Source organism: Streptomyces sp. NPDC058257, from assembly GCF_042881845.1.
Classification (GTDB): Bacteria; Actinomycetota; Actinomycetes; order Streptomycetales; family Streptomycetaceae; genus Streptomyces.
Map to the genome: position 1 here is coordinate 616,530 of NZ_JBHVXJ010000002.1, position 44,896 is coordinate 661,425.

Genomic DNA, 44,896 nt, shown 5'->3' on the forward strand with positions numbered 1-44,896 from the left:
CACGTCGAGCTCCGCGAACACGTCGTCCAGTACGAGCACCGGTTCGTTCCCCTCGGCGCGCAGCAGGTCGTACGAGGCCAGGCGCAGCGCCAGGGCGTACGACCAGGACTCGCCGTGGCTCGCGTACCCCTTCGCGGGGAGCTGACCGAGGCGCAGGAGCAGGTCGTCGCGGTGCGGCCCGACCAGCGTCACGCCCCGCTCGATCTCCTGCTTGCGCGCCTCTTCGAGGGCGGCGATCAGCTGCTCGTACAGAGCGTCACGCGTGTGGCCCTCGCCCGGCGCGGACGGCTTGTAGTCGAGCGTGACGGGACCGCCGCCGGGTGCCAGCTGCTCGTACGCCTTGTCGGCGAGCGGCTGCAGCGCGGCGATCAGGTCGAGCCGCTGCGTGAGCAGTTCGGCGCCCACGCTCGCGAGGTGCTGGTCCCACACGTCGAGGGTGGACAGATCCATGGAGCGCCCGCCGTGCCGCCGAGCCAGGGCTGCCGACTTCAGGAGGGTGTTGCGCTGCTTCAGTACGCGGTCGTAGTCGGACCGCACGCCCGCCATGCGGGGGGAGCGCGCCGTGATCAGCTCGTCGAGGAAGCGCCGACGCTCACCGGGGTCGCCCTTGATCAGCGCCAGGTCCTCGGGGGCGAACAGCACCGTACGGACGATCCCGAGTACGTCACGGGGTCTGACCTGCGACGACCTGTTGATGCGGGCACGATTGGCCTTGCCCGGATTGAGCTCGAGCTCAATCAGCTGCTGGCGCTCGCCCTGCCGGACCGCGGCCCGGATGACGGCGCGCTCGGCGCCCATGCGCACCAGCGGGGCATCCGATGAGACCCGGTGGCTGCCGAGCGTGGCGAGATAGCCGACGGCCTCCACGAGGTTCGTCTTGCCCTGGCCGTTGGGGCCCACGAACGCGGTGACGCCCGGATCGAGAGGGACCTCGACCCGGGCGTACGAGCGGAAGTCGGCCAGCGACAGATGCGTGACGTGCATGGTGTGCGCCGACCTCCCCCGGCCTACTTCACTTGCTGACAGGCCTGCGCGGCTTCCCGCACAGGCTGTGGATCAGTTCTCGCTCTTGGACTCGACGGCGTGGCCGCCGAACTGGTTGCGCAGCGCCGCGATCATCTTCATCTGCGGGGAGTCGTCCTGCCGCGAGGCGAAGCGGGCGAAGAGCGAGGCCGTGATCGCGGGCAGCGGCACGGAGTTGTCGATGGCGGCTTCCACCGTCCACCGGCCCTCGCCGGAGTCCGCCGCGAAGCCGCGCAGCTTCGCCAGGTGCTCGTCGTCGTCCAGGGCGTTGACCGCCAGGTCGAGCAGCCAGGAACGGATGACCGTGCCCTCCTGCCAGGAGCGGAAGACCTCGCGCACGTCCGTGACGGAGTCGACCTTCTCCAGGAGCTCCCAGCCCTCGGCGTAGGCCTGCATCATGGCGTACTCGATGCCGTTGTGAACCATCTTCGAGAAGTGGCCCGCGCCGACCTTGCCCGCGTGCACGGAACCGAAGTCACCCTCGGGCTTGAGGGCGTCGAAGATCGGCTGGACCTTCGCGATGTTCTCGGCGTCGCCGCCGTACATCAGCGCGTAGCCGTTCTTCAGGCCCCAGACGCCTCCGGAGACGCCGCAGTCGACGAAGCCGATGCCCTTGGCGGCGAGTTCCTCGGCGTGCTTCTCGTCGTCCGTCCAGCGGGAGTTTCCGCCGTCCACAACGACGTCACCGGGCTGGAGCAGCTCACCGAGCTCGTCGACGGTGGACTGGGTCGCGGCTCCGGCCGGAACCATCACCCAGATGACGCGCGGGCCCTTGAGCTTGCCCACAAGCTCTTCGAGGCTGGGGACATCCGCGACGTCCTGGTTGCGGTCGTATCCGATGACGGTGTGGCCTGCGCGGCGGATGCGCTCGCGCATGTTGCCGCCCATCTTGCCGAGGCCGACGAGACCGAGCTCCATCAGTGGTTCCTTAAGTAGCGATGTGGCGTGGAGGCACCTTCGTACCCGCGTCCGAGCCTACGCCCGGACGCCCGCTCACACCTGTGGGCTCAGCCGCTCAGACGTACCGGCATGATCAGGTACTTGTACGCCTCGTCGGCCTCCGCGTCCAAGGCCGGCCTGCCGCTCAGGAGGGCGGGCTTCGTGGACGTCGTGAACGAGAGCTGAGCGACCGGGGAGTCGATCGCGCTCAGGCCGTCGAGCAGGAACGTCGGGTTGAAGGCGATCGAGACGTCGTCGCCATCGAGCTGTGCGTCGACCCTCTCCACAGCCTGTGCGTCGTCGCTGGAGCCTGCCTCCAGGATCAGCACGCCCTGCTCGAAGCTGAGCCGCACCGGAGTGTTCCGCTCGGCCACCAGGGCCACGCGCTTCACGGCCTCGACGAACGGGGCGGTCTCGATGACCGCGATCGAGTTGAACTCCGTGGGGAAGAGCGTCTTGTACTTCGGCAGGTCGCCCTCGAGGAGACGGGTGGTCGTACGCCGCCCTGCGCCCTCGAAGCCGATCAGACCCTCACCGGCACCGGATCCTGACAGCGCCAGGGTGACCGTGTCGCCGCTCGTGAGCGCCTTGGCGGTGTCCAGGAGCGTCTTGGCGGGGACCAGGGCCACCGCGGAGGCCTCGGGGTCCTCCGGCTTCCACAGGAACTCGCGGACCGCGAAGCGGTAGCGGTCGGTGGAGGCCAGGGTGACCGTGTCGCCCTCGATCTCGATGCGTACGCCGGTCAGGACGGGCAGCGTGTCGTCGCGGCCCGCGGCGATGGCCACCTGGGAGGCGGCTGAGGCGAACACCTCACCGGGGACGGTGCCGGTCGCTGTGGGCATCTGCGGCAGCGCGGGGTACTCCTCCACAGGAAGTGTGTGGAGTGTGAATCGCGAGGAGCCGCAGACCACCGTGGCCCGTACACCGTCTGTGGAGATCTCCACCGGACGGTTGGGAAGGGCGCGGCAGATGTCGGCGAGCAGCCGGCCGGAGACGAGGACCGTGCCCTCGTCGTCGATCTCGGCGTCCACGGAGACACGAGCCGAGACCTCGTAGTCGAAGCTGGACAGGCTCAGTGCGCCTTCCTCGGCCTTCAGCAGCAAGCCCGCCAGGACAGGTGCCGGAGGCCGGGCCGGGAGACTGCGCGCCGCCCACGCCACCGCCTCTGCGAGTACGTCGCGTTCCACCCGGATCTTCACTTAGCCGCCCTCCTGCTGTTGCTGGCACTGGGGACCAGTCTGACGCACCGCACTGACAGTGGGTGCCCGTCGGGGTCAAGTCGTGGCGAGCGGCGTCGGAGGACCGGAGGGCGAGTTGTGCACAGGCCCCTCTTCCAAGCGAATTCCCCGGTAACTCTAAGTGGGAGTAGTAGTAGGGCCTGTGGAAACCGTGGATAACCCCGTTTTCGCAGGTCAGTGCCGGTTTTTTATCCACTGAGCCTGTGGGCGGAGGCGGTGGACAACCGGTGGTTTCTGTGGACGGGCGAAAGTTCTGCACACCCGGTGCACAGGCAAGGGGTACTTCTCCCCAGCGCTGTCCCCAGCTTTACCCACCTTCCCCACAGGCCAACCGACCACGTTGGTGTGACGCCTTTCACTCGGCACGGTGACGAGGCGCGTTGCGTTGCCGAACAGTGGACAGCCGTGTGGAGAAGCTGGGGAAAGCTGGGGACAACCGGCTCGAGCCTGTGGGTTGCCGGTGGACAAGTTCATGCACACCCTGTGGACGAGATTTTCATCCACAGCCTGTGGAGAGTCTTCGTCCACGAATCCACAACCACCTGACCTGGCTTGATGATCCCTCAGCAGGCTCCCCTGTGGACATCATCTGGACAACTTCCCGGTCCCCAGGGTGTGGAGGGAAAAAAGAGCACAGATCTGTGGAGAACAGGCCTCTCAGCTGGGGAAATCGAACAGTGGAGGGGGCCGGACGAGGTCCACGCGCGCGTGCGCAACGGCAAAGGGCGCCCCGGAAGTTGTTCCGGGGCGCCCTTCAGCGGCGTTTCAGCGCTGTGTCGGCGCGGCTCTCAGTGGCTCTCAGCGCATGTGTCGGTGCGGCTGTCGGCGTCTGTGCCGTGCGTCTCTCGGTGCGTCTGTCGGTGTGTCTGTCGGGTTCTGCCGTGCGTCTGTCAGCCGTTCTTGATGCGGTTGGTGAGCTCGGTGACCTGGTTGTAGATCGAGCGCCGCTCGGCCATCAGGGCGCGGATCTTGCGGTCGGCGTGCATGACGGTCGTGTGGTCGCGGCCGCCGAACTGCGCGCCGATCTTGGGCAGGGAGAGGTCCGTCAGCTCGCGGCAGAGGTACATCGCGATCTGGCGTGCCGTCACCAGGACGCGGCTGCGCGAGGATCCGCAGAGGTCGTCCACCGTGAGACCGAAGTAGTCCGCTGTCGCGGCCATGATCGCCGGAGCCGTGATCTCGGGGGCCGCGTCCTCGCCGCCCGGGATCAGGTCCTTGAGGACGATCTCCGTAAGACCCAGGTCCACCGGCTGCCGATTGAGGGAGGCGAAGGCCGTGACCCGGATCAGCGCGCCCTCGAGCTCACGGATGTTGCGTGAGATGCGGGACGCGATGAACTCCAGAACCTCCGGCGGGGCGTTCAGCTGCTCTTGTACCGCCTTCTTACGAAGGATGGCGATACGCGTCTCCAGCTCCGGTGGCTGGACGTCGGTGATCAGCCCCCACTCGAAGCGGTTGCGCAGCCGGTCCTCCAGGGTCACCAGCTGCTTGGGCGGCCGGTCACTGGAGAGCACGATCTGCTTGTTCGCGTTGTGGAGCGTGTTGAAGGTGTGGAAGAACTCCTCCTGCGTCGACTCCTTGCTGGCCAGGAACTGGATGTCGTCGACGAGCAGGATGTCCATCTCGCGGTACCGCTTGCGGAAGGTGTCGCCCTTGCCGTCGCGGATGGAGTTGATGAACTCGTTCGTGAACTCCTCGGAGCTCACGTAGCGCACACGCGTGCCGGGATAGAGGCTGCGGGCGTAATGCCCGATCGCGTGCAGCAGATGTGTTTTGCCAAGGCCCGACTCTCCGTAGATGAAGAGGGGGTTGTACGCCTTGGCGGGCGCCTCGGCGACCGCGACGGCCGCCGCGTGCGCGAAACGGTTCGACGCGCCGATCACGAAGGTGTCGAAGAGGTACTTCGGGTTGAGGCGGGCGGTGGGCTCGCCGGGGGCCGACGCGGGGGCCGGCTGCGCGGCCAGCGGCCCGGGCGCGCCGCTGCCGTGGACGCCGTGGCCGTTGCCGTGGACGCCGCCCCGGGGGTTGGAGTGCCCGCCGGAGACAGGGGACTGCTCGTGCCGGTCACGCCGGTCGTGGCGATCCTGCTGGTCCTGCCGGTCGTGGCGCTCTTGGCGGTGCTGTTCGTAGGGGGAGTGCGTGGAGTGCCCCTGCGGCGGCTGCGACCGGTAGTCGTGCTGCGGCTGCTGGGGGCTCGCGTACGGGTCCCGCTCGGGGAAGCCGAGTCTCTGCTGCTGCCAGCCGTAGTCGTCCTGCTGCTGGGGCGGCTGCTGGTGTTGCTGCGGCCAGGCGCCGGGTCCTGGGCGCTGGTAGTCGGGGTACGCGGGACGGGCGGTCGGCAGCTGGTCGGGCCCGCGGCCCGAGGAGTGCTCGTCCGGGGCACGGCGGCCGTAACCGTCGTACGCGTCGTGCCCCTGTCCGGGGCCCGGGTGCTGCTCGGGCTCTTCGTAGCGCTGCTGCTGCTGGCCGGGCTGTTGCTGGAGGGACTGCTGCTGCATGGGCGGCGCCGGCGGGGTGGGCCGGTCCATGGGGTCACCGACCGAGTCGTCCACCGTGATGGCGATACGGATCGGGCGGCCGCACTCACGGCTCAGCGACTCGCTGACGATGGGGGCAAGACGGCCTTCGAGCACGCCCTTGGCGAACTCGTTCGGTACGGCGAGCAGCGCGGTGTCGGCCACAAGCGCCAGTGGCTGGCAGCGCTTGATCCAACGCTCGTCCTTCGCGTCGACCCCGTGCCCCCGCCCCTCACCCAGCAGCTGCTCCAGAACTCGTGGCCACACTGCGGCAAGATCGGCAGGTACGTCAGCCACAGGGCACGCTCTCTCATGGGGTCCCACGAAGGTGTGGTTCTAGGGACGGAAACCGGGATGGGCGGGGAGAAGGGAATGAATCGGAGTTTGGCCACGGTAGTCAGGGCAACGGCTGCGGTTCAAGTTGTTGTCCACAGGCTGTGCACAGTGTCTCCCCCTGACGGTCGGTTTGACCGGATGGCGTAGCCCCGCGTACCGTGACCAGGTCGAGTTGTCGATGGCTGCTGCCGCCTGCCTCCGATGGGCAAAGATCACGATCTGTGATTGTGAAGCGGTGCACTCGGTGCGTATTCGCGAGCTTCTCGTGGGCGCACGGTGACAGCCAGGCGATGTCCCGCCACCACACAATCATTTCTGGAGCCCCCGAGTGAGCAAGCGCACCTTCCAGCCGAACAACCGTCGCCGCGCCAAGACCCACGGCTTCCGCCTGCGGATGCGCACCCGTGCCGGCCGCGCGATTCTCGCGAACCGTCGTGGCAAGGGTCGCGCCAGCCTTTCCGCTTAATCGCATTAGGTCATGACGTCGTGCTGCCTACCGAGCATCGGCTGAGGCGGCGCGAAGATTTCGCGGCCGCGGTACGCCGAGGACGACGGGCCGGACGCCCGCTTCTCGTCGTCCATCTACGTAGCGGTGCAACGGACCCGCACGTGCCTGGGGAGAGCTCTCCTCCGACGCGTGCGGGTTTCGTCGTGAGCAAGGCCGTTGGCGGAGCTGTCGTACGCAACACGGTGAAGCGCAGGCTTCGCCACCTGATGCGTGACCGGGTGGCCCAGCTGCCCCCCGGTAGCCTGGTAGTCGTACGAGCGTTGCCCGGTGCGGGCGACGCCTCCCATGCACAGCTGGCCCAAGACCTGGATGCCGCTCTTCAGCGGCTGCTGGGAGGGGGCGCTCGATGAAGTACCCACTGCTGGCTCTGATCAAGCTGTATCAGTGGACGATCAGTCCGTTGCTTGGTCCGGTGTGCAAGTACTACCCGTCATGCTCCCGCTACGGCTACCTGGCCATTGACCGGCACGGTGCGATCAAGGGAACGGCGCTGACGGCCTGGCGCATCCTGCGGTGCAATCCGTGGTCGCTCGGTGGTGTCGACCATGTGCCAGCGCGCAAGCGCCCGCGGTGGCACGAGATGCTGCGCGCCATGTGGCGCGAACGCAAGGGCGGGCCCTCCGCCGCTGGCGTGCCGTCCGGGGAGATCTCCCCGGATACCCCTGGCCCGGCCGCCGAGACCCCGTCCCATGCTCAAGGAGCCTGATTAGTGGACACGATTGCCAGTCTGTTCAGCTTCATCACGACACCCGTTTCCTGGGTCATCGTCCAGTTCCACTCGCTGTACGGGGCCATTTTCGGCCCTGACACGGGCTGGGCCTGGGGCTTGTCCATCGTGTCCCTGGTGATCCTGATCCGTATCTGCCTGATCCCGCTCTTCGTGAAGCAGATCAAGGCGACCAGGGCGATGCAGACGCTGCAGCCCGAGATGAAGAAGATCCAGGAACGCTACAAGAGCGACAAGCAGCGTCAGTCCGAAGAGATGATGAAGCTGTACAAGGAGTCGGGTACCAACCCGCTCTCCTCGTGCCTTCCCATCCTGGCGCAGTCGCCGTTCTTCTTCGCCCTGTACCACGTGCTCTCCGGCATCGCGTCGAACGACACCATCGGCGTCATCGACAAGCCGCTGCTCGAGAGCGCGCAGAAGGCGCACATCTTCGGCGCCCCGCTGGCCGCGAAGTTCATGGACAGTGCGGACAAGGTCGAGGCGCTCCACGCCTCGCTGACCGACGTCCGTGTCGTCACCGCGATCATGATCGTGATGATGTCGTTCTCGCAGTTCTACACGCAGCGCCAGCTGATGACGAAGAACGTGGACACGACGGTCAAGACGCCGTTCATGCAGCAGCAGAAGATGCTGATGTATGTCTTCCCGGTCATGTTCGCCGTCTTCGGCATCAACTTCCCCGTCGGTGTCCTCGTCTACTGGCTGACCACCAACGTGTGGACCATGTGCCAGCAGATGTTCGTGATCCGGCGGAACCCGACTCCCGGCTCCAAGGCCCAGGCCGCGTTCCTGGAGCGCCTGCAGAAGCAGCTCACACACACCAAGAAGGTGCGGGGCCGCGGCAACGCCAACATCATCAAGGCGATCGTCGCCAAGGGTCGTGACCGCAACGAGTTCGAGCGCAAGTTCATCAACGGCCTGAGCAAGGAAGGCCTGGCGGCCCAGACCGACGGCTCCATCGCGCCGAGCGATTCCGCCGTCGCCACGGAGACCGAGGACGGCGCTCCGGCCGCCGGTGGCGGTGCCCCGAAGCGGCAGCAGCCCAAGCGCCAGAGCAAGTCGCAGCGTCAGTCCGCCGCCGCACAGGGCAAGGCGGAGAGTGACACGGAGACGGCTTCGGATGCGAAGACGTCACTGGAGAAGACTCAGGACGAGCCTGAGGACGCCGCTCCCAAGGGCACGCCCGCGGGTGGCAAGTCCGGGTCAGGTAACGCACGCCAAGCCAAGTCGGGGCAGCGCAAGGGCCAGCAGCGGCCCAAGCACCCGTCCAAGAAGTAGAAGGAGTCCATCCCGTGACGGAAGGCACCACCGCCCCCGCCGAGGCCGAGGTCGAGGCCGGAGACACTCTCACCCGTCTTGAGCAGGAGGGTGAGATCGCGGCGGACTACCTCGAGGGTCTGCTGGACATCGCCGATCTCGACGGCGACATCGACATGGACGTGGAGGCCGACCGCGCCGCTGTCTCGATCATCAGCGACTCGAACGGCCGCGATCTGCAGAAGCTCGTCGGCCGTGACGGTGAGGTCCTGGAGGCGCTTCAGGAGCTGACGCGCCTCGCCGTGCACCGTGAGACCGGTGACCGCAGCCGTCTGATGCTGGACATCGCGGGCTACCGAGCCAAGAAGCGTGAGGAGCTCTCCGAGCTGGGCGCCAAGGCCGCGGCCGAGGTGAAGAGCTCCGGCGAGCCGGTCAACCTCAAGCCGATGACGCCCTTCGAGCGCAAGGTCGTGCATGATGCGGTCAAGGCCGCCGGTCTGCGCAGCGAGTCCGAGGGCGAGGAGCCGCAGCGCTTCGTCGTCGTGCTTCCCGCCTGATCGCACGTTGTTTTCCCGGCCCCGTCTGTTCGCAGGCGGGGCCGGTCTTTGTCAGCCTGATAGTCAGCCACCCCAGTGCGGTACGGAAGGACGGTCCCCGTGACGGAGGCAGCGGAGCTCCCCTCGGCGCCCGAGCAGGCCCGGGCGGTATTCGGTGAGCGCTTCTCGGACGCGGTCCGGTACGCGGAGTTGCTGGCCGACGCGGGAGTGCAGCGCGGACTGATCGGCCCTCGCGAAGTGCCCCGGCTGTGGGAGCGGCATCTGCTGAACTGCGCGGTCCTCTCCGAGGTCGTGCCCGAGAACGTGATGGTGTGCGACGTCGGCTCGGGGGCTGGTCTGCCCGGTATTCCGCTGGCTCTCGTCCGGCCGGATCTGAAGATCACGTTGCTTGAACCGCTGCTGCGGCGGACGACCTTCCTCACCGAGGTGGTCGAGCTGCTCGGACTCGACCACGTGACCGTCGTACGTGGCCGCGCCGAGGAGGTCCTTGGGACGCTGCCTCCCGTCCACGTGGTGACCGCCCGGGCCGTTGCGCCGCTGGACCGCCTCGCGGCCTGGGGCGTGCCGCTCCTGCGTCCGTACGGGGAGATGCTGTTGCTCAAGGGCGACACGGCGGAGGAAGAGGTCAAGGCCGCAGGGGCTGCTCTGAGCAAGCTCGGCGCGGTCAACACCTCGGTGTTGCACGTCGGTGAGGGTGTGGTGGACCCGCTGTCCACGGTCGTGCGGGTGGAGGTCGGCGAGAGCCCCGGCGGTGTGCGCTTCGCAGCCAAGCGCGCCAAGGCTGCCCGGACGGGGCGGACTCGGCGTCGCCGCTGAGCGGTCCCGCTCGCGCTGTTGAGCGGTCCTGGCCCTCGCCGCCGAGCGTCTTGCCTTCGTCGTTGATCCGTCGTGACGACGAGCCTTACTCCACAAAAGCTGCCAAACGTACGCATACCGGGGTGTCGCACGAGCGGCACCCCGGCTGCCGTGCATCGTGTTTCACGTGAAACGTCGCTCACTGCTGCATGGCATCATCAGTCGCGGCCGCGCTGCGGAACCTCGCGACCGCCGCCCACTCGGTTCCCTCAACAAGGGGACGGAGTTGTCCACAGAGGTGGATTCGTCCACACAAGACCGGGCCTCGCTGGTTCATGACCCTCAAAGCATGGGAGGCTCTGTTCATTGCGAGCCTGAAGTCGAGGAGAGTGAATCCTTGCGGTCCGACGCCAACATCGCGGGACCGATGACCGATCCGGTCCCCGGTCCCCGTACCGAGTCGGCGGGGGAGGATGTTTCACGTGAAACACCGCCCCCGATGGACGACACCCCAATCGGTCGTGCTGCCCAACTGGCGGTCGAAGCCCTTGGCCGTGCAGGCGAGGGCCTGCCACGACCCGAGCAGACCCGAGTCATGGTGGTCGCCAATCAGAAGGGCGGAGTGGGCAAGACGACGACAACCGTCAACCTCGCCGCTTCGCTCGCTCTGCACGGCGCGCGCGTCCTGGTCGTCGACCTCGACCCGCAGGGCAATGCCTCCACGGCTCTGGGGATCGATCACCACGCCGAAGTGCCATCCATCTACGACGTGTTGGTCGAGAGCAAGCCGCTCTCCGAAGTCGTGCAGCCGGTCGCTGACGTCGAAGGGCTCTTCTGCGCCCCGGCCACCATCGATCTCGCCGGTGCGGAGATCGAGTTGGTGTCCCTGGTAGCGCGGGAGAGCCGACTGCAGCGGGCGATCCAGGCGTATGAGCAGCCGTTGGACTACATCCTCATCGACTGCCCGCCGTCGCTCGGTCTGCTGACGGTCAACGCTCTGGTCGCCGGCGCGGAGGTGCTGATCCCCATTCAGTGCGAGTACTACGCACTGGAGGGTCTCGGACAACTCCTGCGCAACGTCGACCTGGTGCGGGGGCACCTCAACCCCCACCTGCATGTCTCGACGATCCTGCTCACCATGTACGACGGCCGGACCCGGCTCGCCTCACAGGTGGCGGACGAGGTGCGAAGCCACTTCGGCGAAGAAGTTCTGCGGACGAGCATTCCCCGCTCGGTCCGTATCTCCGAGGCGCCGAGCTACGGGCAGACCGTGTTGACCTACGATCCGGGGTCGAGCGGTGCCCTCTCGTACTTCGAGGCGGCACGGGAGATCGCGCTACGCGGCGTAGGCGTTCGCTACGACGTACAGCACGCCCAGATGGGCGCTCAGAAAGATCAGCACAGTATGACGGAGGGGATGCAGTGAGCGAGCGACGGAGAGGGCTGGGTCGTGGCCTCGGCGCCCTGATTCCTGCGGCCCCGACGGAGAAGTCGACCGCCCAGGCCATGGGTGGAGCTACGACTTCGCCCGGTGCTGTACCGGTGCTGACCGCCGAGCGGGGGGTGGCGGCCGCGAAGGTGGCGGCTCTCCCGCAGAGTCCCGTTTCACATGAAACGGAGCAGCCGCTGAACGGGGCGGTGGAGACCGAGGAGAGTCCGGTCGGTGCGCACTTCGCCGAGCTGCCTCTCGACTTCATCACGCCCAACCCGAGGCAGCCTCGCGAGGTCTTCGACGAGGACGCCCTTTCTGAGCTTGTCACCTCCATCAAGGAGGTCGGGCTTCTCCAGCCTGTTGTCGTACGACAGGTAGGGGCCTCGCGCTATGAGCTCATCATGGGTGAGCGGCGCTGGCGGGCTTGCCGTGAGGCCGGACTCGAGCGCATCCCGTCGATCGTCCGTGCGACGGACGACGAGAAGCTCCTCCTGGACGCTCTCCTTGAGAACCTGCACCGCGCACAGCTGAACCCGCTGGAAGAGGCTGCGGCCTACGACCAGCTGCTCAAGGACTTCCACTGCACGCACGACCAGCTGGCGGACCGGATCGGCCGTTCCCGTCCGCAGGTCTCGAACACGCTGCGGCTCCTGAAGCTGTCGCCGGCGGTTCAGCGCAGGGTCGCTGCCGGAGTGCTCTCCGCGGGCCACGCTCGTGCTCTGCTGTCCGTCGAGGACTCGGAGGAGCAGGACCGCCTGGCGCACCGGATCGTGGCCGAGGGGCTCTCGGTGCGGGCCGTCGAGGAGATCGTGACCCTCATGGGTTCGCGACCTCAGAGTGCCCCGCGGGCCAAGGGGCCGCGTGCGGGCGCTCGGGTGTCGCCGTCGCTGACCAACCTCGCCACTCGTCTCTCCGACCGGTTCGAGACCCGCGTGCGGGTGGACCTGGGGCAGAAGAAGGGCAAGATCGTCGTCGACTTCGCCTCGTTGGAGGACCTGGAGCGCATCCTCACGACACTCGCTCCGGGCGAGGGTCCGGTCCTGACGAACGGACTCGCTGAGGACTCCGCCGAGGAATCTGCCGAAGGTTCGGCTGAGGACGACACGGCCGAGGGCGAAAAGGCCTGAGCCTCATCAGGTAGTCGGCTGAGAGTGGGCCGTGTCCGGTGTGTACCGGAACACGGCCCGCTCTTTGCTTTCTTACGGTATCGGCGCAATCGCATCGTGGATACGATGCGATTGGGTATGGCGCATCCAGCTGACGGCACCTCATTGGGGAGGAGAGGGCCATGCGATCGGTGAGCCGCACCGGATTGATGACTGCGGGCCTTGGGCTGGGAGCGGTCGGCGGATTCGTCGGCAGCCTGCTGAAGGAACGGAGCGCTCTGACTGCCGCCCGTGATGCGGCAGGCGAAGGAAGTGAGGAACAGCCTTCATGGGGCGTCGGCTCGTACCGCTCACGCTGGACAACCTTCCGGACCTTCCCCAGCGTTGCCGGACGTGTGTCTTCTGGGAGCTGGACCCGGTCCGCGGCCAAGCCGCGGTAAAGGCCGGTACGCCGGAACTCGAGAAGGAGGCGTGGATCTCCGCCGTCCTGCTGGAGTGGGGATCCTGCGGCCGAGTCGTCTACGTCGACGATGTTCCGGTCGGCTTCGTGCTGTACGCCCCGCCGGCGTACGTGCCTCGCGCCACCGCCTTCCCGACGAGCCCGGTGTCCCCCGATGCCGTTCAGCTGATGACCGCCTGGATCATGCCGGGCTATCAGAGCCAGGGAATCGGCCGTGTCATCGTCCAGACGGTGGCGAAGGATCTGCTGCGGCGCGGATTCAAAGCGATCGAGGCCTTTGGGGATGCCCGGTGGGAGAAGCCCGCCTGTGTGCTCCCCGCCGATCACCTACTGGCGGTGGGCTTCAAGACAGTCCGCCCGCATCCCTCATATCCGCGGCTGAGGCTTGAGCTGCGGACGACGCTCTCCTGGAAAGAAGACGTCGAGATGGCGCTCGACCGGTTGCTCGGGGCGGTGCAGAAGGAGCCTGTGCTCCGACCGCTCTGACTCACCCCTGTCACCCGTCGCATGATTGTCATGCCTGTCATGCGAATGGGCCAACCCCGGAGGGTTGGCCCATTCGTGTTTCACGTGAAACAGCGCGTCGCTTGTCGCGGCACCGCTCGTTACTCGGCGATGAAGTCCGCGAGGTCGCGCTCCAGCGCGGCCTTCGGCTTGGCGCCGACGATCGTCTTGGCCACCTCGCCACCCTGGTACACGTTCAGGGTCGGGATGGACATGACGCCGTACTTGGCCGCGATGCCCGGGTTCTCGTCGATGTTGAGCTTGACGATCTCGATCTTGTCGCCGTGCTCGGCCGCGATCGCCTCGAGAGACGGCGCGATCTGGCGGCACGGTCCGCACCAGGCAGCCCAGAAGTCCACCAGGACAGGCTTGTCGTTCTTCAGGACGTCTTCCTCGAAGGAGGCGTCGGTCACGTTCTTCAGAGTGCCGGCCACGGCGGGCTCCTTAACTCGGTGGTGCGGTGGGGAGGATGGGATGTCAGACGGTCGCTGCGGCCGTCTCGCTGTCCACGAGGGCTGCGAGGAACCGCTCGGAGTCGAGGGCGGCGGAGCAGCCGGTGCCGGCCGCCGTGATCGCCTGGCGGTACGTGTGGTCGACGACGTCACCGGCGGCGAAGACGCCGGGCACGTTCGTCCGGGTCGAAGGCGCGTCGACCGTCAGGTAGCCCTCGCCGTCCAACGTGAGCTGACCCTTGAAGAGCTCCGTGCGCGGGTCGTGGCCGATCGCGATGAACAGGCCGGTGACGGGCAGCTCGGAGGTCTCGCCCGTCTTGAGGTTGCGCAGCGTAAGACCGGAGAGCTTCTGCTCGCCCTTGATCTCGGCGACCTCGCTGTCCCAGATGAAGCTGATCTTCGGGTCGGCCAGCGCGCGTTCCTGCATCGCCTTGGAGGCACGCAGGCTGTCGCGGCGGTGCACGATCGTCACGGACTTGGCGAAGCGGGAGAGGAAGGTGGCCTCCTCCATCGCGGTGTCGCCACCGCCGATCACGGCGATGTCCTGGTCCTTGAAGAAGAAGCCGTCACAGGTCGCGCACCAGGAGACGCCCCGGCCGGAGAGTACGTCCTCGTTCGGCAGACCGAGCTTGCGGTGCTGGGAACCGGTCGTCACGATCACGGTCTTCGCGCGGTGCACGGTGCCCGCAGTGTCCGTCACGGTCTTGATCTCGCCGCTGAGGTCGACGGAGACCACATCGTCCGGAACCAGCTCGGCGCCGAAGCGCTCGGCCTGAGCGCGCATGTTGTCCATGAGGTCGGGGCCCATGACGCCGTCCTGGAAGCCCGGGAAGTTCTCCACCTCGGTGGTGTTCATCAGCGCACCGCCGGCGGTGACGGCGCCCTCGAACACCAGGGGCTTCAGCGACGCTCGCGCGGTGTAGAGCGCCGCCGTGTAGCCGGCGGGCCCGGAGCCGATGATGATCACGTTACGGACGTCGGTCACGGCTTGATTCCTCGTCTCTGGAGACTGCTGCGTACTGCTGGGGGATGCCTGTCTCAGGTCTCTCACCCCACCCAACGGATCCTACGGGGCATGCATTCCCGACGTGTCCGAGCGCACGGAAGCATGTCAGGGACGTCAGGATGCCACGCTGAGCCGAGTCTCCCGCCGCGACGGTGGGAGGGTCAGGGCCGCGCGTAGGAGTTGGTCAGCAGAACCTTGCCCGCAGCGTCCGCCGACGACGCCTTGTCCACGCACGCCGCGTCGATGACGTATGCGGAGACCTTCATGCTGTCGGAGTCGTGGGACGCCACGACGAGGTAGGCGTCCTTCCCCTTATATGTGCCCTCTTCGGCGGCGAGCGGTGTCCTGTCGCCGATGCCGAGCTGAATGCACTTCGGGATGGTGACGGTTGCCTCGCGCAGCGGCGCCTGCTTGTCCTTCGGGGACTCGGGGCTGGACCGCACATCGAAGGACGGCTTGCTGCTTCCGGGATCGGACTCCGCGGTGGGCGCCTTGGTGAGCAGATCGTTCACCTGGCCCTTGAGCCTGCCCTCGGAGAAGGCGTGCGCCGGGTCGGCGTGGCCCGATGCCGTGTCGCTCGTACCGCCTGAGTCGTTGCCCAGGTTCTGTATCAACAAGGAGCCGAGACCGATGACGGCCGCGGTGAAGACGGCACCAAGCACTACGCTGCGTCGGCGTCCGCCCCGGAACCGGCGTCCGCGTCCGGGTCCCGTGGCGGCGCGAGAGTGTCCCGCTGGCCGGTCCGCGGGTGGGCTGGAGGCGGCGGCGCGAGAGGGTTCGGACGGCTCGAAGGGTTCAGAGGGTTCACCGGAGGCGGGCGATGTTTCACGTGAAACACGCACGGAGGCCATGGGCCTGAGCATCGGATCCTGATCGACCGAGTCGGCGGAGCCGGGTGCGATGGAGTCCAGCAGTGCTTCGGCCGCCAGTGCCGCGTCGATACGTCCGGCGACGTCGACCGGCATCCGCGGCGGTCCCGGCAGCGTGCCGAGCATGCCCCGGATCTCTTCCAGGGAGGCGTAGACATCGGCACAGAGTGTGCAGTCGTCCAGGTGCCGTCGCACATCGACGGTTCGGGACAGGGGGAGCAGTCCCTCTGTGAGGTCGGAGATCTCAGCGACTTCTGGGTGCCCGGCCGAGTCGGTCGTGGTTGTCACGCTCGCCCACCTCCGCCCTTCACAGCAGCTGGATCGCTTGGTCCCGTATCCCGTGGCCCCGCTGCAGGTGGGACGGATGTCCCCTGCGTCCGGTTCCTTCCCGGGCCCGACTTCTTACCGTCTTTGTCGTCACCGCTCTCTGTGCCCTGCGTACGCGCCTCCGTACGCAGGTGAGTGAGCAGTGGCAGCAGTCTGGCTCTGCCGCGTGCGCAGCGGCTCTTCACTGTGCCGGTGGGTACATCGAGGACCTGGGCCGCCTCGGCCACCGGGTAGCCCTGCATGTCCACGAGGACGAGGGCGGCGCGCTGGTCGTGCGGCAGGGTGCCCAGCGCCTCGAGGAGCTCGCGGTGCAGATCGCTCCGCTCGACGGGGGCCGCGGCCGACTCGTGCGGTTCGAGGAGTTGCTCGAGCCGTTCGGCGTCGTCGAGGGGAGAGGTCTTCCGGGACGCCGCCTTGCGTGCCCGGTCGAGGCAGGCGTTCACGGTGATCCGATGAAGCCACGTCGTGACGGCCGACTGCCCGCGGAAGGTGTGCGCGGCACGGTAGGCGGAGACCAGAGCGTCCTGGACCGCGTCAGCGGCCTCCTCCCGGTCGCCCAGCGTGCGCAGGGCCACAGCCCACAGACGATCGCGGTGGCGCCGTACGAGCTCGCTGAAGGCGTCCTTGTCACCTGCCACGTGATGGGCCAGGAGGTCCTGGTCGCTCATCTCGCCGTGCGTGGTGCCGTCCACCGTCGAACCCCCTCCCCCGGTGAGCCTCGGCCCTCAGCCTGCGAACTTCACGTCCGTGATGGCCTGCTTGTACCCAGCCCTGCTGAACTCATCACTGGGTGACCTCGGTACATCGGTGAGCCAGACGAGTACGTACCGCGTCGCGACGGACTTCTTCGCCTTGATCTTCGCGGTCTTGCCCTGCGTCGTGACGGTCCCGATCTTCTTCATCGAGCTCGGGGGCGTCGACGGGGTCAGCGAGTCCGCGGCGTACAGCTCGATCGTCGTGTGGTCACCGATGTAGCGGAGACCGATCGACGCCGCGGACACGTCCTGCTCTTTACCGAGGTCGTAGACGATGCCGACGCCGGGCTTGTAGGGGGCCAGCTTGGGACCTCCTATGAAGCTGTTGGTCCGCCAGTACGTCGAGCTGTCGCCGTCGTACGTGTTGGGGACCCCCGGAAGGTCCTGCGCGTCGCCCTCGAGGACGTACTCCTGGCCGTTCTCGATCTTGATCGGCTGTGTGGCCTTCGGCTTGTTCTTGTCGCCGCCGTCGGAGGTTTCCGAGCTGCCGGGGTCTTCGGAATTGCCGCGGTCCATCAGCGCGTCCGCCAGCTGCCAGCTGCCGAGGCCCAGGGCCGCGATCAGGAGAGCGGACACGGTCCACTTGAGGGCCTTGCCGGTACGGCTCTGCAGCGGGGGCGGTGGCACCGGAACCGGCTGGGTGGCACCCGGACGGGGTGCGGTGCGGCCGTAGGTGCCCTGCTGGTAGGTCGTGCGCTGGTATTCGGGCGGTGCGGTGAACACGGGCTCCGGCGGGCGGATGCGCGGCATCTCGCCGATCGCCTTCACCAGCTCCTCCGGCGTTGTGCACGGCGGATCCTGGCGGGAGGCGGTCGCCCCCTCGTTCACGAGCGCGCGCATGGCGAGCTCGGAGAGGCCCCTGTGTACGCCTGCGCGCACCTGATCGGGGGCGATGAGGCCGATGCCCTTGGGCAGCCCGGAGAGGCCGTACGCGTCGTCCTCGTAGGGCCAGCGCTGGGTCAGCGAGGCGTACAGCAGTGCGCCGACCGCTTCGGTGTCCGTGCGCTGCGGGGTGTCGGAGCTGATGCCGCGGAGTGCCGCGTTCACGGCGAGGCCGCGGATGCGGTACTGACCGGAGGATGTCCGCAGTACCGCGCTCGGGGTCAGCCGCAGGTGGGCGAGGCCCTCACGGTGGGCGGCCGCCATGGCCTGGGCGACCTGACTGACCAGCTGGTACGCGTCGTGCGCCTCAAGAGGGCCCGCAGCGAGCAGTGCGGTCAGTTCCGTGGCGTCCGGCAGCCACTCGTGCACCACATAGACGAGGTCGTTCTCCTCGACCGCGTCCAGGACGTGCACGAAGCGGGGGTCGCCGAGCAGCGCCGATGAACGGGCCGCCGCGAGTACCGATCGTGCCCGTGGGTGGTCGGCGGGCAGCAGATGCACGCCGACGGCCCGGCGGAGTTTCTCGTCCACCGCACGCCAGCTGCTGAAACCGTCCAGACGGGTGACGCACTCTTCGAGTCGGTAGCGTCTGGCGAGCTTGTGGCCGCTGTGCAGCTCGGGAGGTGATGCCGCCCCCGGGCCAGTGGGCTCACCGGTCTCCGCCGCGCCTTCTTCTGCCGATTCCCGTTCCCGGGTCTGGGCCACCCCGTCGGCCGTGGCCTCGTCCGCCTTCGCGGTCAGCGGCTCATCGCCGCTGTTGTCTGCCACGTCGACGGCAGCCGTGCTCCGTTCCGCCACCGTCGTTCCTGCCTCCCCATCCGTTGCGCTTCGTCAGACGCCAAACCCAATTGTGCCCACAGTCCGGCGCTATGCACGACACGCGGTAGCCGGTGATGGTTGTGCGAACTCCTGAATCTCACCGTCCGAGACGGCCGCGGACCATGCCGACCATCGAATTCAGTTCCGTGACCCGCATCTTTCGGGCGGCGATGAAGAAGACGCCCCCAAGGACGATTCCGCCGACCACCAACGCGATGAGCGAACCGCCGGCGCCGTTGCCCAGAGTCTTGAGGATCCCGTAGCCGACGGCGCCTGCGATGATCGCCGCCGGGATCGAGGCTCCGATGAGCCTCGTGTACGTGCGTGCCACCTGTGCGCCGTCCAGGTCGCCCCCCAGCCGCTTGCGCAGCCGGCTCCAGGCGACACCGACACCGACGGCGTAGGCGAGGCCATAGGACGCGGCCATGCCGACGACGGCCCAGCGGGCGGGCAGGACGAAGAAGCAGGCTGCGGACGCGGCGGCGTTGACGGCCGCGACGATGACCGTGTTGTAGAACGGCGTGCGCGTGTCCTCGTAGGCGTAGAAGCCCCTCAGGACGACGTACTGGACCGAGTACGGGATCAGGCCGAGGCCGAAGGCCATCAGGGTGTAGCCGATGTTCAGCGCGCCCGAGCCGGAACTGGCGTAGAGCAGAGTCGCCATCGGAACGCCCAGGGCGATGAAGGCGAAAGCACACGGCACGATCGCCACGGCCGAGGTGCGCAGGCCGTAGGAGATGTCGTCTCGGACGGCGGCGGGGTCTCCGTCGTTGGCGGAGCGAGAGATGCGGGGAAGCACCGCGGTCATGACCGAGACCGTGATGATGGCCTGTGGCATCTGCCACAGCAGCAGCGCGTAGTTGTACGCGGTGATGCCGGTGCCGGGGTGTCCCAGTTTCTCGGCGGTCGCGCCCGCGCTGGTGGCCAGCTGGGTGACGACGACCATGCCGAGCTGGTTGGCGAGAACGAAGAACAGGGTCCACTTGGCGAGCCGGGCGGCCTTGCCGAGGCCGTGGCCGCGCCAGTCGAATCGGAGCCGGAGCTTGAATCCTGCCTCGCGCAGGTACGGCAGCATCGACAGGGCCTGTACGGCGAGGCCGAGCAAGGTGCCGAGACCCAGCAGGCGAGCGCCTTCGGGGGTGATCGTGTTGGCGTCGATGCTGGTGTCGTTGAAGCTGCCGAAGGCCCAGATGAATGCCACGAAGGTGGCGATGACCACGATGTTGTTGAGGACCGGCGTCCACATCATCGCGCCGAACCGGCCGCGGGCGTTCAGGACCTGGCCGAGCACGATGTGCACGCCCATGAAGAACATCGTCGGGATGCAGAAGCGCGCGAAGGTGACCGTGACGTCCATCCGGACGGGGTCGTCGGCGATCGTCGGCGACATCATGCGTACGAGCAGTGGCGCGGCCACCACACAGATGACGGTGACCCCCGCGAGCAGGACCATGATGAGTGTGAGGAGGCGGTTGGCGTAGCCCTCGCCCCCGTCGTCGTCGTTCTTCATGGCACGCACGAGCTGCGGGATGAAGACCGCGTTCAATGCACCGCCGCCGACGAGGACGTAGATCATCGTCGGCAGGACGTTGGCGACCTGGTACGAGTCGTTGAGAGTGCCGACGCCGATCGCGGCGGCCATGACCAGGGTGCGCGCGAAGCCGGTGAGCCTGGACACCAGCGTGCCCGCGGCCATCACCGCGCTCGACTTCAAGAGGCTCGCCGCGCGTCCGCCGCCGCCCGACTTCGGGGCCGGAGCGGGAGCCGGGGGAGCCGCCGGGGCCGGGACCATCGGAGGCTCGGGCGGCTGGTAGCCGCCCTGCTGCGGGTAGCCGTTGCTCTGGGGATAGCCGTTGTCCGGGGGATAGCCATCGCCCTGGGGGTAACCGGTGCCCTGCTGGTAGCCGTCCTGCTGGTAGCCACCGGGCTGCTCGCGATAGCCGCCGGGCTGCTGGTCCCGGAAGAGGTGGGCGAAGGCGTCCGGCTCGTGGCGTTCCTCGCCGGCCTGGGTGACCAGGTCGTCGACGCCCACGAACTGTGTCGTACGGGCGTCGTCGCCGTACGGGAGGTGCCGGGTCGGGCCTTCGGGTTCGGGGGCCGGGGTCTGGGCCCACACGCGGGGATCCGGGGCGTGCTGCGGGGAGGGCGGCTGGGCGTAGAGCGGCTGAGGGTCCTGGTAGTAGCCGGGAGGAGGCGGGGGGTGTGCGGCGCGGTCGTACAGCGCCTCGGTCACCGGGTCCTGGGCGGTGAGATCCTGTGCCCGGTAGGGGTCCTGGTCGTAGGCGTCCTGGAGGTACAGGTCCGGGGCAGGCTGCGGTGGCACCTGCTCGCCCTCAGGGGGACCGGAACCGCCCGCCCCCTGGCCACGGTCACCGTCGTACGGCGCGTTCATGGATTACCCCACCTCATCGTCCCCGGGCCCACCGGCCACGACATCGCTCAACGGTCCACTCTCTCACCCGTGTCCGACGGGTCGGCGCTTTCCGGAGCGGTGTCCGGTGTCGGGTCACTCGGCTGCTCGGGGTCGTCCTCCCCCGGCTCCGTGCCGGACCCACCGTCCGGACCGTCTTCATGGCCGTCCTCCGGGCCTTCCTCGGCCTGCTGACGGGCGGCCCGCTTGCGCTGGGTGTACATCCGGAATCCGGCGAGCACGAGGAGCAGGACGCCGCCGGCGATGACCAGCATCACGGTGAGGGTGATCTCGGTGACGTTCACGTCGAAGCGGACCGGCTCGCCGTACGGCTGGCCGTCCTCGGTGTAGAGCTGGGCATAGACGGGGACCGGGCCGTTGGCGTTGGCCGTGGTGGTGAACTTCACCGACTGTGCGTGTCCGCCCGAGACCTTGATCCGCTGCTCCGAGTAGGCCTTGTCATCGATCTTCAACCGCGTGGGGTTCTCCGACGTCAGGCGCAGAACCATGTGGTCGATGCCTTGGACCAGGTTGTTTTGGACCGTCACCGGGATCGTTGCGCTGCGCCCCGAGAGCTTCGCGTCGGACTTCGAGATCAGCGCGACCTGTTCGACGAGCGTCGTCAGGTAGTCCTTCACGCCCTCGCGGAATGTCGCCGCCTTGCCGGTCCGGCCGCGCCAGGACGTCGACATCTCACGGTCTATGGCGCGCCCGAAGGGTGTGATCACACGGTCGGGCTCGCTGAGGATCGTCTGAAAGCGGTTGAGCTTGTTCTGGGTGTTCTGGATGGACTTGAAGGCCGACTTCGGCAGCTCCTGCTTACGCAGCGCCAGCGGATAGGAAGCGGCCGAAGGCACCTGGGTCGAGGCCGCCGGGTCCGGCTTCGTCTTCGCCGCCGCCGACAGGTCCTGTGGCTGTGACCAGCGCTCGTCGGAGAGGGCGGACAGCGCCTTCGCCATCGACTGGGCCTGGCTGGCGGAGGGCATGCGCTGCGGGGCGACGACGATGCTGCGCTGCTTGTCCGGTTCCTGCAGCGTGACCATCAGGCTCTGGGCGAGAAACTCCTGCACGGCGAGCGTGGAGCCCTCTGCCCCCGTCATGTCGCCCTGAAAAGCCGTGGAGAGGCGTGCGTCGGACACCACGGCCGTCTTGCCGCCGCCGATGGGCCGGGCGGCGTTGGGCGTGTACGGAAGGCCGCTGGACTCGCGCAGGCTGTCGCTCCGGGCGATCAACGTGTGGGCGCCCGCAGAGCTGGAGACATCGACGATAGACGGATCGAGGGCGCCGTTCACGGGCCACGCGAAGTCCGACTGAGGCTTGACGTGGAGGATGACCTCCACAGCCTCCGCTCCCACATCGGTGGCGTCCTTGAGCTGGCCGAGGGAGCCGGTGACGGTCTTGCCGTTGTGGGCGAGCGAGGCGAGGTCGGGATCGGCGAAGGGCAGCGCGACGACCTTCTCGTCCTTCACGGTCTGCTCGAGCTTGTTGAGCCACTGCTTGGCGACCGCCTGGTGCTTGCCCGCCGTGGTGCCCTTGCCGTTGGCGGTCTGCACCCGGTAGTTCCGCGTCATCGCGTCGACCGATGCCAGCAGGTCGGGATCGATGACCCAGGTGACGTCGAGCTGGCGGCCCAGGGACAGCATCTGCTCGAGGCGACCGCCGGGGGCGAGTTCCTCGGCCAGGTCGTCGTCCGTGAAGACGGGCGTCTGCTGCTCGTCCGAGCCGGTCTCCGCCGTGAGGTGCGGAGTGGAGATGAGCGGCCACAGATAGGTCGTCTTGGTCTTCGTGCCGGCGGCGCTCGACTGCCACGGCAGGAAGGTCCGCTCGAAGCCGAGCACCTGGGACCACGGCTGGGCGGTCGTCCGGCCCGTCAGCGAGACACCGAGCTGGTAGACCCCGTCGGCGCCGAGGCCCAGGGCCTTGACCGGCACGGAGATGCTGAAGTCCTGACGGATGCCGGGGGCGAGCTTGGAGAACTTCTTGACGTACTTGCCGCCGACCTCATTGCCGTCCGCTCCCGCCTGGTAGCCGGTGCGCTTGGCTGCGGAGTCGATCGCGCTCCGGCCGTTCAGGACCGGCCCCAGGCGCAGCCCGACCTCGGCTCCCGTCACCGTCTGCTTGCCCTCGTTGGTGACTGTCCCGCGGACGGTGAGCGTGTCCCCGTCCGACGGGGCGGTCGGTGTGAGTGCGTTGAGCGAGACGTCGACGGTGTTCGAACCGGTGGCATCTACTGCCGCACTCGGTGCCGCGCTCGGTGCCACGGCGTGCGCGGTCGGCTCCGCCGACAGCTGCAGCATGCCGGCCAGCACTGGGGCCGCAGCCAGCAACGCTGCCGTACGCCGGAGCCACCGGCGGGCAGGTGAGGGACTGGTCCCCGGGAAGTCTGCCGCCTCGGCCACGCGTTGCCCGTCCTCGTTGTCGTCAGTGGTCGTCGGTTGTGCGTCCACGCATGGTAACGAGGTGCGCTGTGGCGAAGTGCCGCGGACTGCTCCACATGATCGGAAGACCTGGCCGGAGAGGGGCGCGCGGCCTCGGGGGCCCGCCGAAAACCGGGCGGCTGGGGGCGTCCAGGGCACGTACCCTTTTCTGTTGTGCCGAACGCCAATGAAGAAAATCCCAGCGCACTGAGCCAGGTGCAGCGCCGCGCGGTCAGCGAACTGCTGCGTGTGTCCCCTGTCGCGGACGACCTCGCCCGCCGTTTCCAGGAGGCCGGGTTCTCTCTTGCCCTGGTCGGCGGATCGGTCAGAGACGCGCTCCTTGGCCGGCTCGGCAATGACCTGGACTTCACGACAGAAGCCCGCCCCGAGGACGTATTGAAGATCGTCAGGCCGTGGGCGGACTCGGTGTGGGAGGTCGGGATCGCCTTCGGCACGGTCGGGAGTCAGAAAGAGGGCTACCAGATCGAGGTCACGACGTACCGCTCAGAGGCGTACGACAGGACCTCGCGCAAGCCCGAGGTGTCGTACGGCGACTCCATCGAGGAAGACCTCGTACGCCGTGATTTCACCGTCAACGCGATGGCCGTCGCTCTCCCCGAGAAGGGGTTCATCGACCCGCACGGCGGCCTTGAGGACCTGGCAGAGCGTGTCCTGCGCACTCCTGGTACTCCGGAGGAGTCCTTCTCCGATGACCCGCTGCGGATGATGAGGGCCGCGCGGTTCGCCGCGCAGCTGGATTTCGAGGTGGCTCCGGAGGTCGTCGCCGCGATGAAGGCGATGGCCGAGCGGATCGGCATCGTCTCCGCGGAGCGTGTCCGTGACGAACTGAACAAACTGCTCCTCTCGCCGAACCCGGCGAAGGGACTTGCTCTACTTGTCGACACGGGCATCGCCGACCGCGTACTGCCCGAGCTTCCGGCGTTGCGTCTGGAGAGTGACGAGCACCACCGGCACAAGGACGTCTACGACCACTCGCTGATCGTCCTTGAGCAGGCGATGGCGCTGGAGGAGGACGGCCCGGACCTGACGCTGCGGCTCGCGGCGCTGCTGCACGACATCGGGAAGCCGCGGACGCGGCGCTTCGAGGACGACGGCCGGGTCTCCTTCCACCACCACGAGGTGGTGGGCGCCAAGATGACCAAGAAGCGCATGACAGAGCTCAAGTACTCGAACGAGCTCGTGAAGGACGTGTCGCGCCTGGTGGAGCTGCACCTGCGCTTCCACGGCTATGGGATGGGCGAGTGGACGGACTCGGCCGTACGCCGCTACGTACGCGACGCGGGCCCCCTCCTCGGCAGGCTGCACAAGCTGACCCGGTCCGACTGCACGACGCGCAACAAGCGCAAGGCCAATGCGCTGTCGCGTGCGTACGACGGCCTGGAGGAGCGCATCGCGCGGCTTCAGGAGCAGGAGGAGCTGGACTCGATCCGTCCCGATCTGGACGGCAACGAGATCATGGAGATCTTGGATGTGCGGCCGGGTCCGGTGATCGGCCAGGCCTACAAGTTCCTGCTGGAGCTGCGGCTGGAGAACGGGCCGATGGAGCGCGACGCGGCGATCGCGGCGCTCAAGGAGTGGTGGGCCGCGCAGGAGTGAGGTGAGGGGTGGGTGCGATGTTTCACGTGAAACATCGCATCTGATCCGGACATGCGAAGGGGCACTGTTTCACGTGAAACAGTGCCCCTTCGCGTATGTCGTTACTTGTTCTTCAGGCAGAGCACCACATCGTGGCTGCCGCCGGTCTGGTAGTAGGAGACCTCGGTCCCCTTGACCGCTTCGCACTTGCTGACGCTGCTCGTGTTGTCGAACTTCTCGATGACCTCGAACTCGGCGTCACTCGAGGAGCAGTCAGTGTTCTTCAGGTCCGGGGCGGACTGCGTGCCCTTATTGTGCAGGCAGTCACCGACGGCCGTGGTCTCGGCATCGCTCTTGCCCAGCTGCCACTTGACGACAGCGATGACGATGCCGATGACAATGACGACACCGATGCGCAGGACCAGCTTGCTGACCTTCCGGCCACCGCTCGGCGCTGCCGGAGGCGGAACCGGTGCCCCCTGGTTGTACGGCGGGTAGGGCTGCTGCGGAACGGTGGGCTGGCCGGGCTGCCCCGGCTGGCCGGGGTGCGGCTGCACGCCCTGGCCGTACGGATTCTGGCCCTGGGGCGGAGTGGTCACTTTGGGGTCCCCCTCGAACGGAAGCGCGATGGCGCGGATACGACGTCCGTAAGTTATAGGGATGCAGTGACATCCCTGTAGCTCAGGGAGGCTCTGTGGCATTGATGTGACACTTACTGTGCGTCAAACCTGGCCATAGCGGCAGCAATTGCTGCGTAGATAACGGCCACCGTTACCACCAGCGGAACCGATCGCCCGTCAGGCGGCAGCATCAGGGCGGCAACTCCAGCCGCGCCGACGAAAGCGACGTTGAACAACACGTCGTAGACCGAGAAGATCCGGCCACGGAAGCTGTCGTCCACCGCCGACTGCACCACCGTGTCCGTGGCGATCTTCGCTCCCTGTGTCGTCAGGCCCAGCAAGAACGCGGCGATCAGCAGTGGGGCCGGTGTGAACGGGAGGGCGAGCGCCGGTTCCAGGACCGCCGCGGAACCCGCGCAGACGATGATCCAACCGCCGGCCGTCAGCCGGTTCACCGCCCAGGGGGTCATCACGGCCGCCACGAAGAAGCCCGCCCCGGAGACGCCCACGGCGAGTCCGAGCAGGGCGAGCCCGTCGGACTCCGAGGACGACCACGCGTACCGGCAGAGCATCAGGACCATGACCGACAGGGCGCCGTAGCAGAACCGCATGAGTGTCATCGCGAGGAGCGTGCGGGCGGCCGGGCGCCGTTGCGTCAGATGCCGCACCCCGGCCATCAGGTCCCGCGCCGTACCGGTCAGCGCCGCTCCGAGCCGGGGTCTCATCAGCTCGGGTTCCGGTCCGAGGAGCTCCCGCCCCATCCGCAGCGAGGCGAGCGCCGCGCAGAGGTAGAGAGCGGCCCCGAGCACTACCACCGCAGCGTCAGAGTCGGAGCCCAACAGGCGTACGGCGAACGCGAGACCTCCGCCCACGGTGGCGGCCAGCGTCCCCGCGGTCGGGGAGAGGGCGTTGGCCATCACCAGGCGTTCGGTGTCGACCACGCGCGGCAGCGCCGCGGAGAGTCCGGCGAGGACGAAACGGTTGACGGCCGTGACGCAGAGCGCGGAGGCATAGAAGAGCCAGTCCGGCACGCCGCTCAGCATCAGCACCGCGGTCACCGAGGCAAGAGCGGTCCGCAGCAGATTGCCGTACAGAAAAACCTGACGGCGTGGCCAGCGGTCGAGGAGCACGCCGGCGAAGGGGCCGATCAGCGAGTACGGCAGGAGCAGCACAGCCATCGCGGAGGCGATCGCGGCCGGCGAGGTCTGCTTCTCCGGGGAGAAGACGACGTACGTGGCGAGGGCCACCTGATAGACGCCGTCCGCGCCCTGGGAGATCAGCCGCACGGCGAGCAGGCGCCGGAAGTCCCGCAGGCGCAGCAGTACGCGCAGGTCACCGACGACAGCCATGGGGCACAGCCTCACATACGAGGAGGGCCCCCGGGCGATCGCCCAGGGGCCCTCAACATTCGTTCGAGCGGCGAGCTTTAGCGCTCGACCTCGCCCTTGATGAACTTCTCGACGTTGGCGTAGGCCTCGTCGTCGAAGTACTGCACCGGCGGGGACTTCATGAAGTACGAGGACGCGGAGAGGATCGGGCCGCCGATGCCGCGGTCCTTGGCGATCTTCGCGGCGCGCAGGGCGTCGATGATGACACCGGCCGAGTTCGGCGAGTCCCAGACCTCGAGCTTGTACTCGAGGTTCAGCGGGACGTCACCGAAGGCGCGGCCCTCGAGGCGGACGTACGCCCACTTGCGGTCGTCGAGCCACGCGACGTAGTCGGACGGGCCGATGTGGACGTTGTCCTCGCCGAGCTCGCGGTCGCGGATCTGCGAGGTGACGGCCTGCGTCTTCGAGATCTTCTTGGACTCGAGGCGGTCGCGCTCCAACATGTTCTTGAAGTCCATGTTGCCGCCGACGTTGAGCTGCATGGTGCGCTCAAGACGGACACCGCGGTCCTCGAACAGCTTCGCCATCACGCGGTGCGTGATGGTGGCGCCGACCTGCGACTTGATGTCGTCGCCGACGATCGGGACGCCCGCCTCGGTGAACTTGTCGGCCCACTCCTTGGTGCCGGCGATGAAGACCGGGAGAGCGTTGACGAAGGCGACCTTGGCGTCGATGGCGCACTGCGCGTAGAACTTCGCGGCGTCCTCGGAACCGACCGGCAGGTAGCAGATGAGGACGTCGACCTGCTTGTCCTTGAGGATCTGGACGACGTCGACCGGGGTCTCGTCGGACTCCTCGATGGTCTGGCGGTAGTACTTGCCCAGGCCGTCGAGGGTGTGGCCGCGCTGGACGGTGACGCCCTTGTTCGGGACGTCGCAGATCTTGATGGTGTTGTTCTCGCTGGCGCCGATGGCGTCCGTGAGGTCGAGGCCGACCTTCTTGGCGTCGACGTCAAAGGCGGCGACGAACTCGACGTCGCCGACGTGGTACTCGCCGAACTGGACGTGCATCAGGCCCGGGACCTTGGCGTCCGGGTCTGCGTCCTTGTAGTACTCGACGCCCTGGACCAGCGAGGCGGCGCAGTTGCCCACGCCGACGATGGCTACGCGAACCGAACCCATTCCGGTTGCTCCCTGTGTGATTCGTGTATTCCGGATGAGACCCGCGGACCGCGGGGCCTCACTTGGCGGTGTCATCGGACGGATCCGGCGGCGGGTTGACGTCCCGCCGCCGGGGCAGGCCGCCCGACTCCCCAGATGTGCTGTCGTGCTGAGCGGAGCTGTCCGGGGCGGACCGTTGCTGGTCCCGCCCCGTTCGCTCGCTCTCGATGAGCTCGTTCAGCCAGCGCACTTCGCGCTCCACGGACTCCATTCCGTGCCGCTGCAGCTCAAGCGTGTAGTCGTCCAGGCGCTCCCGGGTACGAGCCAGGGAGGCGCGCATCTTCTCCAGACGCTCCTCGAGGCGGCTGCGACGCCCCTCGAGCACCCGCATGCGTACATCCCGCGAGGTCTGCCCGAAGAAGGCGAAGCGGGCGGCGAAGTGTTCGTCCTCGTATGCGTCGGGGCCGGTCTGGGAGAGCAGCTCCTCGAAGTGCTCCTTACCTTCCGCCGTCAGCCGATAGACGATCTTGGCGCGGCGCCCGGTGAGGGGAGCCGCGAGGGCCTCCTCGGGGGTGCCGCTCGGTTCCTCGATCAACCAGCCGTTGGCGACCAGCGTCTTGAGACAGGGGTAGAGCGTCCCGTAGCTGAAGGCGCGGAACACTCCCAGCGACGTATTGAGTCGTTTACGCAGCTCATAGCCGTGCATCGGGGACTCGCGCAGCAGGCCGAGAACGGCGAACTCGAGGATGCCGGAGCGTCTGCTCATCTTCGCCTCCCGTCTGCCAGCGTCTGTCGACACGGTCTTTATGCCGAGCTGATGTATCGACTCGATACATCGAGACGATAGAACGGCCTGCCTGCTGGGACAAGAGGGGAAACGGTGAACGGCGTCACATCACCGATTCGTAGGAAGTAACTTGCCTGATTTTGGGTGAACTTCGGTTCTAAGAGGGTTTTGACGGTGCGTAGTCTGTGCGCCATGCAGACCGCCGGGAACCAAGTGACGCCTGAGGGCGTCGTTCTCCCTGGTGTAGTGCGGGTGAGCGCAGGTATGGGCGCATCCGTACTTCGGGGGGACCGGAAACCAGCCGCCGTTTCCAGGCGCGGATACCTGCGCCTGCCCGAGGAGTAATCGTTCGATGAGCGAGCACCGTCGCAAACCGCCGCAGCCGCAGGGCGGCGGACGCGCCGCGGCCAGACGCGGCGTCCCAGGCACGTCGTCCGGCCGCCGCGCTGCACCGCGTGGCGCCACTGGATCGCCCACATCCTCAACCGGCTCGCACGGATCAGGGGCCCCTGATGACGGGGACCGTTCCTACGGCGGCCGTGCCGAGGCCCGCCGTGCCGCGCAACGCAGCGGTTCCGTAGGCTCCGGCGGGCGCCGCAGAGCGGCCGACGGGTCCGGTGCCGGGCGCGGAGGCGCCGGTGGCGGAGGACGACGCGGTGGTGGCGGCCCGAACGGGCCGGGCCGCGGCCGAGGCCGTGGCGGTCATGAGCCCCGCAAGAAGCGGTTCATCGACTACCCGCGCGCGGAGAAGGACGGTCTGCGGCGCTGGGTACCGTCCTGGCGCCTTGTCACCGGTCTGTTCGTCGGCTTCCTCGGCGGCATGATGGCGGTCACGGGAATCGCGTACGCCCTGGTGGCGGTGCCGAAGGTCGATGATGCGGCCACGGCTCAGAACAACGTCTACTACTGGGGCGACGGCAAGCAGATGGTCGCGACCGGCGGTGAGACGAACCGCCAGATCATCGACTACGACAAGATCCCCAAGGAGATGCGGACCGCCGTCATCTCGGCCGAGAACAAGTCGTTCGAGGACGACAAGGGCGTCGACCCCATGGGCATCACGCGTGCCGTGGTCAACATGGCCAAGGGCGGAGAGACCCAGGGTGGCTCGACCATCACGCAGCAGTACGTGAAGAACGCGCGCCTGGGTGACCAGTCGCAGACGTTCACGCGTAAGTTCAAAGAGCTGTTCATCTCCATAAAGGTCGGCCGGACGGTCTCCAAGGAAGAGATCATGGCGGGGTATCTCAATACCGCCTACTACGGCCGTGGGGCCTACGGCATCCAGGCCGCCGCCCGTGCCTACTTCGGCGTGGACGCCACTGAGCTGGACCCCAGCCAGTGCGCGCTCCTGGCGACGGTGCTCAAGGGCGCCACGTACTACGACCCCGCGGGATCAGCCGCCGTCGACCCCGCGGCCACGCAGGAAGCCAACACCGCGCGAGCCACCAAGCGCTGGAAGTGGATCCTCGATGAAGAGGTCAAGGATGGTCACCTGACCGCTGAGACCCGGGCCAAGTACGAGGATTTCCCGAAGCTGCAGAACCCTCGCTCCAACGCTCAGCTGGGCGGACAGGTCGGTTATCTGGTCGACCTGGCCAAGGCGTACGTGATCAACAACAGCAATGGCAAGATCACGGCCAACGACCTTCAGCAGGGTGGCTACGAGATCCACACGACCTTCGACAGGAACAAGGTCAAGAAGCTCGAGAAGTCCGTCGAGAAGGTCCGTAAGGCCAACCTCAAACCCAAGCTGCGCCCGGACAAGGACACCCACGTCCAGTTCGGTGGTGCGTCCGTGAACCCCAAGGACGGCGCGATCGAGGCCATCTACGGCGGTGAGGACGCGACCAAGCACTTCACCAACAACGCGGACCAGACCGGTGCGCAGGTCGGCTCCACGTTCAAGCCCTTCGTCCTGGCAGCGGCATTCAAGGACGGAACACGCGACAAGAACGGGCCGCCGGACCAGGGCGAGGGCCAGCGCACCATCGTCAACCCCAAGAGCCTCTACAGCGGCAAGAACAAGCTCAAGATCCAGAACTACGACGGCAGCATCTGGAAGGACAAGAAGGGCAAGGAGTGGCTGCAGACCAACGACGGCGGCCAGGACTACAACAAGCCGACCTATCAGATTGATCTCCGCGAAGCGATGCGGGAGTCCGTCAACTCGGCTTATGTGCAGCTCGGCATGGATGTCGGCCTGGACAAGGTGCAGGACGCGGCCATCGCCTCCGGTATCAAGGAGAAGAGCCTGGCCAGCTCCAATTACCCGTCCTTCTCCCTCGGTACGTCATCACCGAGCGCGATCCGGATGGCCGGCTCCTACGCCACCTTCGCGTCCAGCGGCGAGCAGAACGAGCCGTTCTCGGTGAAGAAAGTCGAGCACAAGGGCAACACCGTCTTCCAGCACGAGTCGCAGACGAAGCGGGCCTTCGACGAGTCGGTCGCCGACAACGTCACCGATGTGCTCAGGACCGTAGTCGAGAAGGGCACGGGAACGTCGGCCCAGCTGCCCGGCCGACAGGTGGCGGGCAAGACCGGTACGACCGACGGCAACAAGTCCGCCTGGTTCGTCGGCTACACCCCGCAGCTGTCGACCGCGATCAGCATGTACCGGCTCGACGACAACGAGGGGAACAAGAAGCGCGAGTTCCTCGAGATGTACGGCACGGGTAATCAGAAGAAGATCCACGGTGCCTCGTTCCCCGCGGAGATCTGGAAGGACTACATGGAGCAGGCCCTGAAGGGGCAGCCCGTGGAGAAATTCCCGGTCCCGGATCCGATCGGTTCAGTCGTCGGTGAGACGCCGCCGCCGCCCCCGACGCCGACCCAGTCCAAGACCGAGGAGCCGGATAAAACCCCCCCGCCGACTCCCTCGAAAACCGGGACTTCCCCGACTCCCTCCGGAAGTCCCACGCCCAGTGAGTCCTGTTCCGACTGGAGCTGGCAGTGCGAGAACGACGGCGGTACGTCGGAGGGCGGGGATACCGACGGCAGTACCGGCGGAGAGTCGCCACCGACCACACCGGATCCGCCGGGCGAAGACGGTGGAAACAGCGACGGAGGCATCTTCGGCTGATCGAGCCCCAAGTGCGTGTTTCACGTGAAACAGTGCGTTTCACGTGAAACACGCACAGCGGGGCATCGACGAGGGCCGCTACACCGCACCGGCGTGGCGGCCCTCTCCGTGTTCTCAGGTGCGTACGGCAGGATGTGCGGCATGCCCAGTGCAGAGACGACGCGCACGAGCGTGCACAAGACCACTAGTGCACAACAGCCGGAGCCCGTACGGCCGACCAAGGAGGACGAGGTCGCCGCGGCCGGCAGCGAGCTGATCGGTGGACCCATCGGCCGCAGAGTGCTGTACCCGGCGACATGGTGGACTCCCGTACGTGTCATCGCGCTCGTTGCCATCGGAATGTTCGCGCTCGGCATGGTGCAGAAGATGCCGTGCTACGACGGTGCCTGGTTCCAGGGCGCGAGCTCGCAGTACACGCACGCCTGCTACTCCGACATCCCGCACCTCTACGAGGGGCGCGGCTTCGCCGATGGGCTCGTGCCCTACTTCGACAAGCTGCCCGGCGACATGGAGTACCTCGAGTACCCGGTGCTGACCGGTGTGTTCATGGAGGTGGCCTCCTGGCTGACACCGGGCAGCGGCAGCATCCAGCACCAGGAGAAGTTCTACTGGATGGTCAATGCCGGGATGCTGATGGCCTGTACGGCGGTCATCGCCGTCTGCGTCGCCCGCACCCACCGGCGCCGCCCATGGGACGGCCTGATGGTCGCCCTGGCGCCCGCCTTCGCGCTGACCGCCACCATCAACTGGGACCTGTTCGCCGTAGCTCTCACGGCCGCTGCGATGCTGATGTGGGCACGCGGGGGCACGCTCTCCGCAGGCGTCCTGCTCGGCCTTGCGACCGCCGCGAAGCTCTATCCGGCGCTGCTCCTCGGCCCACTGCTCATCCTGTGCTGGCGGGCGGGGCGCTGGCGGGCCTTCTGGGTGACGGCGGGGGCCGCGGTGGGTGCCTGGCTCGTGGTGAACCTGCCCGTGATGATCACGCATGACGCGACGGGCTTCCACATCCGCGAGGGCTGGGCGAAGTTCTACACCTTCAGTCAGGAGCGGGGTGTCGACTTCGGCTCGGTCTGGCTGATCCTCTCGCAGCGCATGGACGAACCGCTGTCCACGGACACGGTCAATACCCTGGCGACGGCGCTGATGCTGCTGGCCTGCCTCGGAGTCGGTGCGCTGGGCCTGACCGCGCCGCGCCGCCCGCGTTTCGCGCAGCTCGCCTTCCTGGTGGTCGCCGCGTTCATCCTCACCAACAAGGTCTACTCGCCGCAGTACGTGCTGTGGCTGATTCCCCTCGCCGTGCTGGCCCGGCCGCGCTGGCGTGACTTCCTGATCTGGCAGGCGGGCGAGGTCGCGTACTTCCTGGGCATCTGGCTGTACCTCGCGTACACGACCAGCGGAGACGCCCACAAGGGCCTGCCGACCGAGGGCTACCAACTTGCCGTCATGGTGCACCTGCTCGGGACGCTGTACCTGTGCGCCGTGGTCGTACGCGACATTCTGATGCCCGAGAGGGACCCGGTGCGCAAGTCCGGGGACGACGACCCCTCAGGGGGTGTCCTGGACGGCGCACAGGACGTCTTCGTCCTCGGAGCGGCTGCCCATCCTCCGCGGCACGCGGTGCACTCCACCGAGGGTGCCAACGTGCGGTGGGGGGCCACGTCGACCGACGTTTCACCCTGAGCGAACAGGCGGCCGATGCGGCCGGAAACGACCGAAGGGCCGGGAGCGACGACTGTCGCTCCCGGCCCTTCGGCCTGTGGTCGGTCCGGCTGCGATCAGCGGTCGACGATGCGGTCGAACTGCGTGGTGGTGTGCCGCAGATGGGCCACCAACTCCTCGCCCACCTTCGGCTCGGGCGCGTCCGAGGGCACGAAGAGGATGGAGACCTGCATGTGCGGCGGCTCCGCGAACCAGCGCTGCTTGCCGCCCCAGACGAACGGCGACAGGTTGCGGTTGACGGTCGCGAGGCCGGCGCGGGCCACGCCCTTCGCGCGCGGCACCATGCCGTGCAGCGCCTTCGGGGCCTCCAGGCCGACGCCGTGCGACGTGCCGCCCGCGACGACGACCAGCCAGCCGTCGGATGCGACCTTCTGCTGGCGGTAGCCGAAGCGGTCGCCCTTCGTCACCTGAGTGACGTCCAGGACGGCGCCGCGGTACTGGGTGGCCTCGTGGTCGCCCAGCCACAGATGCGTGCCGATGCGCGCCCGGAAGCGCGTCTGGGGGAACTGCTGCTGCAGGCGGGCGAGCTCGTTGGCCTTGAGGTGGCTGACGAACATCGTGTGCAGCGGTAGACGGGCGGCACGCAGCCGGTCCATCCAGCCGATGACCTCCTCGACGGCGTCCGAGCCGTCGGTGCGGTCCAGCGGCAGGTGGATCGCGAAGCCCTCGAGCCGTACGTCCTCGATGGCCGCGTGCAGCTGTGAGAGCTCCTGCTCGCTCACGCCGTGCCGCTTCATCGAGGACATGACCTCGATGACGACGCGGGCGCCCACGAGGCCGTGTACGCCGTCCAGGGACGACACGGAGCGGATGACGCGGTCGGGCAGCGGCACGGGCTCCTCGCCCCGCCGGAACGGGGTCAGGACCAGCAGATCACCGCTGAACCAGTCCTTGATCCGGGCGGCTTCGTACGTGGTGCCGACGGCGAGGATGTCGGAGCCGAAGCGGGTCGCTTCTTCAGCGAGGCGCTCATGACCGAAGCCGTAGCCGTTGCCTTTGCAGACCGGGACGATTCCCGGGAACTGCTCCAGCACGTGCTTGTGGTGTGCCCGCCAGCGCGCGGTGTCGACATAGAGCGTGAGCGCCATGGCCGGATCCCGGAACCTTTCTCGTGGCTGCGGTGTATCAGAGGTAAGAAGACTGTTTGTGGCTGTGGGAATTGTGCCGGGTCGGCGCGGTCAGCGGCGCGACATGTAGATGTCGAGTGCCTTGTGGAGCAGCTTGTTGAGCGGGAAGTCCCACTCGCCGATGTACTCGACAGCCTCTCCACCCGTGCCCACCTTGAACTGAATCAGTCCGAACAGGTGGTCCGTCTCGTCCAGAGAGTCGGAGATGCCCCGCAAGTCATAGACGGTCGCGCCGAGCGCGTAGGCGTCCCGGAGCATCCGCCACTGCATCGCGTTCGAGGGCCTGACCTCGCGGCCGATGTTGTCCGACGCGCCGTAGGAGTACCAGACGTGCCCGCCGACGACGAGCATCGTCGCCGCGGAAAGGTTCACGCCGTTGTGCCGCGCGAAGTACAGCCGCATGCGGTTGGGGTCCTCGGAGTTGAGGGCCCGCCACATCTGCTGGAAGTAGCCCAGCGGCCGCGGACGGAACTTGTCGCGGATCGCGGTGATCTCGTAAAGGCGCTGCCATTCGGCGAGGTCTTCGTAACCGCCCTGGACGACCTCGACGCCGGCCTTCTCGGCCTTCTTGATATTGCGTCGCCACAGCTGGTTGAAGCCCTTGAGGACCTCGTCCAAGGAGCGGTTGGCCAGCGGCACTTGAAAGACGTAACGCGGTTGTACGTCACCGAATCCGGCACCGCCGTCCTCACCCTGCTGCCAGCCCATTTTCCGCAGCCGGTCGGACACTTCGAAGGCACGCGGCTCGATGTGCGAGGCCTCGACGTCCCGCAGGCGCTTCACATCCGGGTTCTGGATGCCCGACTTGATCGCGGGAGCGTCCCAGCGCCTGATGACGACCGGCGGACCCATCTTCACGGAGAAGGCGCCCTGCCGCTTCAGATGCGCGAGCATCGGCTGCAGCCAGTCGTCCAGGTTCGGTGCGTACCAATTGATGACCGGGCCCTCGGGGAGGTACGCGAGGTAACGCTTCACCTTGGGCAGCTGTCGGTAGAGCACCAGGCCCGCACCGACGAGTTCGCCGGTCCGGTCGTCGAACCAGCCCAGGTTCTCCGAACGCCATTCACTCTTCACATCCGCCCATGCCGGGACCTGGCAATGACTTGCCGACGGCAGGCTCTGGATATACGCCAGATGCTGCTCGCGACTGATGGTCCTCAGGGTCAGACTCATTCGGGGCGCTCCTCGGGCTGGTGTGTCCCCATGGGTACAGGGGCTCCGGCTCTCGCGCCGAAGCCTACTGTGCCCCGAGAGCGCCCCGTCTGGGCGTAGGGAACCTTAGCCCCGGCCCTCTGTGCGGCGGGGGCGTCGGAGGGCGGCTACCAGAGCCCGCCGAAGAGTCCGCCATGGGCCATACCCAGGAAGAATCCGACCGCCGATGCGCCGAGGCCGAGGATCAGGCCGAAGCGCTCGCGAGTCGTCTCGGAGATGAACTGTCCCCACGCACCCGTGGCGATCCCCACCAGGCCGGCCCAGGAGCTGAGCAGGTGGAGGTTGTGGAACATCGCCGTGACGAAGGCGATCGCTCCCAGGACCAGGGTCACGCCGAGCAGCGTGTCCTGCATGGGATGACCCTTGCCATCCGTGGCGAAGAGGGAACCAGCGGTGTTCGGTCGCAATGTCTGTGCCATGAGGCACCTCCTGCGTAAGGCGGCGCAGCGTAGCGCCATACACACCCGATGTGTACAGATTCTGCCCCTCTGCCGCCGGATTTCAACCGGAAGCCCAGGTGCGGGTACTGTGTACCGTCTGCACCGGTGTCTGCCCAGGCCATGGCAGGGACTTCCGATCGGTCTACTGATCGGGGAGCCCGATTGTCAGTGGCTGCCGATACCGTTGCGTACGCATCACGACCCTCCTGCCACGGAACGACCGTGGCCGCTGAGTCCAAAGGAGGTGGGTTCCACATGCGTCACTACGAAGTGATGGTCATCCTCGACCCCGATCTCGAGGAGCGCGCTGTCTCCCCGTTGATCGAGAACTTCCTCTCCGTCGTCCGTGAGGGCAACGGAAAGGTCGAGAAGGTCGACACCTGGGGCCGTCGTCGTCTCTCGTACGAGATCAAGAAGAAGCCCGAGGGCATCTACTCGGTCATCGACCTGCAGGCCGAGCCTGCGGTCGTCAAGGAGCTCGACCGCCAGATGAACCTGAACGAGTCGGTCCTCCGGACCAAGGTCCTCCGTCCCGAGACCCACTGAGCTTCCTAGCTCAGCGGTACTCGGGATCCGAGTAGCAGCAGCAAAAGCAGCCAGCAGCAAACCCGCCGAGAGGTTCCCCCATGGCAGGCGAGACCGTCATCACGGTCGTCGGCAATCTTGTCGACGACCCCGAGCTGCGCTTCACCCCGTCCGGTGCGGCGGTCGCGAAGTTCCGTGTCGCGTCCACTCCCCGCACCTTCGACCGTCAGACCAATGAGTGGAAGGACGGCGAAAGCCTCTTCCTCACCTGCTCGGTCTGGCGTCAGGCGGCGGAGAACGTCGCGGAGTCGCTTCAGCGAGGCATGCGCGTCGTCGTGCAGGGCCGGTTGAAGCAGCGGTCCTACGAGGACCGTGAGGGCATCAAGCGCACGGTCTACGAGCTGGACGTCGAGGAAGTGGGCGCCAGCTTGAAGAACGCCACGGCCAAGGTCACCAAGACCACCGGTCGAGGCGGCCAGGGCGGCGGATTCGGCGGCGGCGGTGGCGGCCAGCAGCAGGGCGGCGGCAACTGGGGCGGCGGCTCCGGTGGCGGCGGTCAGCAGCAGGGTGGCGGCGGTGCTCCCGCCGACGACCCCTGGGCGACCGGTGCGCCGGCCGGCGGCGGCCAGCAGCAGGGCGGCGGGGGTGGCTGGGGCGGAAGCTCCGGCGGTTCCTCCGGCGGCTCTGGCGGCGGCTACTCGGACGAGCCCCCCTTCTAGGCCTCAGGGCCAGAGGTGGGCCGTTCCCACACTTCTTGATCAAACAGGAGAGAACACATGGCGAAGCCGCCTGTGCGCAAGCCTAAGAAGAAGGTCTGCGCATTCTGCAAGGACAAGGTCACGTACGTGGACTACAAGGACACGAACATGCTGCGGAAGTTCATTTCCGACCGCGGCAAGATCCGTGCCCGCCGCGTGACCGGCAACTGCACGCAGCACCAGCGTGACGTCGCCACGGCCGTGAAGAACAGCCGTGAGATGGCGCTGCTGCCCTACACGTCCACCGCGCGATAAGGGAAGGGTGACCGACTAATGAAGATCATCCTCACCCACGAGGTCTCCGGCCTCGGCGCCGCCGGCGAGGTCGTAGACGTCAAGGACGGCTACGCCCGCAACTACCTGATCCCGCGGAACTTTGCGATCCGCTGGACCAAGGGTGGCGAAAAGGACGTCGAGCAGATCCGTCGTGCTCGCAAGATCCACGAGATCGCGACCATCGAGCAGGCCAACGAGGTCAAGGCCCAGCTCGAGGGCGTCAAGGTCCGTCTGGCCGTCCGCTCCGGCGACGCCGGTCGCCTCTTCGGTTCCGTCACCCCGGCTGACGTCGCTTCGGCGATCGCGGCCGCCGGCGGTCCGAAGATCGACAAGCGTCGTGTCGAGCTCGGCGCGCCGATCAAGACGCTGGGCGCCCACGCGACGTCCGTGCGTCTGCACCCCGAGGTTGCCGCTCAGGTCAACATCGAGGTCGTCTCCGCCTAAGCACTGCGCTTGGCAGAGCTGAAGCAAACGTTGGGCCGCACCCTCTGGGTGCGGCCCAACGTGTTTCTCGGACGTGTGGTCTGACGGATGTCGTGTTTCACGGGATGCGCTGTTTCACGTGAAACAGCGGTCCGGGATCAGCGGGTGGCACCGGTGACGATCCAGTGTCCGGACCGCGTGCGCAGCCACAGGGTCACCATGCGGACCGTCATCATCAGCGTCATCGCTCCCCAGACGGCGGTCAGCCCGCCGCCGAGGGTGGGGACGAGCAGTGCCACCGGAGCGAAGACCGCCAATGTGGCCAGCATCGCCCGGGCCAGATACGGGCCGTCACCCGCGCCCATCAGCACGCCGTCGAGGACGTAGACGATGCCGCAGACCGGCTGAGCGACGGCCACCACCACGAGGGCGGGCAGGGCGGCGTCCTGGACGACCGAGTCACTGGAGAAGAGCGGGATGAACAGCGGCCGGGCGAGGACGACCAGCACGCCGAGCAGGACCCCTGAGCCGATGCCCCACTGCACCATGCGGCGGCAGGCGTCACGCGCACCCTGGGGATCGTTCGCGCCCAGATAGCGGCCGATGATCGCCTGGCCGGCGATGGCGATGGCGTCGAGCGCGAAGGCCAGCAGGCTCCACAGGGAGAGAATGATCTGATGGGCGGCCACGTCGGCGTCCCCGAGTCGTGCGGCCACCGCGGTCGCGATCATCAGGATCGCCCGCAGCGAGAGCGTACGGACGAGGAGCGGTGCGCCTGCTTGTGCGCAGGCTCTGATGCCGGCCGCGTCGGGGCGCAATGAAGCGCCGTGGCGTCTGGCTCCGCGTACAACGACGAAGAGGTACACGGCGGCCATGGCCCATTGGGCGATGACGGTTCCCCAGGCGGAGCCTGCGATGCCCAGACCGGCGCCGTAGACGAGACCGACGTTGAGGACGCCGTTGGCGACGAAGCCGCCGATCGCCACGTACAGCGGAGTCTTCGTGTCCTGCAGCCCACGTAGGACACCGGTGGAGGCGAGCACGATGAGCATGGCGGGGATGCCGAGCGAGGAGATGCGGAGATACGTGATCGCGTACGGGGCCGCGGTGTCCGATGCGCCGAAGAGATCCACGAGCGCGGGTGCGGTGGGCAGGACCACGGCGATGACGGCGGCCCCGAGCAGGGAGGCGAGCCAGATGCCGTCCATGCCCTGGCGGATGGCGGACTGGAGATCTCCCGCGCCCACCCTGCGGGCGACGGCGGCCGTGGTCGCGTAGGCAAGGAAGACGAAGACGCTCACGGCGGTGGTGAGGAGTGCCGAGGCGACGCCGAGACCGGCCAGTTGCGCGGTGCCGAGGTGGCCCACGATGGCACTGTCGGCCATCACGAAAAGCGGCTCGGCGACGAGTGCGCCGAAGGCGGGAACGGCGAGTGCGATGATCTCTCGGTCATGCTTTCGCCGAGCGGCCTTGGTCGCCGCGGGAGCCTGTGTCATGGACACCAATCTAATCTTCCACAGGTAAGAGATGCAAAGCTCGTAAGACCCTTACTAGGTCTCGAGTGGGACACTCTTCGAAACGCCGTTTGGCACGATCTTGGTCCGACTGGGGAAGTTTTTCTTCTGCACAGCCGGTGGATGGGAAAGTGCCAGGTCAGCGGGGGTTTATGGAGAAGGCTGAGTGCTTGTTCACAGGCCTGTCCACCGAGCCGTGCACAGGTTTGGCGGGGTTCTCCACAGCAACGCGCCCGTCATCCACACCGCCTGTGGATAACCAGATTGGCTGACGGTGGCCACGGGCCTACCGTGGTGCGGCGCCCCCCTCGTGATCCGACCTCGGAAAGCCTGCAAAACCGACGCGTCAGAACCGGAGTTGGGCCGCTCATTTGTCAGTGTCGTGCCGTAAGAAAGAAGGGCACGGCGAGGTCCGCTCGGCGGACGTGAGGGAGGTGGCCCGGTGAGTATTTCCGAGCCCTTGGACGACCCCTGGGCCGACAGCGGTCCCAGTGACCGTCTGCCAGCCTCTCGTCAGCGCCGCGACGGAGGCAGGAGCCGCGACGAGCAGCACGATCGCGGCCGTGAAGGCGGTGGCTGGGACGGCGGTGGCACCGCCTTCGAGCGCGTACCGCCGCAGGATCTCGATGCCGAGCAGTCCGTGCTCGGCGGCATGCTGCTCTCCAAGGACGCCATCGCCGATGTCGTCGAGGTGCTCAAAGGCCACGACTTCTACCGGCCCGCGCACGAGACGATCTACACGGCGATCCTCGACCTGTACGCCAAGGGTGAACCGGCCGACCCGATCACCGCGGCGGCCGAGCTCACCAAGCGCGGCGAGATCACCAAGGTCGGCGGGGCCTCGTATCTGCACACGCTGGTGCAGACGGTGCCGACGGCGGCGAACGCCGAGTACTACGCCGAGATCGTCCACGAGCGGGCGGTCCTGCGTCGCCTCGTCGAGGCGGGTACGCGCATCACACAGATGGGATACGCGGCCGACGGCGACGTCGACGAGATCGTCAACAGCGCCCAGGCCGAGATCTACGCGGTCACCGAGCAGCGCACCAGCGAGGACTATCTGCCGCTCGGCGACATCATGGAGGGCGCGCTCGACGAGATCGAGGCGATCGGTTCGCGAAGCGGCGAGATGACCGGTGTGCCGACGGGCTTCACCGACTTCGACTCGCTGACGAACGGCCTGCACCCCGGCCAGATGATCGTCATCGCCGCGCGTCCCGCCATGGGTAAGTCGACGCTGGCACTCGACTTCGCGCGCGCCGCCTCCATCAAGCACAACCTGCCCAGCGTCATCTTCTCCCTGGAGATGGGGCGCAACGAGATCGCGATGCGCCTGCTGTCCGCGGAGGCGCGGGTGGCACTGCACCACATGCGCTCCGGCACGATGACGGACGAGGACTGGACGCGTCTCGCGCGCCGGATGCCCGAGGTCTCCGCGGCTCCTCTCTACATCGACGACTCCCCGAACCTGTCGATGATGGAGATCCGCGCGAAGTGCCGCCGTCTCAAGCAGCGCGCGGACATCAAGATGGTGATCATCGACTATCTGCAGCTGATGCAGTCCGGTGGTTCCAAGCGTGCCGAGAGCCGCCAGCAGGAAGTCTCGGACATGTCGCGAAACCTGAAGCTGCTCGCCAAGGAGCTCGAAGTCCCGGTCATCGCGCTCTCGCAGCTGAACCGTGGCCCAGAGCAGCGCACGGACAAGAAGCCCCAGGTCTCCGACCTGCGTGAATCCGGCTCCATCGAGCAGGACGCTGACATGGTGATCCTGCTGCACCGCGAGGACGCGTACGAGAAGGAGTCCCCGCGCGCGGGCGAGGCGGACATCATCGTGGGCAAGCACCGTAACGGCCCGACGGCGACGATCACGGTCGCCTTCCAGGGGCACTACTCGCGCTTTGTGGACATGGCGCAGACGTAGCAGGGGGCATCGCCCGGGTCGGGGTTACGTCATGGACGGCCCCGGGGCGTCGGTACCTGGCCTCTCTTGGGATCGTGCCCCTGCGCGGCGGCCTGCCTGCGGGCTCGATAGGCCGAGGCTTTTACGCGATTGCCGCAACTCTCCATGCCGCACCAGGTGCGGCGTGCGCCTCGTGAGCGGTCCAGGTAGAGGCGCGTGCAGCCCGCACGTCCGCACTCCTTCAAGCACGTGTGCAGGTCGGCCAGCATGGCGATCCCGCTGCGCGCGACGTGGGCCTGTGTCGTGCGGAGATCGCCTGACAGACGCAAGCCGTCGTCGCTGAGTTCGATCGTGGGTACCGGCCCGGCGGCGGCTGCGTTGACGGTATCCAGGTCCGCCGAAGTGAATCGACGATTCCGCATGCGATCAAGCGCCAGTTGATAGATCGCCTCACGGAGTTCCAGCACTGCTGTGAAGGCCGCGGCGTCGACGGTCACCTGGTCGGGCAGCTCGTCGCATGCGCGGACCCACTCCTCTAGATCGGCTGGGGCCATCAGCAGGTCGACAGGCTTGTCCCGACGGGACTCCACGGTACCGACGAGGTCCAGAGCCGGGTTGCCACTCACGAATGCGAACTTCACGTCACCATCTTGACCGGTGACGGTAAATGGCGCAACGATCGTCACTGGCTAAACCGGTGACGCGATGGATCGGTGTCGTGCGGGACTGGCGACGTGAGGGACCGGTAGCGCGTCCGACGACCATGATCAGGAGGCTGGATGCCCGAGGTACGCCACATCGAGGCCGTCGTTTTCGACGTCCTCGGAACGATGGTCGACGAACCAGGTGGACTGCGGGCGGCGATTCGCGACGCGGTTTCCGTGTCCGACGGTGTCCCCGACGACGCGTCGGTCGACGACCTGCTCACCGTCTGGCAGGAGCATGTTGCGTTCGAGCAGCAACGTATCGAAGAGGGAAGCCGGGCATACGCCAACACCGAGGTCATCGACCGCGAGGCGGCCCACCGTGTAGCGGACCGTATCGGGCTCACCGACCCGGCGGTCGTCGAGCGTCTGGCCACGGCCGGTCATCGCCTCTCGCCCTGGGACGACTCCCTGGCGGCACTCACGCGCCTCGCCGGGCGATTCCCGGTCCTCGCGCTTTCCCACGCCAGTCGCGCGGCCCTGCTCCGTCTCAACGCAAACGCTGGGCTGCGCTGGCATCAGGTCCTGTCCGCTGAGAATGCCCGGGCCTTCAAGCCCGCGCCGGAGGTCTACGGCCTCGCGCTGGACGCGGCAGGATGCCGGGCAGAGCGTGTGCTGATGGTCGCCGCCCACGCCTGGGACCTTCGCGGAGCTCAGGCGGTGGGAATGCGCACTGCCCACGTTCATCGACCAGGCGGAGATCCTCCGAGGTCCTCCGACACCTTCGATTGGCGGACCAACGGCCTGGATGAGTTGGCGACCGTGCTGACGGCGGGGTAGAGGCGCCGGGTTGGTCGTGGGTACGCGTTCCGCGTAGCGCGGTAGGCGGAATTCGCTCGACGCACGACTTCTTCACGGGTGGACTGGAGCCATGACATCACCCCGTGAAGAGCTCTTGCCCACCACCCGCCGAGCCCTGCTGCACCGCGTCGCCACCGCTCAGGCGGAGGGGCGGGCGCCCTCGCTCGTCGCCTCGGTGCTCAGGGACGGGGAGTTGGTGTGGACAGAGGGGCGCACCTGCGTCGACGGGCACGCACCGGACGAGAACGTTCAGTACCGCATCGGCTCGATCACCAAGACCTTCACCGCCGTGCTGGTGATGCGGCTGCGCGACGAGGGCGCCCTCGACCTCGCCGACCCTCTGGAGAAGCACCTTTCGGGCACGGCCGCGGGAGACGTCACCATCGCGGAACTCCTCGCGCACACCAGTGGGCTGGCAGCGGAGACCCCCGGAGAGTGGTGGGAGCGTACGCCCGCGTCGCAGCGCCCCGAGCTCGGTGACGTACTCGGTGAGCAGCCCTTCAAGCACCCCACCGGTCGCCGCTTCCACTACTCCAACCCCGGCTATACGTTGCTCGGTTCGCTGATCGAGAAGCTGCGGGGCGACTCGTGGGAAGCCGTGCTGAGCCGCGAAATCTTGGAGCCGCTTGGCTTGGACCGTACGAGTGCGCAGCCGAAGGCACCGCACGCGGGTGGCTGGGCCGTCCATCCGTGGGCGGACGTGATGATGCCCGAACCAGCGGAGGACCTGGGCCTCATGGCTCCGGCCGGCCAGCTGTGGTCCACGACGTCGGATCTGGCGCGCTTCGCCGCCTTCCTCCTGGAGGGCGACGATCGGGTTCTGTCCGCGGATTCGGTACGGGAGATGCGGGCGCCTGCGTCGCCCGCGCAACCGGGGGACTGGAACGTGACGTACGGCCTGGGAACGCAGCTGATCCGTGGCGACGAGCGCACCCTGTTCGGGCACGGGGGGTCGTTGCCGGGCTTCATGGCCGGGCTGTGGGCGAGTGAGGAGGACGGCCTGGTCGCGGTCACGCTGACCAACTGCACCTCCGGGCCTGCCGTGACGGCGTTGGCCTTCGACCTGCTGAAGATCGTGGCCGATGCCGAGCCGCGCATCCCCGAGGCGTGGCGGCCCCTGCCCGAGCTGGACGGTGCTCTGCTGGAGCTTGCGGGGCCCTGGTACTGGGGGACGAACACCTTCGTGCTGCGGCCGCAGGCCGGCGAGGCGGTCGAGTTGTCGCCCCTTGCTGGTGGTGGCCGCGGGTCGCGGTTCCGGCCGAACGGTGACGGTACGTGGACGGGGCTCGACGGCTACTTCGCCGGTGAGGTTCTGCGGGCGGTACGGCGGCCCGATGGGGCGGTGAGCCATCTCGACCTGGGGTCGTTCTTCTTCACCCGGGAGCCGTACGACGCGGGGACTCCCGTGCCGGGCGGAGTGGACCCGGAGGGGTGGCGCGGGCTATCCCTCTGAGTGCCCTCAAGGACCTGGTGGGGGGGGGGGGGTGGGGGGGGGGGCCCCCCCCCCCCGCGGGGGGGGGGGGGGGGGGGCCCCAGCGCCCCCCCCCGCAAACCGGCCCAAAAAGCACCCCAACCCAGCCGGGGGAGAC

The 44,896-nt window shown here is 67.5% G+C and carries 39 protein-coding genes (1 of these 39 running past the window's edge); 19 read left to right on the forward strand and 20 right to left on the reverse strand.

The window, feature by feature from the left end:
• From recF to dnaA, 4 genes are all read right to left on the reverse strand, one after another.
• On the reverse strand, positions 1-984 hold the 5' portion of the coding sequence (gene recF, locus ACFVXC_RS08235; protein ID WP_389902732.1) for a DNA replication/repair protein RecF. The gene continues 138 nt to the left of window position 1, outside the view; 984 of the gene's 1,122 nt are visible here — the first part of the coding sequence; it begins with the start codon at positions 982-984; its stop codon lies off the left edge, out of view.
• Between the two features lie 72 nt (positions 985-1,056).
• Positions 1,057-1,941, reverse strand: coding sequence for a phosphogluconate dehydrogenase (NAD(+)-dependent, decarboxylating) (gene gnd / locus ACFVXC_RS08240; protein ID WP_389902735.1), 885 nt, complete (start codon positions 1,939-1,941; stop codon positions 1,057-1,059).
• Between the two features lie 89 nt (positions 1,942-2,030).
• Positions 2,031-3,161: a DNA polymerase III subunit beta gene (gene dnaN / locus ACFVXC_RS08245; RefSeq protein ID WP_389902738.1), complete on the reverse strand. Its 1,131-nt coding sequence runs from the start codon at positions 3,159-3,161 to the stop codon at positions 2,031-2,033.
• Positions 3,162-4,090: 929 nt separating this feature from the next.
• Positions 4,091-6,013, reverse strand: a complete 1,923-nt coding sequence (gene dnaA / locus ACFVXC_RS08250; RefSeq protein WP_389902739.1) for a chromosomal replication initiator protein DnaA — start codon at positions 6,011-6,013, stop codon at positions 4,091-4,093.
• A gap of 367 nt (positions 6,014-6,380) precedes the next feature.
• Between dnaA and rpmH the strand changes: the two genes are divergently transcribed.
• The 9 genes from rpmH to ACFVXC_RS08295 all read left to right on the forward strand — a co-directional run bounded on the left by rpmH (position 6,381) and on the right by ACFVXC_RS08295 (position 13,380).
• Positions 6,381-6,518 carry a 50S ribosomal protein L34 gene (gene rpmH, locus ACFVXC_RS08255; RefSeq protein ID WP_006381191.1) on the forward strand — a complete coding sequence of 46 codons (138 nt, stop codon included), beginning with the start codon at positions 6,381-6,383 and terminating at the stop codon, positions 6,516-6,518.
• Between the two features lie 20 nt (positions 6,519-6,538).
• On the forward strand, positions 6,539-6,910 hold the full coding sequence (rnpA, locus tag ACFVXC_RS08260) for a ribonuclease P protein component (protein WP_389902741.1): 372 nt from the start codon (positions 6,539-6,541) through the stop codon (positions 6,908-6,910).
• Positions 6,907-7,266 carry a membrane protein insertion efficiency factor YidD gene (yidD, locus tag ACFVXC_RS08265; protein ID WP_389902743.1) on the forward strand — a complete coding sequence of 120 codons (360 nt, stop codon included), beginning with the start codon at positions 6,907-6,909 and terminating at the stop codon, positions 7,264-7,266. The genes rnpA and yidD overlap by 4 nt, the downstream gene beginning before the upstream one ends.
• Positions 7,267-7,269: 3 nt before the next feature.
• The gene (yidC, locus tag ACFVXC_RS08270; RefSeq protein ID WP_389902745.1) at positions 7,270-8,565 is read left to right on the forward strand and encodes a membrane protein insertase YidC; all 1,296 of its coding nucleotides are present in this window, start codon (positions 7,270-7,272) and stop codon (positions 8,563-8,565) included.
• Between the two features lie 14 nt (positions 8,566-8,579).
• Positions 8,580-9,101 carry a protein jag gene (locus ACFVXC_RS08275; RefSeq protein ID WP_383272414.1) on the forward strand — a complete coding sequence of 174 codons (522 nt, stop codon included), beginning with the start codon at positions 8,580-8,582 and terminating at the stop codon, positions 9,099-9,101.
• 99 nt (positions 9,102-9,200) lie between these two features.
• Complete coding sequence (gene rsmG / locus ACFVXC_RS08280; RefSeq protein WP_389902747.1) at positions 9,201-9,917, forward strand: 16S rRNA (guanine(527)-N(7))-methyltransferase RsmG; 717 nt, start codon at positions 9,201-9,203, stop codon at positions 9,915-9,917.
• Between the two features lie 328 nt (positions 9,918-10,245).
• Complete coding sequence (locus ACFVXC_RS08285) at positions 10,246-11,322, forward strand: ParA family protein (RefSeq protein ID WP_389903033.1); 1,077 nt, start codon at positions 10,246-10,248, stop codon at positions 11,320-11,322.
• Positions 11,319-12,455, forward strand: a complete 1,137-nt coding sequence (locus ACFVXC_RS08290; RefSeq protein ID WP_389902748.1) for a ParB/RepB/Spo0J family partition protein — start codon at positions 11,319-11,321, stop codon at positions 12,453-12,455. Before ACFVXC_RS08285 ends, ACFVXC_RS08290 begins: the two co-directional genes overlap by 4 nt.
• A 307-nt stretch (positions 12,456-12,762) precedes the next feature.
• A complete protein-coding gene (locus ACFVXC_RS08295; protein WP_389902750.1) occupies positions 12,763-13,380 on the forward strand; it encodes a GNAT family N-acetyltransferase in 618 nt (205 codons plus the stop codon).
• Between the two features lie 119 nt (positions 13,381-13,499).
• Here ACFVXC_RS08295 and trxA read toward each other — a convergent pair whose 3' ends face one another.
• The 7 genes from trxA to ACFVXC_RS08330 all read right to left on the reverse strand — a co-directional run bounded on the left by trxA (position 13,500) and on the right by ACFVXC_RS08330 (position 23,317).
• Complete coding sequence (trxA, locus tag ACFVXC_RS08300; protein ID WP_135332065.1) at positions 13,500-13,832, reverse strand: thioredoxin; 333 nt, start codon at positions 13,830-13,832, stop codon at positions 13,500-13,502.
• A gap of 43 nt (positions 13,833-13,875) precedes the next feature.
• The gene (gene trxB, locus ACFVXC_RS08305) at positions 13,876-14,835 is read right to left on the reverse strand and encodes a thioredoxin-disulfide reductase (protein ID WP_389902752.1); all 960 of its coding nucleotides are present in this window, start codon (positions 14,833-14,835) and stop codon (positions 13,876-13,878) included.
• A gap of 182 nt (positions 14,836-15,017) precedes the next feature.
• On the reverse strand, positions 15,018-16,013 hold the full coding sequence (locus tag ACFVXC_RS08310; RefSeq protein WP_389902753.1) for a hypothetical protein: 996 nt from the start codon (positions 16,011-16,013) through the stop codon (positions 15,018-15,020).
• Complete coding sequence (sigM, locus tag ACFVXC_RS08315; protein WP_389902755.1) at positions 16,010-16,744, reverse strand: RNA polymerase sigma factor SigM; 735 nt, start codon at positions 16,742-16,744, stop codon at positions 16,010-16,012. Before sigM ends, ACFVXC_RS08310 begins: the two co-directional genes overlap by 4 nt.
• A 33-nt stretch (positions 16,745-16,777) precedes the next feature.
• Complete coding sequence (locus ACFVXC_RS08320; RefSeq protein ID WP_389902758.1) at positions 16,778-18,487, reverse strand: protein kinase family protein; 1,710 nt, start codon at positions 18,485-18,487, stop codon at positions 16,778-16,780.
• A gap of 118 nt (positions 18,488-18,605) precedes the next feature.
• On the reverse strand, positions 18,606-20,900 hold the full coding sequence (gene murJ / locus ACFVXC_RS08325) for a murein biosynthesis integral membrane protein MurJ (RefSeq protein ID WP_389902761.1): 2,295 nt from the start codon (positions 20,898-20,900) through the stop codon (positions 18,606-18,608).
• A 47-nt stretch (positions 20,901-20,947) separates the two neighbouring features.
• On the reverse strand, positions 20,948-23,317 hold the full coding sequence (locus tag ACFVXC_RS08330) for a DUF6049 family protein (protein WP_389903035.1): 2,370 nt from the start codon (positions 23,315-23,317) through the stop codon (positions 20,948-20,950).
• A 192-nt stretch (positions 23,318-23,509) separates the two neighbouring features.
• Between ACFVXC_RS08330 and ACFVXC_RS08335 the strand changes: the two genes are divergently transcribed.
• Positions 23,510-24,952 (forward strand): CCA tRNA nucleotidyltransferase, encoded by a 1,443-nt coding sequence (locus tag ACFVXC_RS08335; protein ID WP_389902762.1) that lies wholly within the window; start codon positions 23,510-23,512, stop codon positions 24,950-24,952.
• A gap of 101 nt (positions 24,953-25,053) precedes the next feature.
• Here the strand turns inward: ACFVXC_RS08335 and ACFVXC_RS08340 are convergent, their stop codons facing one another.
• The 4 genes from ACFVXC_RS08340 to ACFVXC_RS08355 form a co-directional block, all read right to left on the reverse strand.
• Complete coding sequence (locus tag ACFVXC_RS08340; protein ID WP_389902764.1) at positions 25,054-25,530, reverse strand: hypothetical protein; 477 nt, start codon at positions 25,528-25,530, stop codon at positions 25,054-25,056.
• A 113-nt stretch (positions 25,531-25,643) separates the two neighbouring features.
• Positions 25,644-26,900, reverse strand: coding sequence for an MFS transporter (locus ACFVXC_RS08345; RefSeq protein ID WP_389902765.1), 1,257 nt, complete (start codon positions 26,898-26,900; stop codon positions 25,644-25,646).
• A gap of 77 nt (positions 26,901-26,977) precedes the next feature.
• On the reverse strand, positions 26,978-28,060 hold the full coding sequence (locus ACFVXC_RS08350) for an inositol-3-phosphate synthase (RefSeq protein ID WP_389902767.1): 1,083 nt from the start codon (positions 28,058-28,060) through the stop codon (positions 26,978-26,980).
• Between the two features lie 58 nt (positions 28,061-28,118).
• A complete protein-coding gene (locus ACFVXC_RS08355; protein WP_389902768.1) occupies positions 28,119-28,805 on the reverse strand; it encodes a helix-turn-helix transcriptional regulator in 687 nt (228 codons plus the stop codon).
• Between the two features lie 373 nt (positions 28,806-29,178).
• Between ACFVXC_RS08355 and ACFVXC_RS08360 the strand changes: the two genes are divergently transcribed.
• Together ACFVXC_RS08360 and ACFVXC_RS08365 are read left to right on the forward strand one after the other, a co-directional pair.
• Positions 29,179-31,908, forward strand: coding sequence for a transglycosylase domain-containing protein (locus ACFVXC_RS08360; protein WP_389902770.1), 2,730 nt, complete (start codon positions 29,179-29,181; stop codon positions 31,906-31,908).
• 132 nt (positions 31,909-32,040) lie between these two features.
• A complete protein-coding gene (locus ACFVXC_RS08365; RefSeq protein WP_389903038.1) occupies positions 32,041-33,588 on the forward strand; it encodes a glycosyltransferase family 87 protein in 1,548 nt (515 codons plus the stop codon).
• A gap of 95 nt (positions 33,589-33,683) precedes the next feature.
• On the opposite strand, the gene ACFVXC_RS08370 is transcribed toward ACFVXC_RS08365, so the two are convergent.
• The 3 genes from ACFVXC_RS08370 to ACFVXC_RS08380 form a co-directional block, all read right to left on the reverse strand.
• Positions 33,684-34,715 (reverse strand): alanine racemase, encoded by a 1,032-nt coding sequence (locus ACFVXC_RS08370; protein ID WP_351169220.1) that lies wholly within the window; start codon positions 34,713-34,715, stop codon positions 33,684-33,686.
• A gap of 90 nt (positions 34,716-34,805) precedes the next feature.
• Entirely contained in the window at positions 34,806-35,927 is a 1,122-nt protein-coding gene (locus ACFVXC_RS08375) for a peptidoglycan bridge formation glycyltransferase FemA/FemB family protein (RefSeq protein WP_361828908.1), read from the reverse strand.
• 146 nt (positions 35,928-36,073) lie between these two features.
• Entirely contained in the window at positions 36,074-36,385 is a 312-nt protein-coding gene (locus ACFVXC_RS08380) for a hypothetical protein (RefSeq protein WP_389902772.1), read from the reverse strand.
• Positions 36,386-36,661: 276 nt separating this feature from the next.
• On the opposite strand from ACFVXC_RS08380, the gene rpsF reads away from it, so the two are divergent.
• From rpsF to rplI, 4 genes are all read left to right on the forward strand, one after another.
• The gene (gene rpsF, locus ACFVXC_RS08385; RefSeq protein WP_006604399.1) at positions 36,662-36,952 is read left to right on the forward strand and encodes a 30S ribosomal protein S6; all 291 of its coding nucleotides are present in this window, start codon (positions 36,662-36,664) and stop codon (positions 36,950-36,952) included.
• An 80-nt stretch (positions 36,953-37,032) separates the two neighbouring features.
• Positions 37,033-37,650: a single-stranded DNA-binding protein gene (locus tag ACFVXC_RS08390; protein ID WP_389902773.1), complete on the forward strand. Its 618-nt coding sequence runs from the start codon at positions 37,033-37,035 to the stop codon at positions 37,648-37,650.
• A gap of 57 nt (positions 37,651-37,707) precedes the next feature.
• A complete protein-coding gene (gene rpsR, locus ACFVXC_RS08395) occupies positions 37,708-37,944 on the forward strand; it encodes a 30S ribosomal protein S18 (RefSeq protein WP_003949403.1) in 237 nt (78 codons plus the stop codon).
• Positions 37,945-37,962: 18 nt separating this feature from the next.
• Positions 37,963-38,409 (forward strand): 50S ribosomal protein L9, encoded by a 447-nt coding sequence (rplI, locus tag ACFVXC_RS08400; protein ID WP_383272450.1) that lies wholly within the window; start codon positions 37,963-37,965, stop codon positions 38,407-38,409.
• A gap of 137 nt (positions 38,410-38,546) precedes the next feature.
• On the opposite strand, the gene ACFVXC_RS08405 is transcribed toward rplI, so the two are convergent.
• The gene (locus tag ACFVXC_RS08405) at positions 38,547-39,884 is read right to left on the reverse strand and encodes an MATE family efflux transporter (RefSeq protein ID WP_389902775.1); all 1,338 of its coding nucleotides are present in this window, start codon (positions 39,882-39,884) and stop codon (positions 38,547-38,549) included.
• A gap of 460 nt (positions 39,885-40,344) precedes the next feature.
• Between ACFVXC_RS08405 and dnaB the strand changes: the two genes are divergently transcribed.
• Positions 40,345-41,823, forward strand: coding sequence for a replicative DNA helicase (gene dnaB, locus ACFVXC_RS08410; protein ID WP_389902777.1), 1,479 nt, complete (start codon positions 40,345-40,347; stop codon positions 41,821-41,823).
• A gap of 29 nt (positions 41,824-41,852) precedes the next feature.
• Here dnaB and ACFVXC_RS08415 read toward each other — a convergent pair whose 3' ends face one another.
• Positions 41,853-42,488, reverse strand: coding sequence for a CGNR zinc finger domain-containing protein (locus ACFVXC_RS08415; RefSeq protein ID WP_389902779.1), 636 nt, complete (start codon positions 42,486-42,488; stop codon positions 41,853-41,855).
• Positions 42,489-42,581: 93 nt separating this feature from the next.
• Here ACFVXC_RS08415 and ACFVXC_RS08420 point away from each other — a divergent pair, with 93 nt between their 5' ends.
• Together ACFVXC_RS08420 and ACFVXC_RS08425 are read left to right on the forward strand one after the other, a co-directional pair.
• Positions 42,582-43,286, forward strand: a complete 705-nt coding sequence (locus ACFVXC_RS08420) for a haloacid dehalogenase type II (RefSeq protein ID WP_389902780.1) — start codon at positions 42,582-42,584, stop codon at positions 43,284-43,286.
• A gap of 91 nt (positions 43,287-43,377) precedes the next feature.
• Positions 43,378-44,760: a serine hydrolase domain-containing protein gene (locus tag ACFVXC_RS08425; protein WP_389902782.1), complete on the forward strand. Its 1,383-nt coding sequence runs from the start codon at positions 43,378-43,380 to the stop codon at positions 44,758-44,760.
• Positions 44,761-44,896 lie beyond the last annotated feature (136 nt).

Bases quoted from the DNA above. Each gene is read 5' to 3' on its own strand.
- ACFVXC_RS08375 (WP_361828908.1), bottom strand. From the start codon at position 35,927: ATGAGTCTGACCCTGAGGACCATCAGTCGCGAGCAGCATCTGGCGTAT.
- ACFVXC_RS08370 (WP_351169220.1), bottom strand. From the start codon at position 34,715: ATGGCGCTCACGCTCTATGTCGACACCGCGCGCTGGCGGGCACACCAC.
- ACFVXC_RS08425 (WP_389902782.1), top strand. From the start codon at position 43,378: ATGACATCACCCCGTGAAGAGCTCTTGCCCACCACCCGCCGAGCCCTG.
- rplI (WP_383272450.1), top strand. From the start codon at position 37,963: ATGAAGATCATCCTCACCCACGAGGTCTCCGGCCTCGGCGCCGCCGGC.
- ACFVXC_RS08295 (WP_389902750.1), top strand. From the start codon at position 12,763: ATGGGGCGTCGGCTCGTACCGCTCACGCTGGACAACCTTCCGGACCTT.
- ACFVXC_RS08360 (WP_389902770.1), top strand. From the start codon at position 29,179: ATGAGCGAGCACCGTCGCAAACCGCCGCAGCCGCAGGGCGGCGGACGC.
- ACFVXC_RS08350 (WP_389902767.1), bottom strand. From the start codon at position 28,060: ATGGGTTCGGTTCGCGTAGCCATCGTCGGCGTGGGCAACTGCGCCGCC.
- rpsF (WP_006604399.1), top strand. From the start codon at position 36,662: ATGCGTCACTACGAAGTGATGGTCATCCTCGACCCCGATCTCGAGGAG.
- gnd (WP_389902735.1), bottom strand. From the start codon at position 1,941: ATGGAGCTCGGTCTCGTCGGCCTCGGCAAGATGGGCGGCAACATGCGC.
- ACFVXC_RS08285 (WP_389903033.1), top strand. From the start codon at position 10,246: ATGGGAGGCTCTGTTCATTGCGAGCCTGAAGTCGAGGAGAGTGAATCC.
- ACFVXC_RS08420 (WP_389902780.1), top strand. From the start codon at position 42,582: ATGCCCGAGGTACGCCACATCGAGGCCGTCGTTTTCGACGTCCTCGGA.
- ACFVXC_RS08380 (WP_389902772.1), bottom strand. From the start codon at position 36,385: ATGGCACAGACATTGCGACCGAACACCGCTGGTTCCCTCTTCGCCACG.
- rpsR (WP_003949403.1), top strand. From the start codon at position 37,708: ATGGCGAAGCCGCCTGTGCGCAAGCCTAAGAAGAAGGTCTGCGCATTC.
- ACFVXC_RS08345 (WP_389902765.1), bottom strand. From the start codon at position 26,900: ATGGCTGTCGTCGGTGACCTGCGCGTACTGCTGCGCCTGCGGGACTTC.
- yidD (WP_389902743.1), top strand. From the start codon at position 6,907: ATGAAGTACCCACTGCTGGCTCTGATCAAGCTGTATCAGTGGACGATC.
- ACFVXC_RS08355 (WP_389902768.1), bottom strand. From the start codon at position 28,805: ATGAGCAGACGCTCCGGCATCCTCGAGTTCGCCGTTCTCGGCCTGCTG.
- ACFVXC_RS08405 (WP_389902775.1), bottom strand. From the start codon at position 39,884: ATGACACAGGCTCCCGCGGCGACCAAGGCCGCTCGGCGAAAGCATGAC.
- ACFVXC_RS08390 (WP_389902773.1), top strand. From the start codon at position 37,033: ATGGCAGGCGAGACCGTCATCACGGTCGTCGGCAATCTTGTCGACGAC.
- murJ (WP_389902761.1), bottom strand. From the start codon at position 20,900: ATGAACGCGCCGTACGACGGTGACCGTGGCCAGGGGGCGGGCGGTTCC.
- ACFVXC_RS08365 (WP_389903038.1), top strand. From the start codon at position 32,041: ATGTGCGGCATGCCCAGTGCAGAGACGACGCGCACGAGCGTGCACAAG.